Source organism: Methylocaldum sp., assembly GCF_035627495.1.
Taxonomy (GTDB): domain Bacteria; phylum Pseudomonadota; class Gammaproteobacteria; order Methylococcales; family Methylococcaceae; genus Methylocaldum.
In genome coordinates this window covers 1-42,226 of sequence record NZ_DASPLO010000224.1, presented here as the reverse complement: position 1 = coordinate 42,226, position 42,226 = coordinate 1, and the positions used below count along the sequence as shown (strand labels likewise).

75 protein-coding genes are annotated in these 42,226 nt (G+C 67.2%); 34 read left to right on the top strand and 41 right to left on the bottom strand.

The genetic code is table 11. The features are described 5' to 3' along the window. The first annotated feature begins 77 nt into the window (after positions 1-77). From VEB01_RS22900 to VEB01_RS22840, 13 genes are all read left to right on the top strand, one after another. Entirely contained in the window at positions 78-308 is a 231-nt protein-coding gene (locus tag VEB01_RS22900) for a hypothetical protein (RefSeq protein WP_324879615.1), read from the top strand. Then, positions 298-537 carry a hypothetical protein gene (locus VEB01_RS22895; RefSeq protein WP_324879613.1) on the top strand — a complete coding sequence of 80 codons (240 nt, stop codon included), beginning with the start codon at positions 298-300 and terminating at the stop codon, positions 535-537. The genes VEB01_RS22900 and VEB01_RS22895 overlap by 11 nt, the downstream gene beginning before the upstream one ends. Continuing rightward, positions 534-959: an HNH endonuclease signature motif containing protein gene (locus VEB01_RS22890; protein ID WP_324879611.1), complete on the top strand. Its 426-nt coding sequence runs from the start codon at positions 534-536 to the stop codon at positions 957-959. Before VEB01_RS22895 ends, VEB01_RS22890 begins: the two co-directional genes overlap by 4 nt. Continuing rightward, entirely contained in the window at positions 946-1,662 is a 717-nt protein-coding gene (locus tag VEB01_RS22885) for an ERF family protein (protein WP_324879609.1), read from the top strand. The genes VEB01_RS22890 and VEB01_RS22885 overlap by 14 nt, the downstream gene beginning before the upstream one ends. After that, entirely contained in the window at positions 1,659-1,967 is a 309-nt protein-coding gene (locus VEB01_RS22880) for a hypothetical protein (RefSeq protein ID WP_324879608.1), read from the top strand. Before VEB01_RS22885 ends, VEB01_RS22880 begins: the two co-directional genes overlap by 4 nt. A 17-nt stretch (positions 1,968-1,984) precedes the next feature. Continuing rightward, positions 1,985-2,407 (top strand): hypothetical protein, encoded by a 423-nt coding sequence (locus VEB01_RS22875; RefSeq protein ID WP_324879607.1) that lies wholly within the window; start codon positions 1,985-1,987, stop codon positions 2,405-2,407. Positions 2,408-2,459: 52 nt separating this feature from the next. Then, complete coding sequence (locus VEB01_RS22870; RefSeq protein ID WP_324879619.1) at positions 2,460-3,140, top strand: DNA cytosine methyltransferase; 681 nt, start codon at positions 2,460-2,462, stop codon at positions 3,138-3,140. Further along, positions 3,137-3,589, top strand: a complete 453-nt coding sequence (locus VEB01_RS22865) for a hypothetical protein (RefSeq protein ID WP_324879605.1) — start codon at positions 3,137-3,139, stop codon at positions 3,587-3,589. Before VEB01_RS22870 ends, VEB01_RS22865 begins: the two co-directional genes overlap by 4 nt. Further along, a complete protein-coding gene (locus tag VEB01_RS22860; protein ID WP_324879603.1) occupies positions 3,582-3,884 on the top strand; it encodes a hypothetical protein in 303 nt (100 codons plus the stop codon). The genes VEB01_RS22865 and VEB01_RS22860 overlap by 8 nt, the downstream gene beginning before the upstream one ends. Positions 3,885-4,072: 188 nt before the next feature. Then, positions 4,073-4,516, top strand: a complete 444-nt coding sequence (locus tag VEB01_RS22855) for a hypothetical protein (protein WP_324879601.1) — start codon at positions 4,073-4,075, stop codon at positions 4,514-4,516. A 309-nt stretch (positions 4,517-4,825) separates the two neighbouring features. Then, positions 4,826-5,392 carry a hypothetical protein gene (locus tag VEB01_RS22850; RefSeq protein WP_324879599.1) on the top strand — a complete coding sequence of 189 codons (567 nt, stop codon included), beginning with the start codon at positions 4,826-4,828 and terminating at the stop codon, positions 5,390-5,392. Beyond that, positions 5,389-5,721: a hypothetical protein gene (locus VEB01_RS22845; protein ID WP_324879598.1), complete on the top strand. Its 333-nt coding sequence runs from the start codon at positions 5,389-5,391 to the stop codon at positions 5,719-5,721. The genes VEB01_RS22850 and VEB01_RS22845 overlap by 4 nt, the downstream gene beginning before the upstream one ends. Continuing rightward, entirely contained in the window at positions 5,718-5,894 is a 177-nt protein-coding gene (locus VEB01_RS22840; protein WP_324879595.1) for a helix-turn-helix domain-containing protein, read from the top strand. The genes VEB01_RS22845 and VEB01_RS22840 overlap by 4 nt, the downstream gene beginning before the upstream one ends. On the opposite strand, the gene VEB01_RS22835 is transcribed toward VEB01_RS22840, so the two are convergent. After that, positions 5,842-7,023 (bottom strand): tyrosine-type recombinase/integrase, encoded by a 1,182-nt coding sequence (locus VEB01_RS22835; RefSeq protein WP_324879593.1) that lies wholly within the window; start codon positions 7,021-7,023, stop codon positions 5,842-5,844. The genes VEB01_RS22840 and VEB01_RS22835 overlap by 53 nt on opposite strands. 251 nt (positions 7,024-7,274) lie before the next feature. Between VEB01_RS22835 and VEB01_RS22830 the strand changes: the two genes are divergently transcribed. The 5 genes from VEB01_RS22830 to VEB01_RS22810 all read left to right on the top strand — a co-directional run bounded on the left by VEB01_RS22830 (position 7,275) and on the right by VEB01_RS22810 (position 9,159). Next, positions 7,275-7,469 (top strand): hypothetical protein, encoded by a 195-nt coding sequence (locus VEB01_RS22830; protein WP_324879591.1) that lies wholly within the window; start codon positions 7,275-7,277, stop codon positions 7,467-7,469. Further along, a complete protein-coding gene (locus VEB01_RS22825; protein ID WP_324879590.1) occupies positions 7,466-7,669 on the top strand; it encodes a hypothetical protein in 204 nt (67 codons plus the stop codon). The genes VEB01_RS22830 and VEB01_RS22825 overlap by 4 nt, the downstream gene beginning before the upstream one ends. A gap of 51 nt (positions 7,670-7,720) precedes the next feature. Then, complete coding sequence (locus VEB01_RS22820) at positions 7,721-7,930, top strand: hypothetical protein (protein ID WP_324879587.1); 210 nt, start codon at positions 7,721-7,723, stop codon at positions 7,928-7,930. 34 nt (positions 7,931-7,964) lie between these two features. Beyond that, positions 7,965-8,195, top strand: coding sequence for a hypothetical protein (locus tag VEB01_RS22815; RefSeq protein ID WP_324879585.1), 231 nt, complete (start codon positions 7,965-7,967; stop codon positions 8,193-8,195). Between the two features lie 67 nt (positions 8,196-8,262). After that, positions 8,263-9,159: a hypothetical protein gene (locus VEB01_RS22810; RefSeq protein ID WP_324879583.1), complete on the top strand. Its 897-nt coding sequence runs from the start codon at positions 8,263-8,265 to the stop codon at positions 9,157-9,159. A gap of 304 nt (positions 9,160-9,463) precedes the next feature. Here VEB01_RS22810 and VEB01_RS22805 read toward each other — a convergent pair whose 3' ends face one another. Both VEB01_RS22805 and VEB01_RS22800 read right to left on the bottom strand, forming a co-directional pair. Continuing rightward, the gene (locus tag VEB01_RS22805; protein WP_324879581.1) at positions 9,464-10,561 is read right to left on the bottom strand and encodes a hypothetical protein; all 1,098 of its coding nucleotides are present in this window, start codon (positions 10,559-10,561) and stop codon (positions 9,464-9,466) included. Beyond that, positions 10,561-10,854: a hypothetical protein gene (locus VEB01_RS22800; protein ID WP_324879579.1), complete on the bottom strand. Its 294-nt coding sequence runs from the start codon at positions 10,852-10,854 to the stop codon at positions 10,561-10,563. The genes VEB01_RS22805 and VEB01_RS22800 overlap by 1 nt, the downstream gene beginning before the upstream one ends. A gap of 14 nt (positions 10,855-10,868) precedes the next feature. Here VEB01_RS22800 and VEB01_RS22795 point away from each other — a divergent pair, with 14 nt between their 5' ends. After that, a complete protein-coding gene (locus VEB01_RS22795) occupies positions 10,869-11,189 on the top strand; it encodes a hypothetical protein (RefSeq protein ID WP_324879577.1) in 321 nt (106 codons plus the stop codon). Here the strand turns inward: VEB01_RS22795 and VEB01_RS22790 are convergent. The 9 genes from VEB01_RS22790 to VEB01_RS22750 form a co-directional block, all read right to left on the bottom strand. Further along, positions 11,167-11,562, bottom strand: a complete 396-nt coding sequence (locus VEB01_RS22790; RefSeq protein ID WP_324879576.1) for a hypothetical protein — start codon at positions 11,560-11,562, stop codon at positions 11,167-11,169. The genes VEB01_RS22795 and VEB01_RS22790 overlap by 23 nt on opposite strands. Continuing rightward, entirely contained in the window at positions 11,553-11,684 is a 132-nt protein-coding gene (locus VEB01_RS22785) for a hypothetical protein (protein WP_324879575.1), read from the bottom strand. The genes VEB01_RS22790 and VEB01_RS22785 overlap by 10 nt, the downstream gene beginning before the upstream one ends. Next, complete coding sequence (locus VEB01_RS22780) at positions 11,684-12,097, bottom strand: M15 family metallopeptidase (protein WP_324879573.1); 414 nt, start codon at positions 12,095-12,097, stop codon at positions 11,684-11,686. Before VEB01_RS22780 ends, VEB01_RS22785 begins: the two co-directional genes overlap by 1 nt. After that, positions 12,094-12,399 carry a hypothetical protein gene (locus tag VEB01_RS22775; RefSeq protein ID WP_324879571.1) on the bottom strand — a complete coding sequence of 102 codons (306 nt, stop codon included), beginning with the start codon at positions 12,397-12,399 and terminating at the stop codon, positions 12,094-12,096. Before VEB01_RS22775 ends, VEB01_RS22780 begins: the two co-directional genes overlap by 4 nt. Next, positions 12,396-12,677, bottom strand: a complete 282-nt coding sequence (locus VEB01_RS22770; protein ID WP_324879569.1) for a hypothetical protein — start codon at positions 12,675-12,677, stop codon at positions 12,396-12,398. Before VEB01_RS22770 ends, VEB01_RS22775 begins: the two co-directional genes overlap by 4 nt. Positions 12,678-12,921: 244 nt before the next feature. Further along, positions 12,922-13,671 carry a DUF3800 domain-containing protein gene (locus VEB01_RS22765; RefSeq protein WP_324879617.1) on the bottom strand — a complete coding sequence of 250 codons (750 nt, stop codon included), beginning with the start codon at positions 13,669-13,671 and terminating at the stop codon, positions 12,922-12,924. 71 nt (positions 13,672-13,742) lie between these two features. Beyond that, entirely contained in the window at positions 13,743-14,021 is a 279-nt protein-coding gene (locus tag VEB01_RS22760; RefSeq protein WP_324879567.1) for a hypothetical protein, read from the bottom strand. 7 nt (positions 14,022-14,028) lie between these two features. Continuing rightward, the gene (locus VEB01_RS22755; protein ID WP_324879565.1) at positions 14,029-14,805 is read right to left on the bottom strand and encodes a hypothetical protein; all 777 of its coding nucleotides are present in this window, start codon (positions 14,803-14,805) and stop codon (positions 14,029-14,031) included. 44 nt (positions 14,806-14,849) lie between these two features. Next, a complete protein-coding gene (locus tag VEB01_RS22750; protein WP_324879563.1) occupies positions 14,850-15,089 on the bottom strand; it encodes a spike base protein, RCAP_Rcc01079 family in 240 nt (79 codons plus the stop codon). Between the two features lie 47 nt (positions 15,090-15,136). Here VEB01_RS22750 and VEB01_RS22745 point away from each other — a divergent pair, with 47 nt between their 5' ends. Further along, a complete protein-coding gene (locus VEB01_RS22745; protein ID WP_324879561.1) occupies positions 15,137-15,283 on the top strand; it encodes a hypothetical protein in 147 nt (48 codons plus the stop codon). Here the strand turns inward: VEB01_RS22745 and VEB01_RS22740 are convergent. From VEB01_RS22740 to VEB01_RS22605, 28 genes are all read right to left on the bottom strand, one after another. Further along, positions 15,249-17,387 carry a hypothetical protein gene (locus VEB01_RS22740; RefSeq protein ID WP_324879559.1) on the bottom strand — a complete coding sequence of 713 codons (2,139 nt, stop codon included), beginning with the start codon at positions 17,385-17,387 and terminating at the stop codon, positions 15,249-15,251. The two genes, VEB01_RS22745 and VEB01_RS22740, sit on opposite strands and share 35 nt — an antisense overlap. After that, positions 17,387-19,222: a hypothetical protein gene (locus VEB01_RS22735; RefSeq protein ID WP_324879557.1), complete on the bottom strand. Its 1,836-nt coding sequence runs from the start codon at positions 19,220-19,222 to the stop codon at positions 17,387-17,389. The genes VEB01_RS22740 and VEB01_RS22735 overlap by 1 nt, the downstream gene beginning before the upstream one ends. Next, on the bottom strand, positions 19,219-19,596 hold the full coding sequence (locus VEB01_RS22730; protein ID WP_324879555.1) for a hypothetical protein: 378 nt from the start codon (positions 19,594-19,596) through the stop codon (positions 19,219-19,221). Before VEB01_RS22730 ends, VEB01_RS22735 begins: the two co-directional genes overlap by 4 nt. Then, positions 19,593-20,744: a tail fiber domain-containing protein gene (locus VEB01_RS22725; protein WP_324879553.1), complete on the bottom strand. Its 1,152-nt coding sequence runs from the start codon at positions 20,742-20,744 to the stop codon at positions 19,593-19,595. Before VEB01_RS22725 ends, VEB01_RS22730 begins: the two co-directional genes overlap by 4 nt. Further along, complete coding sequence (locus VEB01_RS22720) at positions 20,744-21,136, bottom strand: hypothetical protein (protein ID WP_324879551.1); 393 nt, start codon at positions 21,134-21,136, stop codon at positions 20,744-20,746. The genes VEB01_RS22725 and VEB01_RS22720 overlap by 1 nt, the downstream gene beginning before the upstream one ends. Beyond that, entirely contained in the window at positions 21,133-22,641 is a 1,509-nt protein-coding gene (locus VEB01_RS22715; protein WP_324879549.1) for a hypothetical protein, read from the bottom strand. Before VEB01_RS22715 ends, VEB01_RS22720 begins: the two co-directional genes overlap by 4 nt. Next, a complete protein-coding gene (locus VEB01_RS22710) occupies positions 22,638-23,060 on the bottom strand; it encodes a hypothetical protein (RefSeq protein ID WP_324879547.1) in 423 nt (140 codons plus the stop codon). Before VEB01_RS22710 ends, VEB01_RS22715 begins: the two co-directional genes overlap by 4 nt. Further along, the gene (locus VEB01_RS22705) at positions 23,057-23,956 is read right to left on the bottom strand and encodes a hypothetical protein (protein WP_324879545.1); all 900 of its coding nucleotides are present in this window, start codon (positions 23,954-23,956) and stop codon (positions 23,057-23,059) included. Before VEB01_RS22705 ends, VEB01_RS22710 begins: the two co-directional genes overlap by 4 nt. 2 nt (positions 23,957-23,958) lie before the next feature. After that, positions 23,959-26,325, bottom strand: coding sequence for a hypothetical protein (locus VEB01_RS22700; protein ID WP_324879543.1), 2,367 nt, complete (start codon positions 26,323-26,325; stop codon positions 23,959-23,961). Beyond that, entirely contained in the window at positions 26,316-26,918 is a 603-nt protein-coding gene (locus VEB01_RS22695) for a phage adaptor protein (RefSeq protein WP_324879541.1), read from the bottom strand. The genes VEB01_RS22700 and VEB01_RS22695 overlap by 10 nt, the downstream gene beginning before the upstream one ends. Before the next feature lie 75 nt (positions 26,919-26,993). Then, on the bottom strand, positions 26,994-27,371 hold the full coding sequence (locus VEB01_RS22690; RefSeq protein ID WP_324879539.1) for a hypothetical protein: 378 nt from the start codon (positions 27,369-27,371) through the stop codon (positions 26,994-26,996). Between the two features lie 5 nt (positions 27,372-27,376). Further along, complete coding sequence (locus VEB01_RS22685) at positions 27,377-28,432, bottom strand: N4-gp56 family major capsid protein (protein WP_324879537.1); 1,056 nt, start codon at positions 28,430-28,432, stop codon at positions 27,377-27,379. Positions 28,433-28,696: 264 nt separating this feature from the next. Then, a complete protein-coding gene (locus VEB01_RS22680; RefSeq protein WP_324879535.1) occupies positions 28,697-29,521 on the bottom strand; it encodes a hypothetical protein in 825 nt (274 codons plus the stop codon). Positions 29,522-29,530: 9 nt separating this feature from the next. Continuing rightward, positions 29,531-31,411 carry a portal protein gene (locus VEB01_RS22675; RefSeq protein ID WP_324879533.1) on the bottom strand — a complete coding sequence of 627 codons (1,881 nt, stop codon included), beginning with the start codon at positions 31,409-31,411 and terminating at the stop codon, positions 29,531-29,533. Between the two features lie 159 nt (positions 31,412-31,570). Further along, entirely contained in the window at positions 31,571-31,930 is a 360-nt protein-coding gene (locus VEB01_RS22670) for a hypothetical protein (protein WP_324879531.1), read from the bottom strand. Positions 31,931-32,006: 76 nt separating this feature from the next. Continuing rightward, entirely contained in the window at positions 32,007-33,455 is a 1,449-nt protein-coding gene (locus VEB01_RS22665; RefSeq protein ID WP_324879529.1) for a hypothetical protein, read from the bottom strand. Beyond that, on the bottom strand, positions 33,424-33,945 hold the full coding sequence (locus VEB01_RS22660; protein WP_324879528.1) for a terminase small subunit-like protein: 522 nt from the start codon (positions 33,943-33,945) through the stop codon (positions 33,424-33,426). Before VEB01_RS22660 ends, VEB01_RS22665 begins: the two co-directional genes overlap by 32 nt. Further along, entirely contained in the window at positions 33,945-34,310 is a 366-nt protein-coding gene (locus VEB01_RS22655) for a helix-turn-helix domain-containing protein (protein WP_324879526.1), read from the bottom strand. Before VEB01_RS22655 ends, VEB01_RS22660 begins: the two co-directional genes overlap by 1 nt. Next, positions 34,307-34,489: a hypothetical protein gene (locus VEB01_RS22650; protein ID WP_324879525.1), complete on the bottom strand. Its 183-nt coding sequence runs from the start codon at positions 34,487-34,489 to the stop codon at positions 34,307-34,309. The genes VEB01_RS22655 and VEB01_RS22650 overlap by 4 nt, the downstream gene beginning before the upstream one ends. Then, positions 34,482-34,712 carry a hypothetical protein gene (locus VEB01_RS22645; RefSeq protein WP_324879524.1) on the bottom strand — a complete coding sequence of 77 codons (231 nt, stop codon included), beginning with the start codon at positions 34,710-34,712 and terminating at the stop codon, positions 34,482-34,484. The genes VEB01_RS22650 and VEB01_RS22645 overlap by 8 nt, the downstream gene beginning before the upstream one ends. Continuing rightward, positions 34,709-34,855: a hypothetical protein gene (locus VEB01_RS22640; RefSeq protein WP_324879522.1), complete on the bottom strand. Its 147-nt coding sequence runs from the start codon at positions 34,853-34,855 to the stop codon at positions 34,709-34,711. Before VEB01_RS22640 ends, VEB01_RS22645 begins: the two co-directional genes overlap by 4 nt. Further along, the gene (locus tag VEB01_RS22635; protein WP_324879520.1) at positions 34,852-35,151 is read right to left on the bottom strand and encodes a hypothetical protein; all 300 of its coding nucleotides are present in this window, start codon (positions 35,149-35,151) and stop codon (positions 34,852-34,854) included. Before VEB01_RS22635 ends, VEB01_RS22640 begins: the two co-directional genes overlap by 4 nt. Next, the gene (locus VEB01_RS22630) at positions 35,148-35,870 is read right to left on the bottom strand and encodes a helix-turn-helix domain-containing protein (RefSeq protein WP_324879518.1); all 723 of its coding nucleotides are present in this window, start codon (positions 35,868-35,870) and stop codon (positions 35,148-35,150) included. Before VEB01_RS22630 ends, VEB01_RS22635 begins: the two co-directional genes overlap by 4 nt. Next, positions 35,867-36,352, bottom strand: coding sequence for a helix-turn-helix domain-containing protein (locus VEB01_RS22625; RefSeq protein WP_324879516.1), 486 nt, complete (start codon positions 36,350-36,352; stop codon positions 35,867-35,869). Before VEB01_RS22625 ends, VEB01_RS22630 begins: the two co-directional genes overlap by 4 nt. Then, positions 36,349-36,708: a RusA family crossover junction endodeoxyribonuclease gene (locus VEB01_RS22620; RefSeq protein WP_324879514.1), complete on the bottom strand. Its 360-nt coding sequence runs from the start codon at positions 36,706-36,708 to the stop codon at positions 36,349-36,351. Before VEB01_RS22620 ends, VEB01_RS22625 begins: the two co-directional genes overlap by 4 nt. Next, the gene (locus tag VEB01_RS22615) at positions 36,705-36,875 is read right to left on the bottom strand and encodes a hypothetical protein (RefSeq protein WP_324879512.1); all 171 of its coding nucleotides are present in this window, start codon (positions 36,873-36,875) and stop codon (positions 36,705-36,707) included. Before VEB01_RS22615 ends, VEB01_RS22620 begins: the two co-directional genes overlap by 4 nt. Further along, the gene (locus VEB01_RS22610; protein WP_324879509.1) at positions 36,875-37,060 is read right to left on the bottom strand and encodes a hypothetical protein; all 186 of its coding nucleotides are present in this window, start codon (positions 37,058-37,060) and stop codon (positions 36,875-36,877) included. Before VEB01_RS22610 ends, VEB01_RS22615 begins: the two co-directional genes overlap by 1 nt. A gap of 70 nt (positions 37,061-37,130) precedes the next feature. Next, entirely contained in the window at positions 37,131-37,571 is a 441-nt protein-coding gene (locus tag VEB01_RS22605; RefSeq protein WP_324879507.1) for a hypothetical protein, read from the bottom strand. Between the two features lie 32 nt (positions 37,572-37,603). On the opposite strand from VEB01_RS22605, the gene VEB01_RS22600 reads away from it, so the two are divergent. Further along, on the top strand, positions 37,604-37,747 hold the full coding sequence (locus VEB01_RS22600) for a hypothetical protein (RefSeq protein ID WP_324879506.1): 144 nt from the start codon (positions 37,604-37,606) through the stop codon (positions 37,745-37,747). Between the two features lie 304 nt (positions 37,748-38,051). Continuing rightward, on the top strand, positions 38,052-38,273 hold the full coding sequence (locus VEB01_RS22595) for a hypothetical protein (RefSeq protein WP_324879504.1): 222 nt from the start codon (positions 38,052-38,054) through the stop codon (positions 38,271-38,273). 1 nt (position 38,274) lies between these two features. On the opposite strand, the gene VEB01_RS22590 is transcribed toward VEB01_RS22595, so the two are convergent. Continuing rightward, positions 38,275-38,586 (bottom strand): helix-turn-helix domain-containing protein, encoded by a 312-nt coding sequence (locus VEB01_RS22590; protein ID WP_324879502.1) that lies wholly within the window; start codon positions 38,584-38,586, stop codon positions 38,275-38,277. A 39-nt stretch (positions 38,587-38,625) separates the two neighbouring features. Between VEB01_RS22590 and VEB01_RS22585 the strand changes: the two genes are divergently transcribed. From VEB01_RS22585 to VEB01_RS22530, 12 genes are all read left to right on the top strand, one after another. Beyond that, the gene (locus VEB01_RS22585) at positions 38,626-38,934 is read left to right on the top strand and encodes a hypothetical protein (RefSeq protein WP_324879500.1); all 309 of its coding nucleotides are present in this window, start codon (positions 38,626-38,628) and stop codon (positions 38,932-38,934) included. A gap of 2 nt (positions 38,935-38,936) precedes the next feature. Continuing rightward, positions 38,937-39,341, top strand: a complete 405-nt coding sequence (locus VEB01_RS22580; RefSeq protein WP_324879498.1) for a hypothetical protein — start codon at positions 38,937-38,939, stop codon at positions 39,339-39,341. An 82-nt stretch (positions 39,342-39,423) separates the two neighbouring features. Next, positions 39,424-39,891, top strand: coding sequence for an HNH endonuclease signature motif containing protein (locus VEB01_RS22575; RefSeq protein WP_324879496.1), 468 nt, complete (start codon positions 39,424-39,426; stop codon positions 39,889-39,891). Continuing rightward, positions 39,888-40,130 carry a hypothetical protein gene (locus VEB01_RS22570; protein WP_324879494.1) on the top strand — a complete coding sequence of 81 codons (243 nt, stop codon included), beginning with the start codon at positions 39,888-39,890 and terminating at the stop codon, positions 40,128-40,130. Before VEB01_RS22575 ends, VEB01_RS22570 begins: the two co-directional genes overlap by 4 nt. Continuing rightward, positions 40,130-40,384 (top strand): hypothetical protein, encoded by a 255-nt coding sequence (locus tag VEB01_RS22565; protein WP_324879492.1) that lies wholly within the window; start codon positions 40,130-40,132, stop codon positions 40,382-40,384. Before VEB01_RS22570 ends, VEB01_RS22565 begins: the two co-directional genes overlap by 1 nt. Next, complete coding sequence (locus VEB01_RS22560; RefSeq protein WP_324879490.1) at positions 40,384-40,713, top strand: hypothetical protein; 330 nt, start codon at positions 40,384-40,386, stop codon at positions 40,711-40,713. Before VEB01_RS22565 ends, VEB01_RS22560 begins: the two co-directional genes overlap by 1 nt. After that, the gene (locus VEB01_RS22555) at positions 40,713-40,964 is read left to right on the top strand and encodes a hypothetical protein (protein ID WP_324879488.1); all 252 of its coding nucleotides are present in this window, start codon (positions 40,713-40,715) and stop codon (positions 40,962-40,964) included. Before VEB01_RS22560 ends, VEB01_RS22555 begins: the two co-directional genes overlap by 1 nt. Continuing rightward, positions 40,964-41,212, top strand: a complete 249-nt coding sequence (locus VEB01_RS22550) for a hypothetical protein (RefSeq protein WP_324879485.1) — start codon at positions 40,964-40,966, stop codon at positions 41,210-41,212. Before VEB01_RS22555 ends, VEB01_RS22550 begins: the two co-directional genes overlap by 1 nt. Beyond that, positions 41,209-41,481 (top strand): hypothetical protein, encoded by a 273-nt coding sequence (locus VEB01_RS22545; protein ID WP_324879483.1) that lies wholly within the window; start codon positions 41,209-41,211, stop codon positions 41,479-41,481. The genes VEB01_RS22550 and VEB01_RS22545 overlap by 4 nt, the downstream gene beginning before the upstream one ends. Continuing rightward, positions 41,468-41,623, top strand: a complete 156-nt coding sequence (locus VEB01_RS22540; protein ID WP_324879482.1) for a hypothetical protein — start codon at positions 41,468-41,470, stop codon at positions 41,621-41,623. The genes VEB01_RS22545 and VEB01_RS22540 overlap by 14 nt, the downstream gene beginning before the upstream one ends. Positions 41,624-41,696: 73 nt before the next feature. Further along, positions 41,697-41,930 (top strand): hypothetical protein, encoded by a 234-nt coding sequence (locus VEB01_RS22535; RefSeq protein WP_324879480.1) that lies wholly within the window; start codon positions 41,697-41,699, stop codon positions 41,928-41,930. Further along, positions 41,927-42,166: a hypothetical protein gene (locus VEB01_RS22530; RefSeq protein WP_324879478.1), complete on the top strand. Its 240-nt coding sequence runs from the start codon at positions 41,927-41,929 to the stop codon at positions 42,164-42,166. The genes VEB01_RS22535 and VEB01_RS22530 overlap by 4 nt, the downstream gene beginning before the upstream one ends. The last annotated feature ends 60 nt before the right edge of the window (positions 42,167-42,226 follow it).

Genomic DNA, 42,226 nt, shown 5'->3' with positions numbered 1-42,226 from the left:
CTGCTGCCGGGGTTCGCCGCAATCGCCTTCATCGCCATCGCCCTTGGGGGTCTGGCTGTTCTGGTGGGGGGTGGGTCGTGAGCGAGTGGATCGAACACGACGGCAAGGGCTTGCCGGTGGCGCCAGAGACCAAGGTTCTCGTGCGGCTGCGGGGCGGAACAGAGACGGGCGATCCCGATCGTGCTGGCTGGTGGGACGACCCCGATCCCACCGACAGCAACTGGGTCGCGAACGCTGGCAGCCCCAGCTGCGACATCGTCGCCTACCGCATCGTCTCCCCTCCCCATGGTGAATCCAATGGACGGTAGTCTTGGTTCGTTCCGGCCTGCGGCCGTAACCCCTGTCGGCGCTGCCAGTGCTCGGCCTGCCCTCGTCGCTGATCACGAATGGATCCCCGACGACGAGCTGCCCGCCCTGCGCCTGCACTTCCTGAAGCGCGCGCGGCAGGTCCGCACCTACCAGCCCGCCTATGCCTCGGCCCTGTTCAGGGTCGCAACCGACTACGGCGCCATCGCTCGCGCCCGGAGGAACCCGTGAAACAGTCCGACAGCATCGCACCCGAGATCGCCATGGCGGCGGTGCGGGCCATTGGCGGCGACAAGCCGGAACGGACGCTGCGCCAGCACCCCGATTTCGCGTCTCGGTTCTGGTCGAAGGTGGAGTTCGAGCCGAACACCGGCTGCTGGCTCTGGTCTCGCTCTACCGACCGACACGGCTACGGGAACGTCAACGTGTTCGGTCGCTATCAACGCGCCCATCGCGTCGCCTACGCCCTCGCGCGCGGCCCCCTCCCCGACGTGCCCGGATATCACGGAGCGGTCGTGATGCACCGCTGCGACACGCCGCTCTGCTGCAACCCCGACCACCTGAGCGTCGGCACTCAGAAGGCCAACCTCCGAGAGATGGGGGCCAAGGGCCGGCAATGGAAAACTGTGGAGAAGAACCGTGCAACAGTCTGAAAGCATCATCGCTCTGGCGCCGGCCCTTGTCGCCGCGCTTGCCGAGGTTGGTGGTGTGCGCAAGGACGCGCGCAACCCCCATTTCAAGAACGACTACGCCTCGCTGGAGGCTGTGTCCGAGGCGACCCGCCCCATCCTCGCCAAGCACGGGCTCGGCGTCATCCAGGGGCCGGGCGACTTCGACGGCAAGGCGCTCTCCGTCACCACCCGCATCTTGCACACCAGCGGCGAGTGGATCGAGAGCGTGGTTCAGATCCCGCTCAGCAAGGCCGACGCCCAAGGCGCTGGCTCTGCCGTCACCTACGGCCGGCGCTACGCCCTGATGGCCATGCTCGGCGTGGCGCCCGTGGACGACGATGGCGAGGGGGCTGTGCAACGACACGCCCAGCCGACGCCCGCGCCCGTCCCGCTGGGCGGCGGCCGTGACACCGGCTGCGGAGAGCCCGGCGGCAAGGACTGGTGGGGCTGCTCCGGTCCCGGCCTCCCCGCCCGTCAGGCGGCTGCGCAGGGCCTGAACCTCAAGTTTGACGAGCTGCGCCACGCCTTCTCCGACGTGCCCACGACGCAGGGCTGGAAAGACCTGTGCCGCGAGAACAACGCCGCCATCGCGACCATGCCCAAGGCGTGGCGCACCATCCTTCGGGCCGAAGCCGACCTTCGCGCCGAAGAACTCGGAATCTCCAACGAAAAGGCCGCCGCATGACTACCTTCGTTAACAAGCCGGGCCTCGGCACGATCTTCCCGAACCGCGACAAGAAGGGCGATAACCACCCCGACATCAAGGGCTCGATCACCCTGAACGATGGCCAGGTCGTGAACTTCGCCGGGTGGCGCAAGGCCGACAAGAACGGCGGCACCTACTACTCGCTGAAGCAGGACAAGCCCCGCGGCGGCGACGCCATGGACGACTTTCGTCAGGGAGGTTCTGCGGGCGTGGCCGACAGCCGAGGTTCGCTGGACGACATCGGGGACGACATTCCGTTCATCTCGAACCGCAGCGTGTGGTGATGTCGGAGCGCCCGCCCATGCAGATGGTCCGGCGAGGGTCGTTCCTCGCGCCGGTCGCGCCGCTTGACAGTGACCAACTGTCGAAGCTGCCGGTCGGCAAGCCGCTCGCCGTCCGTGTGACGCGGGCGCGCTCGGTGCCGCAACTACGCCTCTACTGGTCCATGCTTGGACTGGTCGCGGAGAACCTGGACCAGCCCATCACCGACGACGACCTGCACGAGTGGGTCAAGGGCAAGCTGGGCTACGCCGCGCCGGTGAAGCAGCGCAACGGCGAGGTGGTCAACGTCACCCGGTCCATCGCCTTCGACAAGATGGATCAGCAGTCGTTCCAAGCCTTCTTCGACAAGGCCAAGGCGCTGCTCGTTGAGCACATCATCCCCGGCCTTGAGAGCGAGGCGCTGGAGCGTGAAGCCCGCGCCATGCTCGGGGAGGCTGCGTGATGTGCGCTCAGAACGCCGTGGTGTTCAGCGATACGGAAGAGAGGGCGGCGTGATGCGCATCCTTGACCTGTTCTGCTGCGCCGGGGGCGCCGGCATGGGCTACCACCAGGCCGGGTTCGAGGTCGTCGGCGTCGATCTTAACCCGCAACCCCGCTACCCGTTCGCCTTCATCCAGCACGACGCGCTGACGCTCGACATGCGGTTCCTGCGCTCGTTCGACGCGATCCATGCCTCGCCACCCTGTCAGGGCTACAGCGAAATGCGCCACGCGCCGGGGGCCGTTGGCGCACCCATGCTCATCGACGAGACGCGTGCGTTGCTGGAGGCAACCGGCCTTCCGTGGGTGATTGAGAACGTCGAGGGCGCCGCATGGGCGATGCGCGCTCCCATCACCCTGTGCGGCTCGATGTTCGGCTTGGGGGCGCAAGGCTGTCGCCTCCAACGTCACCGGCTGTTCGAGAGCAACGTGTCGCTGTCGGCCCCGCACTGCAACCACGACGACGCGCCCGTGATCGGCGTCTACGGCGGACACGCTCGGAAGCGCGCGGCCAAGGCCGGCGGCCGGGGCACCCGCGACGTTTGGGAGGGCGGACACAGGGCCGCGGCATCCGAGGCGCTGGGCATCGACTGGATGACGCTGGCGGAGATGAGCGAGGCCATCCCGCCCGCCTTCACCCGCCACATCGGCAAGCAGCTTCTCGCGCACACCTCACGTCAGGCGGTCGCCGCATGAGCCTCACCCCCTCCGAACGGGCCGAGTTCCAGCGCCTCCGGGCGAAGAAGAACGCCCCTGCACGGGAAGCCCGCAAGATAGCCCGCAAGGCCATCGGCAAGCAGCACCGGGGCCGGGAGCGGGACAACGGCTATCTCGCCTACCTGCGCCGTCAGCCGTGCGCGGCGCGGCATCTGGGTGGCTGTGCTGGCCCCATCGACCCCGCGCACATTCGCTACAACGACGGCCCCGACCGGCAGAACCCCGGCGGCGCGCGAAAAAATCACGACCACCACGCCAACCCGCTCTGCCGCGCGCACCACGACGAACAGCACCGAGGCTCCGAACGGGCCTTCTGGGACCGCGTGGGAAAGGACGCCTACGCGACCGCTGCCGAACACTACGCAGCGTACCGCGGAACAACCGCCCTGTCAGGGGCTGAAGCTATGGAAGGAGAAGGTCGTGGGTGAGTCCGCCGAATGGGCCATCGTTCGTGATGATCGCTGGATAGACCCGCGACACGCCGCCGTGCGCTTGGTTCGCACCACGGCCCACACGGCATTCTTTCAGGGGCGCCATGAGGAAAAGCGCACTCGACTCAAGAACGTCATGGCGCGCGGCATCACTGAGGCCGAAGCCAAGGCCGCGGCCGACGAGCTGAGAAGTTCGCGGGAACTGGCGGACCAGGAGCAGCGCGAGGCCGCGCAGCGACACGCCGACCGTGTGCTGGCGATTATGGAAAAGCTGAAGGAGCCGCGCGCATGACCATCCCCCTCTCAGAACAACAACAGGAAGCGCCTACGGGGGCTCATGGCGGCGAAGCCGACAGGAGCGAACCCAAAGCCGGGGGCGAGACACTACGGGAGAGGGTGGCGGAGACCCTGTGGAACCGACAGCGCGACCGACTGCGAGGCTTCCACGGCCGCCGCATCATGCCCAACTGGCGCGCCACAATGCCTGAGGAACGCGAGCCCTGCCTTGGGGACGCCGACGCCATCCTCGCCCTTCTCCCCCCTCCCGTACCAAGGAAAGTGGAAGAGGCGCTGACCGAGGCGAGGGTCTTGGCGGCCAAGCTTATCGAGGAATGCATCTGGCCTACATCAGCCGGGCGCGTCTTGGCCCAAGTCGATGCCGCCCTCTCCACCCTCTCCGCCCTCCGCCAGCCCTCTGCGCTGGACAACGCTAGGACGCCCGGCCATCCCGACGCCTATCTGAACGCCCTGCTCGATTACACGTCTGGCTTCTACGCCTCCGCCATCGCCCACGGCATGAAAGCGGGACCGGCGGCCGATGCTGTTCAGCACGTCGAGCGCGCAGCTCGTGGACTTCACGCCCTGGCTCTCGCCGCCCAGCCCTCTGCGCTGGACAGTGGTGATGGTGGGGAGGTGGGACGATGAGCGCCCCGCCGCTGATCTACGCGCCAGCGCCGTGCCCGCGCTGTGGGGCTGCGACGGCCGCCTTGGCGGAAACGCTTTGCCGCCCCTCACAGGACGAAACGGGCGAGTACGACTGCCCGGGCGGTGAGCCTGACAATCAGGGTCGGTTGCTTCAGCCGACACCGGAGAGCATCGCGGCGCTGGATCATTGGATCGACACCGATCCGACAGTGCAGCGTGAGATTGCCGCACATGATGCGTGGGCAGTCGCTGAAAACGCCCGCCTCTCCCTCGCCACCCCTTCCCCTACTCCTGCTGCGGGAGGGGACAATGGCTGACCTTCAAGGGATCAGGGAGCGGGCGGGATGGCTCGCCGTGTTCGCGGAAACGTCGTTCCAGTCCAAAGACGACAAGGACCGCATCCTTCAGTGCGCCGACCAAGACATCCCCGCCCTGCTGGAAGAGGTGGAGAGGCTGAGGGCTGAGCGCCTGAGCCGCTTCTACCGAACGCACCGTGTGAAGGGACATAGCCATTCGACGGCCTGCACGATATGGGGCGACGACGGACAAGGGACGACACGCGAGGGTTGGACTCAGCGCGCCAGTGGCGAAGGGTTGCCGTGCAATTGCGGAGCACTGGAGAACTACCAGCGCTCCCGAGCCGAAGCCGCAGAAGCCCAGGTATCCCGTCTAAGGGAGGGGTTGGAGGCGCTTGTCGGCGAGCCGAACGAGGGCGGCGAGATGGTGTGGTTCGACCACGAGTGGCAGCGATTCCGTGATGTCGCCCGCTCCCTTCTCTCCACCATGGAGCCGCGAAATCAAGAGTTTAGTCCGGTCGCTGGCGCTTCCCCGTCACTCGCCAATGAGCCTGCGACAGACCGAGAGGTGGGGGAATGAGCGACTATCGTTTCTGCCGCACCTGCGACACGTACCGTTGGCGCGGCCACACCTGCTATCCGATGTACGAGTGCCGCGCCTCCGACGCCATGGGCGGCGACGACGACCGCTGGACCCCCGTTAACGCCTACGACGAGGAGGCCGCCGCCGCGCGGTTCGTGGAGGAGTACGATGAGGGCGGCGATTATCCGTACCTGTCGGCCGGGTCTGGCGAGGTGCTGGTGCGCCGCGGCGACGAGCGCTGGTCCGTATTCATCGAGGCTGAGAGCCGCCCGCACTACAGCGCCCGCTCGATGCCCCAACCCATCACCCAGGAGGACAGCGCGTGAGTGAGAAGCTGGCCTATAACGTCCGCGAGGCCGCAGAGGCGGCAGGCGTCAGCGAGGCGACGGTCTGGCGCGCCCTGCAATCCGGCAAGCTCAAGAAGGTCAAGTGGGGCGGGCGCACGCTCATCCCTGCGGAGAGCCTTCGGGGGCTGCTGGGCGGTCCGGCGGCCGCGTGAAGTCCGCCCACGCCTGCATGAGCAGCCGGCGCTTCTCCAACGCATCGCCGCGCCGGTATGCCCGCTCCACGTCGTCGCCCACGGCGTGCGCCAGTGCGGCCTCCGCGACCTCGCGGGGATGGTCCGTGCAGTCGCCCGCCCAATCGCGGAACGAGGACCGGAACCCGTGAACCGTGTAGCCCGTCCCCTTCATCAGCTTGTCCATGGCGGCGTCGGACAGCTTGCCCTTGGGACCGGGGAACAGGAAGTCGTCGGGCTTGGGATGCAGGCGCACCAGATCCAGCACGGCGAGGCATTGCGGGGTCAGCGGGACGCGATGGTCCTTGAACGACTTCATGCGCGCCGCCGGGATCACCCACACCTCGCCCTGTATGTCGCCCCAGCGGGCGCTCAGCGTCATATCCTCCCGCGAGGCTGTCAGGATCGTCCATTCGAGCGCACGAGCCGAGAAGCCTTCGCGCGCCGTCAGGGACGCCATGAACGCCGGAACGCCCGCATAGGGCATCGCCGCCATGTGGCCGCGGGTGAGCTTGTCGCGCTTCGGGAGGATGTGCTGGAGGTGGCCGCGCCAGCGCGCCGGGTTCTCCCCCGTGCGGTATCCCTTGACGGCCGCCGCGTCGAGAACCTGTTCCAGCCGGTCGCGGAGCTTGCCCGCTGTCTCGGCCTTCGTCTTCCAGATCGGCTTGAGAACCTTCAGCACGGCTTCCGTGTCGATGCGGTCAACCGCTATCCCGCCGATGGCCTTGGCGTGCAGGGTGAAGGCCCGACGCCAGCCGCTGGCGGTGTTCTTGCCGCGCCACCCCGCCTCGCGCTCGGCGATGTAGGACTCGGCGAAGTCGGCAAGGGTCGGCACGCCCGCCTGCCGGGTGCGCGCGGCAATCGGGTCCACGCCCTGCGCCACCATCTTGCGGCAGCGTTCGGCGGCCTCGCGGGCCTCGGCGAGGGAGACGTTGAGCGCGGAGCCCAGCCCCATCTCCCGCCGCTTGCCGCGCCATTGAAAGTGGAAGCGCCAGCGTTTAGCCTGGTTCTCGTCCACGAACAGGTAGAGCCCCTGACCGTCGCTGTAGCGGCCGGGCTCTTTCAGGGTCTGGACCGTCCGAGCCGAGAGCTTGTTGACCTGCCGGGCCATCGTCCCACTTTCCGTCCCACTGGCGAACACGCTTTTGCGTGCAATCGCGTGAGGGAACGTGATAGGATTAGGCTGAGAAACCGGGGCCTGACAAGGGCTTCTTGCGGTCGTGTGAAGGTGGTTGAGGTTGGGGGTCGCACCCTACCCGCGGAGCCAGCTCTCTTTCTGAGAGCCTTGCTTGATAAGGGTTTCAGCCCTCCCCGCCCTCGCACGTCCCACACAACGTCCCACCACGGGGCAAGGAGACGGGTATGAGCGATCCAGAGAAGATGGCCGATCAGCTTGAGCGCATCGCTACGGCGAGGGAGGCGCAGAACCGGGATCTCGGCCGGACGGGCAACCAGTGGTCCCGGAAGCGCGAGATCGAATGGCGAGCCGCTCAAGTGATCCGAAAGCTCTTGCGTGGGCCTGAACCACCCCACACGCGGACGGGAGATGAGGCATGAGCGAGAAGCAGGCAAAGGGCAGCGCCCATGATGCCGATAGCCTTGAGGCACTAATCGAGCGCGCCCGCCACCACGTCATGACGCCCGCTGAGCGCCGGGACCAGATGGTCTCGTTCGTCTACGGGATGCTCGACAGCAAGGACACCCGGTCCAAGGACGACATCCGCGCCACGCTCGCCAAGCACTACGGTTGGGACTGAGCCATGCGCTCTGCCCTAGAGGCTGCTATCAAGGGGGGATGAGGAGAGAAGATGGCGGAGCAGAGTGATCGCGGTCTGGATCTGCCGCTCATAGCGGAAGCCCCCGCCATCAAGCGCTTGGCCGCAACGCTGGCCAGCCCTGAGCTGCGGGCGCTAGCCGAGGCCGAAGCGCTCCGGCTCCGGGACCGCAACAAGCCGCTCATCAGGGAGCTGCGGGCGAACAACCGTCGGCTCGAAGCGGCTACGAAGTTCCTCGCATGAACTGCTACTGCGGCCGGTCCTACGAGCATCTTTGATGGCCGACCGCATATCCTGGCTAGCCGAGGAAGACACCGACCTCGAATTCAAGTGCGCCAACTGCGAGAGGGTGGTGACGTTCTCTCCGGAAGAGGCCATCGAGAAGTTCGGGGGTGATACGCCTATCTCCGAAGTCCGGGCGCGAGGCGCAAGGTGCCGGCGCTGTGGATCTCGGGACGTGAGGATCGGGGCCAGCTTGCGGAGCTACTTCCGGAGGGGTGGGAAGTAGGGCTTGGCGGCGCGTATTGCAGCGCTCGACCGTGGCGCGTAGCCTCTCAACGGGCGGGAGAGCTGACGTGGCCGAGGCGGATGTTATTCTCAAGTTCGAGATCTATGATGGCCGCGTGCCTGACGCAGGCGGAGTAGCGCTCGCGCTGCTAGCCTGGATCGACCTCATGAAGGCCGGCGCCGACGCTCTCGACCCCGAGGCCGAGCTGCGAGTCGGGCTCGCGGGGGTGGCCGAAGGAAGCGACATCTTCAAGCTCTCCCTGCAACGGGTCGAGCGGGCGGCACAGCAGGTTGCTCATGGCGCGTCCCAATATCCGCTCGTCAGCAAGGCCGCCATCGCGCTGGCCGGCGTCATCGGCACGTCGGTTGTGACCGCGGCCGTCACCAACGCGCTGACGCCTGACCCTCGCATCCCGGAGGACCAGATGGCGGTGTTCAGAGCGAACAGGGACCTGCTAGCTGGCTCACAGGAATTGCAGCGCCAGCAGATGCGCTTCTACGGCATCCTGGATCGTGAGCCCGCCATAGAGAGCTTCGACGTGCAGCGGCCCGATGGGGCCACGCTCTACAGCATCCCCCGCGACCAGTTTGCGGAACGGAGCGGCGTGTGGGCCGACGAGGCGATGGAGGATGCGCCGGCTACCCGGCCGGTAGGCGGTACGTGGGACGTGGTTCTCATTCGAGCCACGATGGTGCCGGAGCCTCGGCGGTGGACATTCGCCCGAGACGGGCTTGAGTTCAGCGCCCGAATGGAGGATCGCCAATTCTTGGCCGCTCTGCGCGCGGGAACACTGCCCATTACCGTCGCGGAAGGCGTGCGGATGACCATCGAGGTCGCATATCGTGAGGAGTTTAACGGCAGCGCATGGCTCGCCGTACCCGGGAGCCACCGGGTGGTTCGGGTAGTGGACCCGTTACCCCCTGCCCCCGCCGTCCCGCTGTTTCCGACCCCCCGCACGCCATAGAAAGACCACGAGCGCTACGAGGACTGCCGTTGAGATGGCGATTGTCCATCCTGCGGACACGCGCGCAAAGCCGACGTGCGCCACTACGACGGCGATCATGACCAGCAGTCCAGCGAGCCAAGAGCGCTGATCTGCGCGCCGCTTATCGGGCTTGGACATGACCGGCTCCACGGTCGAAGAATCGCACGACGCTGCATACGAGACAAGCGGTCTAATGGTCGCGCTTGGGGGCCGTCATCCGTTAAACACCACGAACCAGCAGAACACGACCCCGGCGGCAAACCACGTCGCACGGCCCAGCCACCTACGCAGCGAGGGCACCGTAGCGCCTCCGCAGCAGGTGCATGTCGGTGAAGTTGAACTGCCGGACCACCCCGCCCCAGATGGTCAGGTCGCAGATGCCCGAGCGCCACGACGAGCCGCCCTTGCGCGCGTAACCCTCGATAAAGCCCGGCGGGAGAGCGGTCCCCGTGCTGTAGACGGTCGGCGCCCGAACCGGCCCGATCTTGTCGCCTACCGATATCGTAACGCGGTGATCATCGCCGCGGACAATATCGAAAAGGGAATCGTTGCTGGCCCGCTGACCGCCAGTCTTGCCGCCGTAGGGCTTGTCTGAAGCAGGCTGTAGCGGAGCGTGTATGAACCCGACGCCGCCGATGAACCGGAACTCGCCGTAGGGCGTGACGCGGAAGCCCCATTGGTTGAAGGCTTCGACAATGAGGTCACCGTAGTTGAGGCCGTCAGGGTGGAAATTGGAGTAGCGCCAAGCTCTCAGTTCGTGGTTCCCGAGAGTTTCATCGAGCTTGGGCTTGTGACCGGCAAGGCCCTGACGGAACGCGTGCTGAGACTCGTGGAAGCTCTCGCGATCCTGCTCGAACGTAGGCTTGGCGAGACCTTCGAACGTCGCTCGGTCGGTGTGTGACGAGAAGCTGTCCAGCGTCCACCAGTCTCCAATCTGGACGACATGGGGAATGCCATGCTCTGCGATGTACTGACCTAGCCACCTGAAGCGCGACTTGTCCCGAAGGTGCGGCGCATCGTGGGCGTCTCCGATCACGGCGATGCGGATGGGGTCGCCGTCGGGCTCGGGCTCGGCAAGGTGGTCGTGGAACGGGATCACCGGAGCGCCGGCCGGGCGATGCAGATACTGGCGCGGGCGGAACAGGGTGTAGTCCACGGCGAACCGCGGGTCTGTCCGGCCGCGAACACCCAGCTCGCGCAGCCAGCTCCAGCACGTCTTCTCGCTGCTGCCGAACTCCGCAGACAGGCGGGCGGCGGCCTCGGTGTGCGCGCCGTTGCCCCTTACGGGCAAGTCGGGAGGCGAAAAGCCCTGCCTCAGAAGGTCCTCGATGATCTCCTTGGCGCGGAACAGGCGTTCTTCAGGCAGGGGGCGGGCGGCCATTAACGGCAGCCCTCGTTCGCGGCCTTCAGCTCACGCTCACGGGCCATGCGCTGAAGCCGACCGGCTACCAAAAGCTGGGCCCTTCCGAACAGGTCAGGGGCTTGGCGAAGGGCCTCGTCGGTATCCGCATAAACCGGGTCGGGTCCGGGATCGACGGCGCACGGGACCGGGACGGGAACCTGCACCTCCCGCACCTCAATGCGCGGGGTCGAGGCGCACATGCCTGCCGTGAGAAGCGGCCATGCGAGGACGGCTGATAGTAGCAGTTTCGCCTTGCGGGGCAAGGGTTTCATGCTAGACTCCGGGAATGGAAGCGAACGTGGAGCCGGTCGATTTCGGCAGGGAAAAGCGCGAGGCGGCGCGGGCGTTTGCCCGCCTTCTCGGCATCGTGGAGACCCATGAGGCGGCGATCCGCGCCGATCCGGTCAAATACTGGAAGATCGCAGGCGAGGAGATTTCGCGCCTGCGGCTGCTGCTCGATGACGCCCGCGACAGCTTGCGTCCCACGTTCGACTTGTGGGGGCCGCCGTCACCGGCATACCTCCCTCCGGAGACGATCACCGTCATGAAGGACGAGTTGGAACGCTTGCGGGCGTGCGCTCGCATCATCGAGAAAGGCTACCGATAATCAGCGCATCGGCTGACGCGCACTGATCCGCCCCCGGCCTGACCTGAAGCACCCGCTGGGCATCCTGGCGAAGTCCATCGGCGGACCGGCGGGCGTCTGACAGGGCGGCGGCTGAAGCCTTCTGGCGCTTCTCCGCATCAGCCTTGAGGGCGGCCACGGCGGTGTTCTGGCGGCTCAACGCACCGTCGAGAACCGCGACGTTTGACCGGCACTGCTGAAGCTCGCCGAGCCTCTTTCCGGCCACGTCCCGCCACTTGTCCCGGTCTGCGCTCACCACCCACAGGGAGGCGAACAGCCCCAGCAGGACAGCCGCCACAGCGCCGAGGATGAAGCCGCCGAACTTCCCGGCGAGGATGCGGAGGATCACGCCCATATCGCCGCCCCTATGCAGACTCCGACCGCAACACCGGCCAGCGCAATGGCGAAGATCACGAAGCCGACAAAGGCGAGGACGCCCCGACCCACGTCGTTCCAGTCGTCGTGCCAGTTGCTCATCACAGGCCCACCAGCTCGAAATGCGGGCTGTCGGACTCGCCCCGCTCTCGCGACTTGCCGTCCGCGTCCCAGTCAGCGCCCCAGCGGATCTTCGCGCCCCGCTCGGCGGCAGCGGCGAACATGGCCTGCGCGATGGCGTCGAACTTCTTCAGGTCGTTCCAGTCGATCTTGCCGTCGATGTAGGGCGCCAGGTCCACGGCCAGCCCGTCGATGTGCTTGGACTTCAGGGTCCAGGTGACGACCCTCCCCGGCGCGGTGCGGCCTTGGGCGTAGAGCTGGGCTTGGCGGGCCTTGCTGCGGACGCCTTCGACCACGCACACCGGAAACGGCAGCTTGCCCGAGGCGGCGATCACCACGGCGACGAGCTGGGCGTTCACCCCTGCCAGCCGGTTGGCGTTGACGAGGTTCTTCACTCACCACCTCCTGCGGCATGGCGAGCCGCGTCTTCTGTAGGGGTTGGGGTCGGGCCGAAGCCGTAGGCGTCCAGCGGGTTGGACTTGAACAGGCTCGCCGCCTTGACCACGTTGACGATCTGCTCGGCCGTGGGGACGGTCCAGATGCAGAACAGCAGCAGCGAGAACACCGCCGCGACCGGCCACTGGTCCCCGCCCTGCTCCGCCGTCCGCCACCAGATGAAGGCGACCACGGGAGAGGCCAGCCAGGTCCAGACGAAGCGCCGGCCGTATCGGCTGGTGGGGAACTCGGGCAGGGTCATTTCGCCGGGGTCCGGCGGTTCGCCAGTTGGCGCATGATCGCCTCGAACCGCTCCTTCGTGTCCTTCTCGACGCGTTCGAGGGAGCTTCCGAAGTGCTTCAGTTCGTTGGCCAGCACGGCAAGGGCGGACTCGCTCACCTCGTGCTTGGCGATCTTGTCCTCCACGATCTGGAGGCGCTGTTCCTTCTTGCCCTCCTTGTGGGCGTAGACGATGGCGTGAAGGAGCACGCCGAGGATGGCGCACCCTGCAATGATCAATGAGATGTGTTCAGGCGTCATCGCTGGGCGTGCATCCTTCGATGCAGCCCGCCCGCTGCAACCCTAGGATAGCAAACGGTTCCGCCGTGTCGTGCCGCTTAGGTTCAGGGGAGCGTTAGCCGCGTCCCCGCTCTGCTGATCTTCGGGGGTTGACTCAGGACCGCAGATTCGTTCTCGCCTTGCGCTTCGCTGCGGATTCGACTAGATTGCCGATGTCCTTGGGGCGAAGATTCAGGCTTTCGCCAGACCTGTTCCCGTTAGGGTTCTAGCCCCAAGGGCCGCGCTTCGGAGCGCCGCTCGGTATTGCGTTCCATATCGAAAACCGCATCTCCTTCGCCGGAGTGTTTCCCTTGAGGTTTTTGTCGGGGAACCGCGCCGCGACGTAATCGGCCAGCTCGCGTTTCGGCCCTACGAGCTGTCGGTCGTTTCGTATCGCGGTGAACGCCCCGAGGGGCACATCCAGGAGCTGAAGCAGCAACTCCCGCTTCGAGTCCCGGGGTTCAATACTGTCGATGCAATCCGTGGCGGCCGCGTGGTGGTGGCTCCCCCACTGATGAAGGCTGTCGATCTGGTTTACCAGGGCCGCGGTGCAGTCGCCATTGTCCGGTCGGATCCGCAGCTTATAGCGCTGCCCGTAAAAGCGCAGGGCGCGGTGCAGCAGGAGCTGAAAGTGCATCTTGCTTGTCGTGTCTACGCGCCGCTTCGGGCCGCTAAGCCGGTGATCGTATTTGTCAAACGGCGCGAACCGGATGTGGAAGTGAAAGCGCCCTGTGGTGACCCCAGCGTGGAAATGATCCACGAACGCCTTGTGGGCGCTATCACGGCGCGACTTCACGGCATTCCACTTCGTCTCTGACGGCCCGCCCAGCTGCTTCTTGATATCCGCGAGTTCGTCAGTAACGGCTTGTAGCTCGTAGTCCGGAATAGCCAGGCCAGCAACCGCCATGAACTCGTCATCGACGTACGAGCTTTCATCGCAGAAGAAGTACACGAATTTTGCCGCAGGCTTTGCCATGGCGGACAACAAAGCCGAATCCACTCACGCGCACAAGTTTGCCGGACTCGCGCGCCAGTGGCCCGCCCGTCCTAACCGAGCTTCACCGCTGTGACGACCACGCCGCCGGGGACCAGCGAGCGGCGGACGACCTTGAAGCCGTCCAGCCCTTCTTCGTGCGGCAGCTTGGCGACCAGCACAGCATCCGCCGGAAGGTCCACCACATGATCCGCCGCGACGATGGTCTCAGGGCCGATCTCGCCGGGGAACAGTCCAACGTCCTTCGGGTCGATTTCCACGCCCCGACAGGCGAGGAACTGGTGCCGATCCCATTGGGCGTGTTCTTCGATGTGAGCGCGCAGGGTGTCCACCCGGCGATTATACCGCTGCGCCGACCGATGTCATATAGGTCTGATTGGCTCTGCTCAGCGCGAGATGTTCGGCGGGTGTCAAGACCCCGCCGATGACCGCGGCGCCCAGCGGCGTGGGCCGGAATTGGTCGGCCACGCCCGCGTTGTTGCGGCAACCGATGTAAATTTGGATGGCGACCAGCGCCGACCCCGGCGAGCTTGGCGAGGTCGTTCCAATCGAAACGCCGCGCTTGAACACCTCCCCGCCGGCGCCGTTACGCTGGTATACCGTCAACCCGCGGCTGTCCGTGACACCAGAGACCGACCCGCCGGACAGGGCGTGGTTATACATGCCCGCGGCGGCCGGCGTGGGGTTCGCATTGCGTGGGTTGAGGGCGATGTTGATGGTCGAAGACGAGTTCGCGCCGATGGCGGACGAACCCGCCGCCCCGAGGTCGGCCCGCTCATAGACCCCCACGAAGCCGGCGGTGCCCGTCGCCTGCGTGCAATCGGTCGAGGGCACGAACCCCGTGGCCAGGTAGTTGCTCGTCCCGTTGAAGGTGTAGCCCCGATCAGCGGTGAAGGCTGGGCTGTTCTGCTCCGTCGCAACCGTCGCCACGTCCTTCCAGTTCACCCGTGCGGCCTGCGCGTCATGCGCCGCCAGCACGAACAGTGCGTCCAGCTTCGACCACACGCCCGCAGCCTTCAGTTGGCTCACGAAGCGGCTGATCTGCTGCGCCCGCACCAGCGAGGGGGACACGTCGAACGCATCCATCACCGTCTGCGCATCGGCGTCTATCGGCATACGCGCCGGAACGCGGCTCCGCAGGGAAAGGCCAAGTCCGAGGCTCATCGGCGGAAGGCGATGATGTCGGTCGCCGTGGTCCCGGTGCTGAGCACCTTCGTGAACTCGATGCCGACCGTCTCGCCCGCCAGAAGGTCTGGAATGATGAGGTCCTGACCATCGGCGCAGGTCAGGGCGACATCGCCCGCCCCGCCCACACGGAAGCCGATTCCGGCGTTGGCGTCAGCGTCGGACGGAGTGACGGCGTAACCGCCTCGGGGAAGGAAAGCGTGCGGGTAGCTCATGGCATCCTCTTGAGGACGCAGCCCGCCCGCTGCATACTGGTTGTAGCATGGATGAAAAACGGATCATCGACGTTAAGTTCAGGGACGTGTCCACGACGCCCTGGTGGCGGAACTGGCACTGGGACTGGCGGCCGATGGCCGGCGCGACGATCATCGCGCTCATCGGTCTTCTTCGTCATTTCGCAGAGAAATAGCCGCCGCTCCCGCCGCCGGTAGCGGTCGCAGCGGGCGCTTCATCTTCGACGGCGGCGCGTCGATGCTGCGGATGACCGCCGAGCCCTTCACCTGCTGCGTGAGCCCCCGGATCATCGAGTCGATGAACGGCAGGTTCTTCAAGGCCGCCGGAACCAGCTTCAGCATCGCCACGGCCGAGTTGGACGAGTTGTCGCCCCCCTTCACTGGGGAGGTGATGCGCGCGGCTATCCGCACGAAGTTGGTGATCTGCGACTGTTCCGCCGGGGTGTAGAGCGTGCGGGCAAGGTTCGGGTCGTCGCGCAGGAAGTCCTCCCACGCCTTCTGGATCTTCACGCCTGACAGCTGGCGCGTGCCGGACTCCACCCCGCCGTCGCCGGGGCGCATGAGGCGCTTGAAATGCTCGCCGCGCAGGGCGTTCCAGTCCTCGGGGCTGTCCAGCAGCACCCGAAGCCGTTGAAGGTCGCGGTTGAGGTTCGGGCGGCTATGGGGAGCCCCCTTGCCGAAGATCGCGCGGCCAGCTTCCTCCGGGTCCACCTTGAGCGCGCGCCGCTCGCCGCCGCGCGCAACCCGCTCGGTCAGCGTCTCTACGAGGTCGTCGCCCTCGAACAGCTCGCCGAGCTTGCGGCGGTTCTTGATCGCGCCGCGCCAGCCCGCGATGGACGCCTCGTCGCCCTGCAACAGGCCGCTCTCCAGCGCCTCGTCAATGTAGCCGTCCAGCGCCTTCTTCGCCGCCCGCGCGGCGGCCGCTTCGACCGTATCGGAGCTTTGGGTAAGCTGGTTGAGCTGCGCCCGCGCGTCGAACACCTCGCGCACGCGCACCGGGTTCACGGTGTCGTCGAACCGCTGCACCGCCCGCTGCACCCGCGGAACGCCCTGAAGGTCGAAGTCCATCAGCCCTTCGTGAAGGCGCTGGCCGATCACGGGAGCCTGGTCGGCCGGAAGCGCCACGCCGGTATCCGCCTCCCGCGCTGACTTGTAGCTCGCAGACACCCACTGTTCGCCTCGGTCGCGCATCGCTGTCAGGCGCTCGGCGGCCGGGGTGGCGCCCGCCCCCAACTCCCGCGCCTTGCCCCCGGCGAGGTTGTCGGCGATGACATCCACATTCTCTCGCAGGGCCTGCTGCTGTCGCGCCACCTGCCCCTGCATCACGGCCGCCGGTCGCTCGCCGTAGGCGCCGCGCAGGGCCATGTTCTCTTCAAGCTGGTGCGTCGGGTTCTGCGTCATATCCCCCCGGCGCATCGGCACCGGAACGGGGGTGTCGGAGGACGCGACGAAGGCCGCCACCTCGTCGGGCGTGCGTCCGCTTTCGATCAGCCGGATAGCGTTCTGGCGCGCAGCCGAGGACAGTCCGGCGGGGTCCAGCCCCTGCCCGCGCATCGACTCGTCCAGCGCCTGCTGCGGGTTGCGCACCCGCGCGCCGCCGCCCCGTGCGCCCGCAAGGCCGCCGCCGACGATAGCGGCCCCGGTGCGCGCCCACGGCTCCAACGGCGTGCCTTCGGTCGCCTGTCCCGCCGCCTCCGAGGCGAGGCCCGGCAGGACAACCGAAAGCGTGCGAGCGACCGCTCCACCCGGCATCAGGGCGTTGGGCGCGAACTCGGCCGTGGTCTTGGCGTACTTGCCGGCTACGGTCTTGGGGTCGTAGTCCAGCCCGAGATCACGGTAGGTGTCGCCCAGTCCCGTGTTGCCGAGTTCCGTTTCCGCGCTCTGCGCCCTGCGCCACGACTCCACGGGGTTGAGGTTGGACAGACCGAGCGAGTCGCCGGTCATGGCGAATGCCTTGCCGAGCCCCGCCGGGACCGCCCGCATGGCGTCCACCAGCATCCCCTGCGCGCTGTCGGCGTCGATCTCCTCCACCTGCATGGGGTCGTGCGGCTCGGGCACGAGGTTCTGGAACTGGCGCACCTCCTCGTCGGAGAGCTCGCGGCGGAAGTCCTGCGCGGGCGGGCGCACCCACACGCCGGGCGCCACGCCCAAGTCGCCGCCCTGCACCTCCCCGCGCTTGGCAGGCCCCGCGGTGTAGGTCTCCCCGTTCACGCGCAGGTCCTCGCCCTCGGACAGGCCGAGTTCCTTCAGCAGTTCGTCGTCAGACAGTTCCCTCGGCATCACTTCACCGCCTGCCAGCCGCTACCGGTCCAGCGGAAGTTCCTGCCCTTGATGTTGTACACCTTGCCCTTCACGCGGCTCTGCACGGGCGGGAGTTCGAGCGGGGCGTCCTGCGCGCCCTTCGCCCGAGACGGGGCGAGGACCTGGGGCTTGGCGGGCGGCCCGTATTCGGCGTCGTAGGCCCGGCGCGAGGCCCCGTAGAGCGCGCGCATGGCGTCGTCGCGGGCCTGCGCCTTCTGCCACAGCACGTCCGGCCCATCCTCGAAGCGGGGGATGAACATGTCCATGTACTGGGCCATTTCGGTGTCGGTCACGGCCGCGCCGGTATCCTTGCGCAGGATGGGCGCGAGCCATTCCTTGGCCGCCTGAATGAACATGCGGTCGTTGTCGCTGCGGGCCATGATGCGCAGCACGCCGTTCTTGTCGGTGTTGAACAGCGTCTCGGTCGGGGTGGAGGGCTTGAACACGCCGTTGCGGGCGAGGTCGTTCATGCGCTCGTTGGCCCCGAACACCCGATAGGTGAGCATGGCCCCGTTGCGCTCGCCGTCCGTGTAGGGCCGGTCCGTGCCGCCGAGCGCGTCCACCTTGCCGTCCGGACTGATCTGCCACGGGCGCTTGGGGTCCAGACCGCGCAGCTTGGCCTCGGCTTCCGAGAGGGTGCGCCACTGCTCCGCAGGACCGCCCTCCGCCAGTACGCGCGCACCGCTTTGCGCCTGCGGCTGGCCCTGCTGCGGGCGCTCGCCGTTCTCGAACTCCCGCATGGCTTGGCGCACCCGACGCGCCACCTGCGGGTCCGACAGGTTGAGCGGATCGTTGAGCCCGACGCCGACCCGCTGCGCCACATAGGCCGCGTAGTTGTCCGTCGCCGCGCCATTCTCGCGCTTGGGAGCCCAACGCCCCACGATCTTGGCGGGCGTGTTGAAGCCGCGCTGGCCGTAGGACGCCAGCAACCGGTCGGCGGCGGACTCGCCATGCTCCATCGTCTCGAACCGAGCGAACCGACCCTCCCCCGGCTCGGGTCCAAGGTAGCCTGGCAGGCTGCGCGCGAACGGGCCGTCCTCGATGTTGCCGGGGTTGTTGTTGCGGAGCCCGCGAGGTTGCCCGCCAGCCGCCGGGGCCGGCGTGGGCGGGGCCTCCACGAGGCGCTCACGTGGCGACAGGGATTCCCGGCGGCGGTCGGCGTCCTGCGACAGTTCCTCGAACGTCGGAGCGCGGGGCGCGCTGTAGCGCACGTCCAGCCCGCCGTCCGGGGTCACGTTGGCGACGCCGAAGCGGTCGTCCACCTTCTCCACCAGCGGGGCGGTGTTGAAGGCCTCCGTGTCCGGGTTGTAGACGCTGCGGCCCACGGTGCGGGTTTCCAGCCCTGTGGAGCGGGACTTGGCCCACGCCTCGGGATCGGCGAGGAAGATCAGCTTCTCGCGGCCCTCCAGCCCCAGCCGGTCGGCCTCCTGCATCATCAGGGCGCGCTGTTCCGCCTCCGCCCGCTCCTTGTCGGTCTTCTGGCGCATCAGGGCGCGCTGCTGCTGCATCTGCTCATAGGCCAGCGCGCGATTGCCGCCGTCGTCAATGTCCTGGATCTCCCGCCCGAACCGACCCAGCCGATCAACGAAGTTCATGCCGTTGGCGTCGGGCGTGGTCGCCTTCTGGCGCAGGCGCGACAGGAAACCGCCGATGCCCCCGCCGCCCTCCTGCTGGGGGGTCAGCAGGGATTCGTAGCTGACGCCCGGCGCATCCTGAATGGGCGGCATGGGCGGGGCAGCGCCCGCCGCCATCAGCCGCGCCGGGTCCTGCGGGTTGAACATCCCCGCGAGGCTGGCGAGGTATTGCGAGATCACCGGTTGAAGCCCCGGTTCTGGAACCAGCTATCGCGCTGGCCCATCTGAGCCGCGCGGTTGCCGAGGCCGTCGATCTGGCCCGCGAAGTCCGCCCGCGACCGCTGGCCGCCGAAGTCGGAGAACTGGCCCTGCCGGTGCGGCTGGCCCGGACCGCGGCCGCCGAGCGCATCGCCCCAGCCGTAGCCGCCCCAGCGGGGGAGGCCGGCGAAGCCGCTCATGGTGGAGCCGCCCATGCCCGGAGGCATCGGGGACACCTCGGGTGTCATCGTCTGCGGGCGCACCGGGTTGACGATGGCCGGGTCCAGCCCGCCCATGACGCCGGTCTGCTGCTGTTTGCCGAAGAGCTGGGGGTTGTTCAGGGTCTGGAAGATCACAGCGCGGCCTCATTGACAGTCAGGTAGCCGAGGACAGAGCCAACGGCGTGGGGGTCGGTCTGCTGAAGCTCCTGGGCGATGTAGCCCTCATGCTTCGGCGTGTTGTTCTCCCAGCGGTAGCGCCAGCGGACCCGGCGGCGGACGCCGTTCGCTCCCCGCTCCAAGCGCACCGTCTCCACGTCCTTCTTCAGGCGGCGGTCGGAGAACAGCCCCGCGACAGACGCCGCCGTTCCCGCCACCTGGCCGATGGTCTCCAGCACGGAGGGTGACTGACGCGTGGTCGTCGTGCCCTTCTGATTGGACCCGGTGAACATCGGCAGGTTGGCGTAGCCGTAGAGTTGCCCGATGGCCTGAAGCTTGGACCAGTCCGCCGTGCGCATGGCCGCGTCGATCTCGCGCTGCACGTTGCCGAGGTCGCCTTGCAGCGCCACATCGCCCCGCGCATTGGCCGCTTCGGAGTTGGCGACGTTGTTCAGGCCCGACGCCGCCGAAAGCTGGCGGTTGGCGTAGGCGTCACGCGCCTGAAGGTTCAGGCCCTCGGTCGTGTTGAGCGCGCCGGTGTTGAACAGGCCGGTCTGCTGGCGCCGGTCCGCGTCGGAGCCCGCCAGCCCCATCGCCTCGCGGTAGGCCTGCGCCCGAAGCTGGGCCTCCGTGGATGCGCGGTTCTGCCCCTGCTCCCCGGCAAGCATGGCCTGGGTAATGGCCGAGCGAGAGCCGCCGAACGCCCCGGTACGGGCGCGCTCCGCCTCCATCGCCGCCATCTGGCGCGCGGCGTCCTGGTCGAAGCCCTGAAGGGTGGTGTCGACCACGCTGTCCGTGAACGGGTTGGCGTACTGCTCCCACCCGTTGTCGAGGATGCCGGCGGCGGTCGCCTGATGGGTCTGGCCGATCTGGTTCGCACCAGCCCCCGCGACGTTGTTGTAGATGCCCGCCGCGCTGTTCAGGTTGCCCTGCCACGCGCCGAGGTTGGCCGCGCCTTCGAACGCCTGGTTCTGGAGATCCGACGCGGGCGCGACGAAATCCTGCGCGTTCGTCCCCATCATGCCCGAAACAGCCGAGGTGTAATCCTGCATGGGCTGTTGCACCCACCCCGGAACGACCGGGGTAGTGGTCATGTTGGTCTTGGTCTTGGTCTTCTTGTCACCCACTAGAGCGGCCTTTCGTAGGTCACGAACGAGGCCGCCCAGCCGTTCGTCTTGAGGACTCTACCCCATCCCGCGCGGCCTTCAATAGTCGCGCGGCTGCAACCCATGCTTCTTCCGAAGGCTGCAACGCCATCCTGAAGCTGTAACAGCTCTTTCAGGTCCCCGCCGCCCAGCCAGACCTCCAGCGTGTCGCCGATCACCCGCGTGACCATGGCCGCCGATTCCCCCGGCCACAGTTGCGCATGGCCGCTGGCGACCTGTCGGGACAGTTCTTCCCACGGGGTCGCCTCCAGCACGGGCTCCAGGAACGGCCTGCACCGCTCAAGCTGCTCCAGCACGGGGCTGGTCTTGCGGGGGACGGGCGTGAGTTCGGCGAGGGGGGCGGGTTCGGTCATCGGCGTCCTGCGGGCTGCACGTCGAAGGCCGGCTTTCCGAGCCTCCAGAACGTAGGGGATGAGTTGGACGAAAAGCGCACACGCGCGATCTTGCCGGTGGCGCGGAAGTCCACCTTCTCCTTGCCGGGCGTGCAGATGTAGGGGCCGTGTTCCGTCTCCGGCCCCTGCGGGTACATGCGGGTGATGACGGTGACGGACACCGAGCCCTGCTGGTCCTTGAAGTCCGGCCACAGGCCCCGCAGGAACACCAGTTCGTCTTCCGAGATGGACTGGTCGGCCGTCTCGACCGAGGCCGAGAACACGCCCCCGTCCGCGCTGTTGCCGCGCTCGTGCCAGTAGATGTTGCCGTCGTAGTCCACGCCCACGGGATGGGGGGCCGGTCCGGCGTCGGTCATGGCCGTGCGCACCATCTGGCCTCGCGACCACGCCCCGTCGATGGTGTTGACGCGGACGTAGCGGGAGCACTCCACCCCGTCGCGCTCGTCCGGGTAGTCCCAGCGCACTTCCTGGTAGGTGGAGAGCGATGAGGCGTACACCTTGTCCTTCTGCGCTGCCGTGAGGTTGTCGCGCACCTCGGCCCCGATAGGGCAGATCATGGGCGTGGGCGCGCCTCCGACCGAACAGGTGTAGAACTGGCCGTCCGGCGCCATCCAGTAGGCCGTGTGCCCGATGACGACCGCCGCGTTCGGCCCGATCAGGCCGCAGTTGTAGCCCACCTGGTCGAACTGGAACGTCTGGCCCGGATCGCCGAGGAACTGCGCCACATGCAGGCCGTTGTCGGTCCAGATGAAGATCTGATGCCCGATCACCTTGGCCGAGATGATACGCCCGCCCCCGGACAGGATTTCCTCGCCCGCGTTGTTCGTGGCCGAGGTGGTCCAGTCGGTGTAGTCCTCCAGATCGCACCAGCGGATGCACAGGGGGTTGTAGTCGCCAGACACCTCCTCGTTGACGCCGAAGCCCATGACCTGCCGCTGCGGGGTGACGATCATGTAGTCGAAGTGGTCGGGAGCCTGGGTGATCTCGGTCGCCACCTCGGCCGTGTCGTTCTCCCACACGTAGAGCTTGCCGCCGCGAGGGGAGGCCAGCAGGTTCTCACCCCACGTCGCCAGCGCCCACGAGCGCGGGTAGTAGTCCACGACCGAGGGCTCGCCGTACTCCCCGGTGGAGTAGGTCCCCGTGCCGTAGCCCACGCCCCCCGTGGCGTCGATCTCGCCGTCAGAGAGCCCGGCGGGGGTGATCACGGCCAGTTCGCCGCCGTACCAGACTTCCAGCGAGGCGTGGGTGCCGAAGCCGATGTTCACAACCCCGTCGTTGTCGGTCCAGATCAGGACGCCGCGACAGACGCCGGAGAGCGCCGTGGTGCTGATGCGTTCCCACCCGCCGTCCGTCTGCGGCTGCTCGCGCCAGAACCGCACGTTGTCGGAGTCGTAGTAGCGACCGGCCGCCGTGGAGGTCGTGTCGTCCCCGATCAGGCCGGGCGGGAGCTGAAGGGGCGTTCTCATGTGGCGGTGAGGGAATAGCTGAAGGAGGCGATGGCGGTTTCGCCGGTGACGGTATCGGTGACGGTGACCTGCGCCGTGCCCTCGCTGGTGCTGCCGGAGGTCAGGAACTCGCGCAGGGTGCTGGGATTGTTGACGCCGCCGCCGGTGAACGCCGCGCCCCCGGTCAGCACATCCCACAGGTAGGTGTAGGAGCCGGAGCCGCCCGAGATGACGGCCTCCACCTCGACGCTGACGAAGCCGCCGCCCGCCGTGGCCTCGGCCGGGTCGGGCGTGACCGTGACGGAGAGGCCGGTGACAACCTTCCATGTCCCGCCCACGTTGATGGAGATCGACTCCACCGTCTTCCACGAGCCGCCGACGTTGACCTTCGTCTCGGTCACGTCCTTCCACGTCCCGCCTATGTTCAGGTGCGTGGTCATGCGGTGTACTTGAACCAGATGTCGCCCGACGAGCCGCCCGAGGCCGACGAGGTGGAGAAGGTCACCTTGCCCGAGGCGTAGGAAGACGAGCCGTTGTAGAGGAAGTGCCCGCCCGAGCCCTTGCTGACCGCACCCGAGAAGGTGGCCGTCCCGCTCGCCTGAAGCGCGGCGAAGGCCTGCGTGGCGCCCCAGGTGTTGACCGTGCTCAGCAGGGGGACGTTCGCGCCCGACGTGCCGGTGTTCTTCGTCGCCGCCGTGCCCAGTCCGAGGTTGCTCCGGGCCGTGGTCGTGTTGGTCAGTTCGGACAGGTTGTTCGTCGCCGCCATGGCCGCAGCCCACGATGCGGACGTGCCGTTGGTGGTCAGGAAGTAACCCGCGTTGCCCTCCTGCCCCGGCAGGTTGCCAGAGGCGGCCGAGAGCGCGAGGTTGTCCGCATAGGCCTTGGTGCAGGCGTCAGCGTCCGCCGTGGGCGTGCCGACGTTGGTCAGCTTGTCCCCGCCAAGGTCGGTGTACTTCGCCAGCAGGCAGTCGGTGCCGTCCGAGATCACCCAGCGAACCTCGCCGGTCTTCACCGTGGCATTGGTGGAGCCGCCCGTGGTGATGATCACGTCGCCGGAGGACGCGTTGCGGACGAGATAGACCTTCTCCACGGCCGGGATCGTCACCGTGCCGCCCGTGCCCGAGGACACGTTCAGACACCGCGCCCGGCTTTCGTCCGACGCGTAGTTGGTGGAGGTGAGCGTTTTCGTGCCGGACAGCGCGAAGCTGGTCCAGCCGTCGAGCGAGGCGTCGATCAGGTCGAACACCGTGTTCAGCTTGGGAGCGCCCCAGGTGTTGAGGTTCTCCCCTGCGGCCTGCTTTTCGAAGCGGTTTCTGGTCGTGGCGGATGAGGGCATGGCTACACCGGATGAACAATGCCGAGCCGCAGCCCGGAGCGGAGATGGACCTGAAAGAACTTGCCGTGGGGACCGGCGCTGTCGTTCACGGCGCGCAGGTAGTTGCCGGCGTCCACGGACCCCGTTCCGCCGGTCGGCTCGTCGTCACCGTCCTGCTGGACCGTGAACGTCGTTGCGGAGGGGGTCTCCTCGATGGTGAACTCGCCGTCGAAGGAGGGGTCCGTCATGCCCGACACCACGACCGTATCGCTGATGCCGATGCCGTGGGTGGCCGAGGTCGTGAAGGTGATCACGTCGTCGGTGCGTTCGGCCGCCGTGATGGTGTGGGTCTTGTGGTAGACCGACCACGTGCACTTGGTGCCGGTGCCGTCCACGCCGACCGCGTTCTCCAGCGCGTTGACCGCCGCGTTCGTGCCCGTGAACACCGCACTGACCGAGGGGGTGGTTCCGTTCAGCACGTCGAAGGTGCAGGCCATGGCGAGGTCGGTCGTGCCCAGCACCTCCACGCGGCCCGACGTGCCGGTAAGCTGCGCTTCGTCGATGCCGGAGGCTTCGGGAGAGAACACCGCGCCCTTGTCGATCACGTCGGTTCCGGGAACGTCGATCCACGCGCCCCCGTCCTGGTACTCGTTCGGCGTCATGTCCGAGCCGTTGGCCTCGGTCCCGGTCCCCAGCGTCACGGCCCCGAAGTGGTAGGCGGACAGCACGTCGAGCGAGACGGCGCAGTTCCAGATCTTGGTGTTGACGTTGTGGAACATCTGCGCGCCGGCCGTCGCGTAGGCCCCACGGGTGCAGAAGCTGATCCGCGTGCCCTTCAGGATCGCGATGGAGCCCGACGCCTCCACTCCGGACGAGCCCGAGGCGATGAAGCACTGGTCGATGTTGACGTAGCAGTCGTCCAGCGAGGCCACGACCTCATCGAAGGCCATGCCCAGCGACGTGCGGACCAGTCGCGTGGACGCCCCGGCCTGAAGGACCAGCACTTCCTGCCCAGCCGCGCCGCCGCCGATGCAGGCGTTCAGCGCGGTCAGGTTGCCCTCGTCGCCGATGCGGATCACCCGCTCAGGCCCGCCGCATATCACGTCGTCGTTGACCAGCTCGTAGCGCGAGCCCTTGTCCTTGATGAAGATGGTGCAGCCGTTGCCGTTCGCCGGGTTGGCCGGGGGCGTATCGACGGGCGGCCAGTAGCCGACGCCGAGGTACTCCTGCCGTGCATAGCCGCCGTCGCGGAAGCAGAACGCACCCTCCGTGGTCGTCCCGTTGAAGCCGCCATTGGAGACGACGCAGGCGAAGGGAACCTGCACCCGCGAGCGGGCCACGTTGTTGTCGCTCGTGGAGGAATCGACGCCCGTATCCACGGTCGGGTTCGTCAGGGTCTCCATCACGCCGTCCACGGCCTTGGTGAACCAGAACTCGCCCTCGAAGGTGGTTCGGGCCGCGCCGACCTTGGTCACGATGATGGCCCCGTTCAGCGCGCGGGCGTGGTTGTCGCCGTACATGTTCTGGAGGCCCAGCACGTAGCCCACCCGCACGCGCGCTCGCGTCATGGTCCCCAGCGCCGAGCCGCTGCCGTCCGTGCCCGTCTGCGCCCAGCTGACCGTGGTCGCGGTGACGGCCGTGATCTGGAAGTTGCCCGTGAAGCCGCTGACGCCCGTGACGGACACGGCGTCTCCGACCACCAGGTCATGCGCGCCAATGGTCGCGGTGACCACGTTGGACAGGCGGGAGATGGCAGTGATCGATTTCGACCACGTGCTGTGCACCGAAAAGGCTGCGGTCATCTCCACCAGCGCCCGCCAGCGGCCGGAGCCGAGCGAGGTGTAGGTGATGTTCTTGACGACCCGCGAGGTGGCGCCGGACGCCGCGCCCCAGTACAGCTCGCCCTGTTCCGCGGTCCACGTCAGGCTCACGCCCTCGATGGTGGTCATGCCCTCGGGGAAGCAGAGCTTGACCGGTCCGCCGCCCGAGCGCGTGCCGTACCAGTCGAGATAGTCCTTCAGCCGCTGCCAGCGCGCCTGACGCTGGGTCGGCCCCTCCCCCACGATGTCGGAGAAGTCCATGGTGATGGTGAGCGTGGAGCGCGACGGGTAGAAGAAGGGAATGCGGGCTTCCCACGCCTTCTGAACCGCCGCCGAGGTCTGGCCGCCGAACAGCTCCAGCGGGGCCGGACCCGCGGTCTTCCACGCGCTCCCGTCCGAGACGACCATGACGCCGTTCACGAAGGCGGCGCAGGCCCGGTAGCGTTCGGCCGAGGGAAGGTCGGCGTACTCGGAGAACTCCGCCAGCTTGTTGGGGGCCTTGGGCAGCAGGACGCGCCGCGAGAGGTCCTGAATGGCCTTCGAGACTGCCGGGTCGCGGATCAGAGACACGGACGGATACCCGTCGAAAGCCTCCGCACGGTCTCATCCTGAAGCAGGTTCAGCGCCTCGGTCTCCGCCCCCTGGCAGAGCATGGCGCGGGTCTCGTCGATGATGATGTCGCGGCAGATGTGCTTCTTGACCGTGGCGACGATCAGGTCTTCCGCCTCGGTCGTCCACGCGTTCGTGTCGCTGTCATCCGCCAGCGTCAGGTCGAAGGTGCCGATCAGGCTGAGCGTGTAGGCCTGATCCGGCGTCGGGTAGAGGCGCAGGCGCGTCTTCTCCACCGCGTAGTCGGTCGGCTGGCCCTCGGACACGTTCATGCCCTTCAGGTCGTCCATCGCGGCCAGTGACACCTTGCAGAGCGGATACCAGGTCTCCCCGATCTGCACCTGAATGAGGTCGATGTTGCGCGTGCCGGAGGGGAGGTTCACGTACTCGTCCTCGGCCGTGACGGTCTGCGTCTGCCGGGCTTCGAGGAACCAGAAGCGCTTCGCCCCGTGGGTGCGGATGGCGCGGGTGATCGCCGCACCGATCTGGCTGTCCAGATCGGTGCGGTTCAGTTCGTCGGCAATGCGCGCCTTGACTTCACCCAGCGTGGACACCGCTCACTCCCAAAAAGAAGGGCGGCCCGGATACGAACTCCCGAGCCGCCCCCGTTTTCCTTGCTCTGAGGGCGGTCAGAGGTTCGGAATGTAGGCGATCACCACCTGACCGACGCCCGCGGAGGCGGCGGTGCCGGTCAGATCGACCGTGGCGAGGATCGTCGTGTCGGCCGAGACGTAGAAGCTCACCGCCTCGTCGCAGGGGACGTAGCCGGCGGAGCCCAGCGCCAGGTCGGTGGCGTAGAGGTCGAGGTCGCCCGAGATGCCGATGTCGAGGACGTTGGTCGAGCCGGCGTTGAAGGCGGTCGAGACGTTCGCGCCCGAGATCGGCTTGACGATGACCGAGCCGGCCGGGATCGTGCCGACCGTCAGCGAGAGCCCGTCGTCCGCGTAGGTGAAGTCCTTGCGGAGGTAGTGGATCTGCTGCGTGTGGTATTGACGTGCGTTGCTCATGGCGATCACCCGGCCGTGTAAGTGGAGATGACCAGCGACGAGAAGTCGGCGCTGTTGAACTGGGTCTTCTTCAGGCCGTAGATGAAGCCTGCCTTGACGCCGAGCTGGTTGCCGTAGTCGAACAGCTCTTCCTGCCACGCCGGGTCATTCACGCCGTTGCTGTCGCCGCCGAAGGCGATGGCCGCGGCCTGGGCGCCGCAGAAGACGGCGCGGCGGGTGTTGTCCACGGCGGTCAGGGCCGTCGAGTGGACGCCCTTGGGCAGGTACTGGCTCTCGTGCAGGATGACGCCGTTGTACTCGCCCAGCGCACCCGAGTAGATCGGGTTGTTGGACACGTCGCCGCCCTGCATGGCGGCCTTCTGGATGTCGAGCCACTGGCCGGTCGTGGTCGAGGTCCGCATCTGCTCCACCTGGTAAGGGTGCAGGAAGCAGACGTACTTCGACTTGCCGCCGATCTTCAGCGGGCGGAAGCCCGGAGAGGCCAGCTTGGCGGTCGTCACGGCCCGGTCGATCAGCGTCAGGGTGAACAGGTCGGACGAGTCGATGCCCTGGTCCGTGGTGGCGTCGCCGCCGCGCAGGATCGAGGTCGCGGCCAGCGCCGCCTGGTTGCCGGTGTACTTCGTGTCGGTCTGAGCGACGTTGCCGGCGATCTGGTTCATGAACGCGACTTCATGGCGCTCGGTCCACCAGTCCTTGAGGCCGTCCTTGGACTCCTCGCGGATCGACCACGGAACGCGCTGTTCCGTCATCTTGCCCTTCACGCGCACGGCGTGGCGAAGCTGGTTGATCAGGATGTCGTCGGTGTAGGTGGACAGCGACTCCTCGTTGCCTTCGAGGGTGTCGTCGCCCTGCACGCCGGCGCCGGTCAGCTTCATGCGCAGGGTCAGGCGGATGCGGTCGCCCGCGGACTTCTTCAGGTCGTTCTTGCGCTGGATGAGCGCGGACGGACCGTCGCCGATGAAGCGGCCGATGAAGGATTCCTTGATCGACTCCCGGTAAAGGGCCTTCGACCAGAGCTTGACGACTTCCGGGGCGTTTACGCCGTATTCGGTAGCGGACATTGGTCTCTCACGGTTGAAAAGGGGATGGCTTTCGCCTTCGCCTCCCGTCCGTGGGGGCCTACGCCTCGCGACTCATGGGCTCGCGGAACCCTGCGATCCGTGCGTGGATCAGTCGTCTCCCGTAAGGGGTGATTGGAGCCTGCCAGATGCCCGCCGGAAAGCCAGCGGCTTAGGTTCAGGGCCGCGTTGCTAAGCAAAACCCCCGGTGTGCGCCGGGGGCCGCTTCGCCTCAGGGGGCATGGGTGCGGCCGGGGCCGCTCGGGGTCAGGCGCTTCGTCGCTGCTGCTGCTGGAACTGCGACCACGCCTTGTCGAAGGCATCGCCCTCCAGCGTGTTGATGTACTCGATGGTCAGTTCCTTGCCGCCGCGACCGCCGCCTTGCAGCCCGGCGTTCGCCTGCTGGCCGGCCTTGATCTTGTCGATGGCGCCCGGCGCACGCTGCTCGGCCGTGAAGCCCCGCTGCTTGGAGAGGTTGTAGAACACTTCCGCCGGGTTCTTGTTGGCCTTCACCGCACGGTCCGTGATGCCGAGGTACTCCACCCGCAGGGCGTGCTGGATCTCGGCCGGGCTGTAGCCCATGGCCTGGTATTCCTGCGTACGCGAGACGGTCAGGTACTCGGCGGCCTTCTGGTAGTCCGGATGGTCCTCGGCGAACTCGGCCTCGTACTCGCTCAACGTGGCCTCGACCTGCGCCACCTGCTGCTGGAACCGCGTGGCCTGCTCGCGCTCCTGCGCCTCGCGCGCCTGCTGCTGCTGGATCGTCTCGAACCGCTGGTGAATCTGCTCCAGCGCGCCGATGGGATCGTCCTGCACGCTGATCGGCTTGGCCGGGGCTTCCGGCTTGGGCGCGGCGTACTGCTGAAGCCGGGCCTCCATCTCCTGGAACCGGCGCTCGTACTCGCGCTTCTCGGCGCGACGGGCTGCCCGCTCGGCCTTCAGGGCTATGGCGGGGTCGCCTCGGGGCTTCTCGGGCTCGGCCTGCTCGGCAGGCGGTGCGTCATCAGCGCCGCCAGCACCTGCGTCATCCACGGGAGGCTGTTCGGTCTCGACTTCGGGAGCGTCGGACTCGGTGAAGTATGCATCGCTCATGGTTCGCCCTTAGAACTGTTGCTGGGGATCGCCGGGCGTAGCGGCCTGTTGGCCCTGCATCCCGGCTAGGTACATCTGGCCGATCTCGGAGATGGCCTTGGAGAAGTTCAGTTTCGCCTGCGCCTGCTTCTGCTGGGCGCCCGCCTGCTTCTCGGCCACGGTCGCCTGCGCGTCGGCGATGGTGAGCTGCTGCATCTGTTCTTCCGCAGGGTCGGGCTCAGGCGGCTCGGACAGGAATTTGGCGATGTCCGTCGCGAGCGCGGTCGGCAGCGGCGAGTAGCGGACCATCTTCGCCCACAGCTCCGGCGGCATATCCTTCAAGAGCGGGGTCATCTGCATGATCATCGACCACACCCGCTCCTTCTGGTTCGGGCCGGCCGGGGCTTCGTCCACCACCACGTCGTACTTCGCCGTCTCCGGCTGCATGGACAGGGGGACGTACTGCGCGTCCCCGTTGTCGCCGACGATGCGGATCAGTTGGCCGTCGAGGTAGCGCATCAGCTTCAGCAACAGGCGGCCCTGCTGCTTGCGGTAGCGGCGCAGGCTGTCGAAGAAGTCGGCGAGGATGCCGTAGGCGGCCTGCTTGCGCTGATGCTCCAGAACCCCGGCCTGGTCCCGGTCCACCATCCCCAGCATTTCCTGGTTGACCCCGGTCGTGTCGCGGATCGAGGCGATGGCGAACTCCATCATCGGCACGATCTGCGGGGGAACCACGGCGGGCGGCTTGGGCTGGATGCTCCCGGCCTGCAACGCCCCGCCCTGCACCCAACTGATGGAGCCGTGCTTGGCCCAGTCCTGCTCGAAGGTGCGCACGTCATCGACGACCGACCGCTCGGCGATCAGGCCGCCCTTGGCCGAACTGGCGAGGATGGCGAGAAGCTGGCTGAAGAACTGGTTGGCCCACTTCTGCGGGTCCTGCATGGGCTTCACCAGCCCGTACCAGACGCCGCGGTTGCGGTCCCGCTTGCCGGTGATGCACTTCAGGGTGAACTCCCCATCGGGAAGCGCGCCCTGTTCGAGGATCGTGTCGCCCGCCACCACGGCCTTGCGGTAGCGGCGCTGCTTCACGCGGGTGGAGTTGAGCACGCGGCCCTCGGCCTTGGCCTCCTCCTCCAGCTTGTCGAACTCGTCCACCGGCACGCGCAGGGGAACGTCCGGATTGGCCGGGTCCTCCACCAGCACGACCGTCTCGGTGTCGTACCACTGGTAGCAGCGGACATAGACCTCGTTCGCGTCCGCCTGATCGTCGCCCTCGTAGGCGTCGCGCGGGTCGGTGTGGTGAACCGGGGCCTCTTCCCTGCCCTCGGGCCACTTGTCCTTGCCCCACAGGGCCTCGAACTCGGACTTAGAGTACGGCTTGCGCCAGCGGACGTATCGCGCGTCGGCGAGGTTGCGCTTGCGGGCGATGGGATCGGCCAGGACCTCCAGCGGGTCGATGCGGTCCACCAGGATCTTCCCCTCGGGGTCCTCCTCGTAGTCCACCCGCGTTTCGGTCCAGCCGAGGCCGCAGATCAGCGCGTCCCGGAAGGCGTCGGATTCCTCCACGCCCGCATCGCACTCGTCGCGGAAGTACTCGGCACCCTTGGACAGCACCTCGTTCACGCCGCTGTCGCCGATCTCGCGGGGGAAGTACTGCACCTGCTGGCGGTTGCTGATCTCAGCGCCCGACACGGCGTCGATCATCGGCCCGACGCGGTTGAAGACGGGGGCGATACGGCCCTTGTCCTTCAGCTCGGCCTCATCCTCGGCGGACCACTGCTCGCCGGAGACGAAGCGGTACATCTCGCGGGCTTCGCGGCGCCACTTGCCCCAGTGGCCGTCCAGCGCCTTGTCCCAGTCGGTGAACTTGGCGAGGAGTTCGGTGTCGTCTGTTTCGGTGTAATCAGCCATGCGGGCCGGTCCACGGGTCGATCTGCGGCACGCGGCGGGCGCGGCCCGGAGGCGACCCCAGCGGGCTATTCGCCATCTCACGCATGAGCCAGCCGACCAGAGCGGCGAAGAGCCCGAACACGAATCCGGTCCCTACCAGCGCTACCACCATCGGTACGCTCACGCGGACACCCGCGCGGCGAGACGCAGGCGGGCGGCCGGAGCATCGCCCTTCACCACCTCGGAGAACGCGACGTTGCCGCCGGGCGACAAGCGCGTGACGCTGATGACCAGCCCAAGCGGGGTTTCGTCCTCGCTCCAGACGTGCGGGTCGTCCGTGACCGGGGTCCAGTCGTAGAGCGCGCCGTCCGGTCCAGCCTGTGGCTGGGCGGCGACCACGGCCTCATCGACCTCGACAGCGGCCTGCGCGAACGCGTCGATGGACTGCGAGACCAGCATCCCCGTCTCGTCGTCCTGCACGGTGACGGCGACCACCTTGTCTTCCGGACCGATTTTGGGCTTACGGCGACCGCGCGGCATGGCTGCTCCTTGGATCGCCAGCCATTGTGGTCACGGCCTTTGCGGGCGCAACAGCTTGTAGTTCAGGGCGCGGTTGTCACGCGGCCCATCCCGACGCCGAGCGCGGCTTGCGGGCGTAGCGATCCCTGGGCTTGTCCGGCTGCTTCGGCTGCTTCGCCCACGGCCGCGACATGCAGGCATAGCGCCAGTCGTCGCCTGCGTGGTCCTCGCCGTCCGTGTCCACGTCCTCGGGCCGGTTGCGGTCGTGCTGAAGCGCCGGGATCGTGCGGATGCTGTCGAGGCACGTGGAGAAGGTCGCGATCATCGGCAGTCCGTCCTCATCGCCCATCAGCCGGGCGCGCATCTGGTCCCAACCGCCCATCGCTCCCCGGCCCGACACCCGCGCATTGTCCGCACGAGTGAACGCGATGACGTGATCAGCGCCCCGGTGCAGGCGCTCGGCAATGGACGGGCCGCCGTCCGAGGCGAAGGCCGCCGGGTCCAGCCTGCCGTATGTCAGGCGCTCGGTCGGGCGCGTGGCGATCTTCCCATCAGGGGCGAACACCCCGCCCATGCGCTCAACCAGGCCACGACCTACCTGCTCGGCGGGGATCTTCAGCCCCTCGTTCGGCTCGCCGGTCGATCCATACCACTCGCGATAGCGCACGATGCAGCCCCTTGGCAGGGTGACGCCGCACGGGGTTATGAACGCGTCGTCCACGATAGCCCACCAGCCGAAGCTAAACGGCTTGGCTGAGCCCCAGTCCCCAGACATGAACCGCGCCCACGTCGCCGGGATCTCGAACGGTCGCACCACATGGCGGCTCGCGCTCCAGCAGTCGAAGAACGCGCCCTCCAGTACGTTCCAGTCGCCATCGAGCATGGCCTTCGCCAACTGCCCGCCGAGGCCGCGAAGGCGACCGGCGTAGTTCGGGTCATTGCGCAGCAGCGCCGCGTTGTCGGTCAGCAGCGCGGGCACGAACATGCGCTCCATGCCGGTGTCCGCGTCCCGTATCGGCTGATAGCCCATAGGCGCCGGGTCGATGAAGTACGCCTTCACCGCGAGGTGGCCAGCGCCGCCGGGGTTCGCCGCCGCCCTGATGCGCTTTGTCGGCACACTGTGAGCGGAGCGCAGGCGGCTGCGCAGGTAGCGGTAGCAGAACAGGTTCGCCCACTGCGTCAGCTCGTCCCAGCCCACCCATGTGTACTGGTGACCCTGGTAGCGGGTCACGTCTCGCTCGCTCTCGCAGTACCTGAGCTTCAGGTTCGCGCCGTTCGGCCACGACCATGTGCGCTTCTGCTCGTTCCATGTCGCGCCGGTCTGCGGGTAGATTTCTCGGGCGCGCGCCAGCAGCTCCTCTAGCTCGGGGAAGGTGCGGCGGAACAGGATGCCGCGCCACGCCTGCCCGTAGGTCTGAACGTCCTGAAGGTAGTCGCCCAGCAGGAAGTCTGACTTCCCCCCGCCCGCCGCGCCGCCGTAGAACAGTTCATCACACCACGTCGCCGTGATCGCTTCAGTCTGCGGTCCCGGCTGCGGCGCCCACATGGCCCAACTCCCTGTTCCGGCGCTCTAGCCATTCCTCGCGCGTTTCGTTGGGGGGGCGGTCAACGATGGTCTGGATCGGGCCGCCATCGGGACCGCTGATCTCCGTCGTCAGGCGCTCCCCGTAGCGCTTCGGGTCCCACTTCGCGAGAAGCTTCAGGCGCGTCTCCACTCGCAGCTTCGAGCGGCTGATCCATTCCGTGTTGGCCGCCTCTCGCGGGGCATCCTCCGGCCCGACAAGCACCGTGTCGTGCGCGGTACAATCTGCGATAGCCAGACACTCGGCCGCCAGGGCATCGAAACCATCTTCGCGCGCGCGTGCGAAGTCGGCGGCAAACGCCTCGTGAGCCTTCTTCCAATCCGAGACAGTGCGAACGGCGGGCATGTGCTCATCACGGCAGATCGACGCCAGCGGCTCACCTTTAGACAGGCGCTCGCATATCTCCTCCGCTGCCTTCTGCGTGTATGTGGTTGGGCGGCCTCTCGCTGCCATCAGTCGAACTCCCCGACAAGGCCGTGCATGGAGTTCAGCGCCGCATCGCATTCGGTGAGGCCGCGTTCCGTGAGACGGTTGCCGTACCAGCGGGTTCCTTCGAGGCCGGACATCTGTTCGATGCCTCCACGGTCGAGGGCTTCCCGAATGTTGGCGATGTGGTTCTTCACCGCGCCGACCGATCCGCCTCCGGGCCTGCTGATGAGGGCGAGCTGCTTGTGCGTGAGCCAGCCCTTGGCGAGGTAGAGCGCTTCGAGAATCCTGGCCTCGGTGGAAGACAGGCCGAACCACTCCACGAAATCAGCCTGCATTCTCGTATCGACGCCGAGGGAGCGCCACGGCCATATGTTCAGGGCTGCGTTCACTGGGGCCTCCCGTGGTGGTACTGGCCGCACCAGCGGCAGTGGTAGACGATCACCGCGCCCTTCTTCTTCGCGCGCTCCTTGGCGACACGATGGGCGAGGGTTCCATTGGCGAAGCGGGCCTTGCCCTTGCAGGCGGAGACTTGCCATTCCCGCTGGCCTGCCGTTTGGGGCTTAGCCATTGCGGGAGAACTCCTTGCGGATGCGATGGACGTAGAGGGCGGGGACTTGGCCGCGCTTCAGCCACTCGCGGAACACCACGCCGTAGTGCATCACGCCCATGAGCCCGAGCCGCACCGCCGCGTCGATCCGCTTCTCGCGCATGGCCCGCTCGTAGTCGGCCACGCCCATGCTGCAGGCTTCGGCTTCGGCGTCCCAAACGGCTGGGGTTCCTGCGATGATCACAGCGCGCTCCCCGGAATGACGGACACGACCTTGACCCCAAGACGGGAGAGGGTGCGGACGCGTTGGGCTATACGCTCGGCGAGGGGCTTACGGGGTGTCGAGCCGTCCCGTGCCTTGTCCTGGGAGGGGGTGGGGTTGGTCATGCCGCCCTCACGCGCCGGGCGAACTCGTTCCGGCCGGGGCCGCCCTGCCACACGAACGGCGGGGGCTTCAGCAGGTCCACCTGCTCCTGCACCAGCAGCTTGCGGAAGCCCTCGTGGTTGCGCAGGAACTCCCATGCCGTCTGCGTTCGGGGCAGCAGCCGGCCGTCCTTGAGCCGGGCGCCATGCAGGTAGGCGTCCGCCGAGCCCTCGCTGCCGAGAACCGCGACCGCCCGCTCGTAGAACTCCAGCGGTACAGTGATGTCGAAGGGGCCTGAATAGCGTCCGGTGTAGTTCATTGGATCTGCTCCAGGATGCGGTCACGGTCGGCAAGGAAGTCGTTGCTCACAGCGGTGCGGGGGCCTGTCGGCGGAGGCTGGCCGGAGGGGGTCGTGGTGTGCTCGTCGTTCCAGCGGCCTTGGTGCAGCCAGGTCGAGGGGTTGCACCACGCGCGGTCCTCGGGCTTGGCGAGCTTGTAGGCTTCGACGGCAGCGAGCACGGCGGCGAGGCTGGGCAGGCGCTTCTCGGGCTTCGAGGCTTTGCGGGCGGCGTCCCACTCGGCCTTCGCCTTCGCCTTGCCGACCTTGTGCGGATAGGCCTCCCAGAAAATCGGGAAATCATGCGCGCGCGCACTGTCCGAAGAAGCGATAGCTTCTGAGGTATGAGGGTTACTTACGGTTTCCCCGCAGGAGCTGCGGGGGTCCACGTCGTTTCCTGCGGGGCGCACGTCCTGCGGGGCGCATTTGCTGCGGGGGTCCACATGGTAGAGAACGCCCTTCCCCGGCCGCTCCGTGCGGGTCAGGTAGCCCGCCTCGCACAGCCGCTTGATCGCCCCCTGAATGGCCCGCTCGCTCAGGGAGCACTTGGTCAGCAGGTCCAGCTTCTCGGGGTTCTTCGAGCGTAGAGCGGTCCAGCACACGCCATCGTCGTTGGCGGCGTCCGCGAGGGCGAGCAGGACCATCTTGTCCGTGGGGGACAGGTCCAGCCGCCATGCCTGCGTCATCAGGGCGATGCTCACGCGGCGGCCCGCCCTTCCCGAAGCATCCGCGCTTCGTGCTGAACGAGCCCGTGATGGACCGACGAGTGATCGCGTTGACCGATGCGGCGGCCGATGGCGTGCAGGGACAGTCCAAGCTCGTGGTTCAGCCGCCAGTAGACTTCATACCTGGCCGTCGTCTCCCGACGCTTGCGGGAGGGGCCGATGATGTCGCGCTCGGGTATGCGATGCTTCGCGGCGACCTCGCTGAGGATGACGCGCCACTTAGGCAGGGGGATGGAGCGCCGGACCGGTTCGGCAGGGCACGCCTCCGCAACCTCGCGGGCGGGCGGCGCGCGGCGAACGGACAGGTCAGGGGCGACGCCGGCGAAGTGCGCGGCCAGGACCCGCTGAAACCGGCGGTCCTGCTCGCGGGGGCACGACGGGACCGCAGGCCAGCCGCGCTTGAACTCGGCGTAGGCCGCCGAGGCGTTGCGGCCATTGGCGACGTAATCGAAGGTCATGCGTCCCTCGGTGTCAGGGTGATGTGGACGGCGGCGCCCTTGCCGGGCTCTCGCTCGCTCCAGCGGATGGTGATCTCGTCAGCGTCGGAGTCGTCGCGGACCAGGCCGCAGGACACGAGCGCGTCACTCACGGCTTTTTCCAGGTTCCCGAGATCGCGCTTGCGGCGGTCGGGCCGGTCGGCGTCGATGGTGATGGCGTAGCGGCCGTCAATCGCCCTGCCGATGCGCTGGGCAAGGATGCAGCCCGCACACTCGGCTTCCCATACGCGATAGACCGCGGACTTGATGTTGCGGCCGTTCACGGCTCGCCAGAGGCGGTTAGCGGATGGGGGGAACGGGAGGGACAGGGCGATCACGGGTAATCCCCCCGGAGCATCGCGTGGAGCCGGTCCTGCTGGATCTGCTGCCACGGCTTGACGGCGCGGTGCTTCTTGCGGGCGGCGTCCTGCTCTCGCTTGCACTTCCTCTGGAAGGAGGCGTAGCGGAAGGAGCCGGTGATCTTGTGGAAGAGGGAGAGGATCATCACCGGTCCAGCGCGACGATGACGACCGCAAGGAACAGCACGGCGACGACCGGGCCGTAGAGCGGCAGGAGCACCCACCACCACGGCCAGTCGATGACGCCGACAAGTTTGAGGCCGATGAGCAGCAGGCCCAGAGAGCCGAGCAGCCCAATGCCGCCGGACGACGTGTTCGTGTTGTCGCTCATTCCCCGACTTCCTTCTCTACGGCCAACGCCCTTGGCCGGCGGGGATCAGCCCCGCAGTTTCTTCGTGTGCTTAAGCGTCTCGAACGCCCACGCTTCGACGCTCGCCGCTCCCTCGCCGATCCATCGGAGCAAACGAGCGCTGTGACCCAGCAGGGTCAGGGCGAGGATCTTGGCCTCGCGCGATACGACTGCGCTCAGCGAGGGCTTCGAGCCGGGCGGCGCCCGACCGTGCTTTGGTGAGTTCATCTTCCAACCATTCTTCGTAGCTCTTGCCGGTCGCCGCATGGCCGAGCGCCAGCACCAGGGGCCAACCTTCGGCCGCCATCGCGCGTTGCAGCGTCTTCGTTGAAACCACGCCCTTGCGGACGTTCTCGGCCGTCGCGGGGTCCACGCCCCACGCCCGCGCGACTTCCTTGGCGGAACCCCGCACCCAGCCCTGAATGACCTGCACGAGAGTTTGCCGATCGCGCGGCAAGAAATCCGACATCGCCTGCTCCATGATGCTGCTCATGGAACGGCCCTCACCGGGCGGGAGACAGTCGGATGGAGGTTCGGGCGGAACAGTGCATTCAGGTCGCGGCAGGGCTGGTGGAACAGGCGCTGCGACTGGGAGAGATCGACGGCCCGTTGGTTCGGGCAGCCGCGAAGTATCTGAAGGCGGCGAAAGGGGCGCGAGCGGCGGGCTGACGAGGCCACGCCGCTCGCTGTCGTCAGGGTGGAGGGGGGTGGGGAGACCCTGACGAGTTGGAAAATCGTGCGACCACGGACGGCTTCACGCGCGAAAGCGGCGCGGCTCCTGCGGCGCGTTGTCACGTTACGGTGAAGGTTCCCGTTCGAGTTGCAGGGCTCAGCCGGGCCTGTTGCCGATCCCGTAACGGAAATCGCGCGTTTGCCGCCTTTCGGCCACGATTCCTTAACCGTTTCCGGACGTTCCGCCCAATTGCAACATTTGATGAATTGGCCGCTCATTTCCCCTGTGGAGGGAAGTTGAATGCTGCCAGTGAGCCCCGCCGTCCTACAGGTGATCGTGACCGCCTTCGTCGTCACGGCCGAACCCAAGCGCATCAAGAACGCCCGGCACGCCCTGCGGAACCGGCTGCAAATCCTCAACGCTTCGCCGTCCATCCGCTCGTCGGAGGCCGAGACCATAGAGGCCGCCATCGCCGTGCTGGTGCAGGCCGAGGCGTGCGCGCGCATGGAACAGGCGGTGTAGGTCATGCCTCACTCGCGAATGAGCGGGCGGGCAGTCCTGTAAGGCGCTCGATCTTCGCCGCTACCTCAATCGAAGGCTTGCGCGTGCCGTTGCGAAGCCGCGTCACATAAGGACGCGAGACATCTATCGCCCTCGCCAGCGCGTCGTCGGTCAGGCCCAGGTCCTTCATGCGGTCGGAGAGGTTCATCACGAAGGCAGTGTGCCGCATCGGCACTCTGTTCGTCAAGGCTTGTGTGCCGATAGAGGTACAGATCGCGGGGCGTTCGCCGCGCAGACTGTGCCGATGCAACGCCCGCCGCACTTCATCTTCCATTGGCGCGTCTCTCGGATCTCCGAGCGCACAGGTCGCGAAATGTCTCAGCAGGAACTGGCCTCGCTCATGACCGATGCCGCCGCGAACTTTCCGCTGCGCAAGGATCAGAAGAAGCCGCGGGCTTGGGGCCGTACCGACGTGAACAAGGTGGAAAACGGGCACCGCCCGTACGACGAGGACTTCCTCGTCGCAGCCGCGACGGTGTTCGGCTGCAATGTGTGGGACCTCATCTCGCGCGCACCCGGCGACCAGAGCCTCGACGCCCTGTGGTCGAGCTGGACGGACGCGGAGAGAGCCGAGGCGGCCGACTTCATCGAGTACCAACGCAACAGGGCGAGGCGCGGCTAGCCATGCACCGGATGCTAAGCCACAAGTATGTAGGGCGACGGATCGCCGTGGTGATTGTCGTCTCGGTTCTTGCGCTGGCGTCTCGTGCGAGAGCGGAGGACCTGGTGGTCTGTACGCCCGTGACGAAGTACCTGTGCAGCCCGCAGCACGAGTGTCGCGCCATCCCGACCAGCGGCAGCTACTCTGCCCTCAACGTACAGGGTGGGGTGTACTTCCGCTGCGACGCCAAGGGCTGCGACGGATACGACGCCACAATCACCCGCAGCGGGTCTTATCTGACCATCGACGTGCCAGGCCGGGGGGTCGTCGCAAAGGTCGCCGACGACCTCACCACCTACTCAGAAGCCGCCACTCTGCTGGACAGCGTGTACGTCTCGCTCGGGACCTGCGCGGTGCAGTCCCGCTGAGATAGTGCCGTAACAGCACTTTTCTGGTTGACGATGATGTGCCGCTAAGGCACAGTGCCTCCCATAGACGGAGGCACCTGACATGGCCCGAAGGCCACCACTTCCCGAGAAGCTCGCATCGCTGACCGAGTTCGACACGAACGGCGGATGCTGGCTCTTCTCCGGGCAACTCACCCGGACCGGCTATGGCCTGATCTGCACCGAGAGCAAGAAGCGCCAAGCACACCGCGTGGCGTTCGAACTGGCACGGGGCGCTATCCCGGCGGGCCTGTGCGTCTGCCATCACTGCGATGTGCGTGCCTGCGTCAACCCCGACCACCTGTGGCTCGGGACCCACGCGCAGAACATGCGGGACCAGCACGACAAGGGACGAGGCTCGACCACGGTCGCGCTCGGCGAAGGTCACCCCCGCGCTAAATTGACCGAGCCGCTCGTGCGCCTCATTCGGGCAAGCGAAGACTCCGCCGCCTCGCTTGCCCGCACCCTGGGCGTGACGTCGAGCGCCGTTCGCAGCGTGCGCGGTCGCCGGACCTGGGGCCACGTCCAATGAACGCCCTCACCCCCATTCTCCCGGCCGACGAAAGCTGGTTCTGCGAAGGCTGCGGCGAGGCCGTGTCCCTGGCCGAAGCCAACGCGGAAGCCTTCGAGGCCTACGGCGAGATCATCTGCCCGTCATGCTTCGATAACCGCTGCGAGGCCGCCTACACGGCGCAGTTCGAGGGCGAACCGTCGGTGTCGCTCGACGAACAGCACCGCGCCGCGTGGGCCGTGAAGCAGGGGCTCCGCTGATGACCGCCCTCCACCACTTCCCCTCCCCGCCCGCCGACGACTTTGGCGAAAGCTGGTTCGACCAGTTCGGCATCACGCAGGAGCGCACCGAGTTCGAGTGCGACTGGTGCCCGACCCACGAGCCTGCCGACAAGCTCTACTCCATGGGCAACGGCGCGTTCGTCTGTGTGGACTGCGCTCGCCATGACGAGTGGTTCAGCGGTGAAACCCCCGACCTGATGACCCTGGCTGACGCCGTGGCGGAGGGGGTGTGATGGGCAAGGTCAGCTTTACGCCGGGGCCTTGGGACGTGGACGAGGGCGACTTGTCCATCTACGCGCTCGATGGTGCCGGCGGGGCGGTGCTGCTGTTCCAGACCCACGACGAGGCCGATGGCTTCGCCTCTTGCGACGAGCAGGAAGTCAACGCCCGCCTGATAGCCGCCGCGCCAGAGCTGTACGACGCTGCCGAGTGCGCGCTGGGCCTCCTGACCGGCAACATGGACGGCGACTGGTCGAAGGGCGACCCGGTGCACATGCTCCGCGCCGCTCTCTCCAAGGCCCGTGGAGAAGACCCCGCCCTCATGGCTGAAGGGGGTGCGTGATGGGCCTCCGCTGGATCGAAGATGGTTGCGGCGGTCTCGTTGCGTTCGACCAGGACGGCACCGACTACGCCATCAGCCCGGTCTACGGCGACCACGGACAGGCTGGCTACGCGCTGGCTTGGACCAACAAGGACCGGGTGCGGATCGGACTTCGCCTTCACGGCACCAAGGAAGCCGCCGCCGCCTTCGTAGACGCTCAGATGACGGCCCATGTGATCGACCGCGACAACTTCCCGGCGGAGGTCGCGTAATGCGCCTCCCCCCTAAAGGCAGGCTCCTGTTCTGGAGCAGCGGAGGAACGGTCGTTGAGAACGGCTTCGGCCTCTCCCCCAACCGCGCGGTGGACCGCCCTTCGTCCCTGAAAGCCTCGCTCACCGACCAACTGGCGACAGCCAAGGACGGACAGCGGGAGTTCCTGGAACGCGCCCTGACCGACCTCAGCAACGCAATGGAAGAAGCCTGCCGCTGGCTGGCTGCTAGCTACGGAGAAGCTGCGTGAGCATCATCCGTCTGAAGCGGCACGAACGCGAGGCGCTGGCCGCAGTAGCGGCTGAAGTGGGGCCCCACGGCTTCCACTGCGCCTTCGAACATGCGCCGCACAATCATCACCGGGTGGTCGTCTGGAACGACGCGGCCACGTGGCTGATCCCCGTCTCCTGCACCCCCTCGGTGCCGCACCACGAGGCGGCGAACGCCCGGCGGCGCGCCCGGCAAATCATCGCGGGCCACTGGCGGCCCATTTCGGAGCAACACCATGTCCAAGCTTAGCTACCGCCTGAACGCCATGATGAACCGCGGCGCGCGGGGGCGGGCTCGCCCAGCCGGTTTCCACATCATCCGCACGGAGCGCTTCGGCGACCGCGCCTGGCGGCTGCACGCCACGAAGGGTTGGCGCTGCGAGCGCGCCTGATGCTGACCATCTCAATCGCCTGCGTGGTCCTTGTGATGATCTCGCGGCCCTTTCTCAAGAAGGACTGAGACCTATGACTGACCCCTGCCTGATCTATGACGACCCCCGCCCTGTTCTCGGCATCTACTACGACGACGAGCAGGGAACGTCGCACAGCGTCGGCACCTGCGGCTGTACGGCCATCGTCGCCTACAAGGAGCACGGGGTCGGCGACTACCAGCCGTTCTTCGCGGTCTACTACGGCGACGAACTGCGGGCACGCGTTCCGGCGTGGAAGGTGTCCGTCGGCTACGGGGCAGGCGCATGACCCCCCTCGTCCAGTTCATGGGCGACCGCCGCCCCCGCCCCGCGTGGCTGCGTGACCTTCAAGCCGCCGCGTCGTTCTTCCCCGCCGCGCTGGAGGACTGCGTGCATCTCACCCACGCGTTGGGCCATCGGTTCATCCGCTACGGCGTGGTGGTCCTGCTGCCGGGGTTCGCCGCAATCGCCTTCATCGCCATCGCCCTTGGGGGTCTGGCTGTTCTGGTGGGGGGTGGGTCGTGAGCGAGTGGATCGAACACGACGGCAAGGGCTTGCCGGTGGCGCCAGAGACCAAGGTTCTCG

Coding starts and splice junctions, on each gene's coding strand:
- VEB01_RS22895 (WP_324879613.1), top strand. CDS start 298: ATGGACGGTAGTCTTGGTTCGTTCCGGCCTGCGGCCGTAACCCCTGTC.
- VEB01_RS22880 (WP_324879608.1), top strand. CDS start 1,659: ATGACTACCTTCGTTAACAAGCCGGGCCTCGGCACGATCTTCCCGAAC.
- VEB01_RS22875 (WP_324879607.1), top strand. CDS start 1,985: ATGCAGATGGTCCGGCGAGGGTCGTTCCTCGCGCCGGTCGCGCCGCTT.
- VEB01_RS22870 (WP_324879619.1), top strand. CDS start 2,460: ATGCGCATCCTTGACCTGTTCTGCTGCGCCGGGGGCGCCGGCATGGGC.
- VEB01_RS22865 (WP_324879605.1), top strand. CDS start 3,137: ATGAGCCTCACCCCCTCCGAACGGGCCGAGTTCCAGCGCCTCCGGGCG.
- VEB01_RS22855 (WP_324879601.1), top strand. CDS start 4,073: ATGCCTGAGGAACGCGAGCCCTGCCTTGGGGACGCCGACGCCATCCTC.
- VEB01_RS22850 (WP_324879599.1), top strand. CDS start 4,826: ATGGCTGACCTTCAAGGGATCAGGGAGCGGGCGGGATGGCTCGCCGTG.
- VEB01_RS22845 (WP_324879598.1), top strand. CDS start 5,389: ATGAGCGACTATCGTTTCTGCCGCACCTGCGACACGTACCGTTGGCGC.
- VEB01_RS22835 (WP_324879593.1), bottom strand. CDS start 7,023: ATGGCCCGGCAGGTCAACAAGCTCTCGGCTCGGACGGTCCAGACCCTG.
- VEB01_RS22830 (WP_324879591.1), top strand. CDS start 7,275: ATGAGCGATCCAGAGAAGATGGCCGATCAGCTTGAGCGCATCGCTACG.
- VEB01_RS22825 (WP_324879590.1), top strand. CDS start 7,466: ATGAGCGAGAAGCAGGCAAAGGGCAGCGCCCATGATGCCGATAGCCTT.
- VEB01_RS22820 (WP_324879587.1), top strand. CDS start 7,721: ATGGCGGAGCAGAGTGATCGCGGTCTGGATCTGCCGCTCATAGCGGAA.
- VEB01_RS22815 (WP_324879585.1), top strand. CDS start 7,965: ATGGCCGACCGCATATCCTGGCTAGCCGAGGAAGACACCGACCTCGAA.
- VEB01_RS22805 (WP_324879581.1), bottom strand. CDS start 10,561: ATGGCCGCCCGCCCCCTGCCTGAAGAACGCCTGTTCCGCGCCAAGGAG.
- VEB01_RS22800 (WP_324879579.1), bottom strand. CDS start 10,854: ATGAAACCCTTGCCCCGCAAGGCGAAACTGCTACTATCAGCCGTCCTC.
- VEB01_RS22795 (WP_324879577.1), top strand. CDS start 10,869: ATGGAAGCGAACGTGGAGCCGGTCGATTTCGGCAGGGAAAAGCGCGAG.
- VEB01_RS22790 (WP_324879576.1), bottom strand. CDS start 11,562: ATGGGCGTGATCCTCCGCATCCTCGCCGGGAAGTTCGGCGGCTTCATC.
- VEB01_RS22785 (WP_324879575.1), bottom strand. CDS start 11,684: ATGAGCAACTGGCACGACGACTGGAACGACGTGGGTCGGGGCGTCCTC.
- VEB01_RS22775 (WP_324879571.1), bottom strand. CDS start 12,399: ATGACCCTGCCCGAGTTCCCCACCAGCCGATACGGCCGGCGCTTCGTC.
- VEB01_RS22770 (WP_324879569.1), bottom strand. CDS start 12,677: ATGACGCCTGAACACATCTCATTGATCATTGCAGGGTGCGCCATCCTC.
- VEB01_RS22765 (WP_324879617.1), bottom strand. CDS start 13,671: ATGGCAAAGCCTGCGGCAAAATTCGTGTACTTCTTCTGCGATGAAAGC.
- VEB01_RS22755 (WP_324879565.1), bottom strand. CDS start 14,805: ATGCCGATAGACGCCGATGCGCAGACGGTGATGGATGCGTTCGACGTG.
- VEB01_RS22750 (WP_324879563.1), bottom strand. CDS start 15,089: ATGAGCTACCCGCACGCTTTCCTTCCCCGAGGCGGTTACGCCGTCACT.
- VEB01_RS22745 (WP_324879561.1), top strand. CDS start 15,137: ATGGATGAAAAACGGATCATCGACGTTAAGTTCAGGGACGTGTCCACG.
- VEB01_RS22740 (WP_324879559.1), bottom strand. CDS start 17,387: ATGCCGAGGGAACTGTCTGACGACGAACTGCTGAAGGAACTCGGCCTG.
- VEB01_RS22720 (WP_324879551.1), bottom strand. CDS start 21,136: ATGACCGAACCCGCCCCCCTCGCCGAACTCACGCCCGTCCCCCGCAAG.
- VEB01_RS22715 (WP_324879549.1), bottom strand. CDS start 22,641: ATGAGAACGCCCCTTCAGCTCCCGCCCGGCCTGATCGGGGACGACACG.
- VEB01_RS22710 (WP_324879547.1), bottom strand. CDS start 23,060: ATGACCACGCACCTGAACATAGGCGGGACGTGGAAGGACGTGACCGAG.
- VEB01_RS22705 (WP_324879545.1), bottom strand. CDS start 23,956: ATGCCCTCATCCGCCACGACCAGAAACCGCTTCGAAAAGCAGGCCGCA.
- VEB01_RS22690 (WP_324879539.1), bottom strand. CDS start 27,371: ATGAGCAACGCACGTCAATACCACACGCAGCAGATCCACTACCTCCGC.
- VEB01_RS22685 (WP_324879537.1), bottom strand. CDS start 28,432: ATGTCCGCTACCGAATACGGCGTAAACGCCCCGGAAGTCGTCAAGCTC.
- VEB01_RS22680 (WP_324879535.1), bottom strand. CDS start 29,521: ATGAGCGATGCATACTTCACCGAGTCCGACGCTCCCGAAGTCGAGACC.
- VEB01_RS22675 (WP_324879533.1), bottom strand. CDS start 31,411: ATGGCTGATTACACCGAAACAGACGACACCGAACTCCTCGCCAAGTTC.
- VEB01_RS22670 (WP_324879531.1), bottom strand. CDS start 31,930: ATGCCGCGCGGTCGCCGTAAGCCCAAAATCGGTCCGGAAGACAAGGTG.
- VEB01_RS22665 (WP_324879529.1), bottom strand. CDS start 33,455: ATGTGGGCGCCGCAGCCGGGACCGCAGACTGAAGCGATCACGGCGACG.
- VEB01_RS22660 (WP_324879528.1), bottom strand. CDS start 33,945: ATGGCAGCGAGAGGCCGCCCAACCACATACACGCAGAAGGCAGCGGAG.
- VEB01_RS22650 (WP_324879525.1), bottom strand. CDS start 34,489: ATGGCTAAGCCCCAAACGGCAGGCCAGCGGGAATGGCAAGTCTCCGCC.
- VEB01_RS22640 (WP_324879522.1), bottom strand. CDS start 34,855: ATGACCAACCCCACCCCCTCCCAGGACAAGGCACGGGACGGCTCGACA.
- VEB01_RS22635 (WP_324879520.1), bottom strand. CDS start 35,151: ATGAACTACACCGGACGCTATTCAGGCCCCTTCGACATCACTGTACCG.
- VEB01_RS22625 (WP_324879516.1), bottom strand. CDS start 36,352: ATGACCTTCGATTACGTCGCCAATGGCCGCAACGCCTCGGCGGCCTAC.
- VEB01_RS22615 (WP_324879512.1), bottom strand. CDS start 36,875: ATGATCCTCTCCCTCTTCCACAAGATCACCGGCTCCTTCCGCTACGCC.
- VEB01_RS22610 (WP_324879509.1), bottom strand. CDS start 37,060: ATGAGCGACAACACGAACACGTCGTCCGGCGGCATTGGGCTGCTCGGC.
- VEB01_RS22605 (WP_324879507.1), bottom strand. CDS start 37,571: ATGAGCAGCATCATGGAGCAGGCGATGTCGGATTTCTTGCCGCGCGAT.
- VEB01_RS22600 (WP_324879506.1), top strand. CDS start 37,604: ATGGAGGTTCGGGCGGAACAGTGCATTCAGGTCGCGGCAGGGCTGGTG.
- VEB01_RS22595 (WP_324879504.1), top strand. CDS start 38,052: ATGCTGCCAGTGAGCCCCGCCGTCCTACAGGTGATCGTGACCGCCTTC.
- VEB01_RS22590 (WP_324879502.1), bottom strand. CDS start 38,586: ATGGAAGATGAAGTGCGGCGGGCGTTGCATCGGCACAGTCTGCGCGGC.
- VEB01_RS22585 (WP_324879500.1), top strand. CDS start 38,626: ATGTCTCAGCAGGAACTGGCCTCGCTCATGACCGATGCCGCCGCGAAC.
- VEB01_RS22580 (WP_324879498.1), top strand. CDS start 38,937: ATGCACCGGATGCTAAGCCACAAGTATGTAGGGCGACGGATCGCCGTG.
- VEB01_RS22575 (WP_324879496.1), top strand. CDS start 39,424: ATGGCCCGAAGGCCACCACTTCCCGAGAAGCTCGCATCGCTGACCGAG.
- VEB01_RS22570 (WP_324879494.1), top strand. CDS start 39,888: ATGAACGCCCTCACCCCCATTCTCCCGGCCGACGAAAGCTGGTTCTGC.
- VEB01_RS22565 (WP_324879492.1), top strand. CDS start 40,130: ATGACCGCCCTCCACCACTTCCCCTCCCCGCCCGCCGACGACTTTGGC.
- VEB01_RS22560 (WP_324879490.1), top strand. CDS start 40,384: ATGGGCAAGGTCAGCTTTACGCCGGGGCCTTGGGACGTGGACGAGGGC.
- VEB01_RS22555 (WP_324879488.1), top strand. CDS start 40,713: ATGGGCCTCCGCTGGATCGAAGATGGTTGCGGCGGTCTCGTTGCGTTC.
- VEB01_RS22550 (WP_324879485.1), top strand. CDS start 40,964: ATGCGCCTCCCCCCTAAAGGCAGGCTCCTGTTCTGGAGCAGCGGAGGA.
- VEB01_RS22540 (WP_324879482.1), top strand. CDS start 41,468: ATGTCCAAGCTTAGCTACCGCCTGAACGCCATGATGAACCGCGGCGCG.
- VEB01_RS22535 (WP_324879480.1), top strand. CDS start 41,697: ATGACTGACCCCTGCCTGATCTATGACGACCCCCGCCCTGTTCTCGGC.
- VEB01_RS22530 (WP_324879478.1), top strand. CDS start 41,927: ATGACCCCCCTCGTCCAGTTCATGGGCGACCGCCGCCCCCGCCCCGCG.